The sequence below is a fragment of the Silvimonas sp. genome (assembly GCF_031291215.1).
Taxonomy (GTDB): domain Bacteria; phylum Pseudomonadota; class Gammaproteobacteria; order Burkholderiales; family Chitinibacteraceae; genus Silvimonas; species Silvimonas soli.
This window is the reverse complement of record NZ_JARLJK010000144.1, coordinates 56913-112625: the sequence shown is the minus strand read 5'-3', so window position 1 is coordinate 112625 and position 55713 is coordinate 56913. Positions and strand designations below refer to the sequence as shown.

Annotated in this window: 56 protein-coding genes (2 of these 56 running past the window's edge); 28 read left to right on the top strand and 28 right to left on the bottom strand. The window is 58.1% G+C overall.

Features of this window, described 5'->3' with window-relative positions:
- The 4 genes in view from P4L78_RS19770 to P4L78_RS19755 are tightly spaced (at most 11 nt apart) and all read right to left on the bottom strand, a layout consistent with a single transcriptional unit that may run on beyond the window.
- Nucleotides 1-371, bottom strand: the 5' portion of a protein-coding gene (locus tag P4L78_RS19770; protein WP_309330160.1) for a phage tail protein I. 241 nt of this gene lie to the left of the window's left edge; the window shows 371 of its 612 coding nt (coding positions 1-371); it begins with the start codon at nucleotides 369-371; the stop codon falls past the left edge of the window.
- Complete coding sequence (locus tag P4L78_RS19765; protein ID WP_309330158.1) at nucleotides 364-1275, bottom strand: baseplate J/gp47 family protein; 912 nt, start codon at nucleotides 1273-1275, stop codon at nucleotides 364-366. The genes P4L78_RS19770 and P4L78_RS19765 overlap by 8 nt, the downstream gene beginning before the upstream one ends.
- Entirely contained in the window at nucleotides 1272-1616 is a 345-nt protein-coding gene (locus tag P4L78_RS19760; protein WP_309330156.1) for a GPW/gp25 family protein, read from the bottom strand. The genes P4L78_RS19765 and P4L78_RS19760 overlap by 4 nt, the downstream gene beginning before the upstream one ends.
- 11 nt (nucleotides 1617-1627) lie before the next feature.
- Complete coding sequence (locus P4L78_RS19755) at nucleotides 1628-2290, bottom strand: phage baseplate assembly protein V (protein ID WP_309330154.1); 663 nt, start codon at nucleotides 2288-2290, stop codon at nucleotides 1628-1630.
- A gap of 93 nt (nucleotides 2291-2383) precedes the next feature.
- On the opposite strand from P4L78_RS19755, the gene P4L78_RS19750 reads away from it, so the two are divergent.
- Nucleotides 2384-3781 (top strand): P-loop NTPase fold protein, encoded by a 1398-nt coding sequence (locus P4L78_RS19750; protein WP_309330152.1) that lies wholly within the window; start codon nucleotides 2384-2386, stop codon nucleotides 3779-3781.
- 28 nt (nucleotides 3782-3809) lie between these two features.
- Here the strand turns inward: P4L78_RS19750 and P4L78_RS19745 are convergent, their stop codons facing one another.
- The 12 genes from P4L78_RS19745 to P4L78_RS19690 form a co-directional block, all read right to left on the bottom strand.
- The gene (locus P4L78_RS19745) at nucleotides 3810-4232 is read right to left on the bottom strand and encodes a phage virion morphogenesis protein (RefSeq protein WP_309330149.1); all 423 of its coding nucleotides are present in this window, start codon (nucleotides 4230-4232) and stop codon (nucleotides 3810-3812) included.
- The gene (locus P4L78_RS19740; protein ID WP_309330147.1) at nucleotides 4225-4668 is read right to left on the bottom strand and encodes a phage tail protein; all 444 of its coding nucleotides are present in this window, start codon (nucleotides 4666-4668) and stop codon (nucleotides 4225-4227) included. The genes P4L78_RS19745 and P4L78_RS19740 overlap by 8 nt, the downstream gene beginning before the upstream one ends.
- Nucleotides 4652-5161, bottom strand: coding sequence for a hypothetical protein (locus tag P4L78_RS19735; RefSeq protein WP_309330145.1), 510 nt, complete (start codon nucleotides 5159-5161; stop codon nucleotides 4652-4654). The genes P4L78_RS19740 and P4L78_RS19735 overlap by 17 nt, the downstream gene beginning before the upstream one ends.
- Nucleotides 5158-5667 carry a glycoside hydrolase family 104 protein gene (locus P4L78_RS19730; protein WP_309330143.1) on the bottom strand — a complete coding sequence of 170 codons (510 nt, stop codon included), beginning with the start codon at nucleotides 5665-5667 and terminating at the stop codon, nucleotides 5158-5160. Before P4L78_RS19730 ends, P4L78_RS19735 begins: the two co-directional genes overlap by 4 nt.
- Nucleotides 5654-5932 carry a phage holin family protein gene (locus P4L78_RS19725; RefSeq protein ID WP_309330141.1) on the bottom strand — a complete coding sequence of 93 codons (279 nt, stop codon included), beginning with the start codon at nucleotides 5930-5932 and terminating at the stop codon, nucleotides 5654-5656. The genes P4L78_RS19730 and P4L78_RS19725 overlap by 14 nt, the downstream gene beginning before the upstream one ends.
- Nucleotides 5929-6279 (bottom strand): putative holin, encoded by a 351-nt coding sequence (locus tag P4L78_RS19720; protein ID WP_309330139.1) that lies wholly within the window; start codon nucleotides 6277-6279, stop codon nucleotides 5929-5931. The genes P4L78_RS19725 and P4L78_RS19720 overlap by 4 nt, the downstream gene beginning before the upstream one ends.
- A gap of 23 nt (nucleotides 6280-6302) precedes the next feature.
- Nucleotides 6303-6506 (bottom strand): tail protein X, encoded by a 204-nt coding sequence (locus P4L78_RS19715; RefSeq protein WP_309330137.1) that lies wholly within the window; start codon nucleotides 6504-6506, stop codon nucleotides 6303-6305.
- Nucleotides 6506-6976: a head completion/stabilization protein gene (locus P4L78_RS19710; RefSeq protein WP_309330135.1), complete on the bottom strand. Its 471-nt coding sequence runs from the start codon at nucleotides 6974-6976 to the stop codon at nucleotides 6506-6508. The genes P4L78_RS19715 and P4L78_RS19710 overlap by 1 nt, the downstream gene beginning before the upstream one ends.
- Nucleotides 6977-7112: 136 nt before the next feature.
- The gene (locus tag P4L78_RS19705) at nucleotides 7113-7463 is read right to left on the bottom strand and encodes a Gp49 family protein (protein WP_309330133.1); all 351 of its coding nucleotides are present in this window, start codon (nucleotides 7461-7463) and stop codon (nucleotides 7113-7115) included.
- Entirely contained in the window at nucleotides 7460-8227 is a 768-nt protein-coding gene (locus P4L78_RS19700; RefSeq protein ID WP_309330131.1) for a terminase endonuclease subunit, read from the bottom strand. Before P4L78_RS19700 ends, P4L78_RS19705 begins: the two co-directional genes overlap by 4 nt.
- Nucleotides 8227-9258: a phage major capsid protein, P2 family gene (locus P4L78_RS19695; protein WP_309330129.1), complete on the bottom strand. Its 1032-nt coding sequence runs from the start codon at nucleotides 9256-9258 to the stop codon at nucleotides 8227-8229. The genes P4L78_RS19700 and P4L78_RS19695 overlap by 1 nt, the downstream gene beginning before the upstream one ends.
- Before the next feature lie 82 nt (nucleotides 9259-9340).
- Entirely contained in the window at nucleotides 9341-10171 is an 831-nt protein-coding gene (locus P4L78_RS19690; RefSeq protein ID WP_309330127.1) for a GPO family capsid scaffolding protein, read from the bottom strand.
- Between the two features lie 166 nt (nucleotides 10172-10337).
- Between P4L78_RS19690 and P4L78_RS19685 the strand changes: the two genes are divergently transcribed.
- The 3 genes from P4L78_RS19685 to P4L78_RS19675 all read left to right on the top strand — a co-directional run bounded on the left by P4L78_RS19685 (nucleotide 10338) and on the right by P4L78_RS19675 (nucleotide 16146).
- The gene (locus tag P4L78_RS19685) at nucleotides 10338-12101 is read left to right on the top strand and encodes a terminase ATPase subunit family protein (RefSeq protein WP_309330125.1); all 1764 of its coding nucleotides are present in this window, start codon (nucleotides 10338-10340) and stop codon (nucleotides 12099-12101) included.
- Nucleotides 12101-13174, top strand: coding sequence for a phage portal protein (locus tag P4L78_RS19680; protein ID WP_309330123.1), 1074 nt, complete (start codon nucleotides 12101-12103; stop codon nucleotides 13172-13174). Before P4L78_RS19685 ends, P4L78_RS19680 begins: the two co-directional genes overlap by 1 nt.
- A 1292-nt stretch (nucleotides 13175-14466) precedes the next feature.
- On the top strand, nucleotides 14467-16146 hold the full coding sequence (locus P4L78_RS19675) for a hypothetical protein (protein ID WP_309330121.1): 1680 nt from the start codon (nucleotides 14467-14469) through the stop codon (nucleotides 16144-16146).
- Here the strand turns inward: P4L78_RS19675 and P4L78_RS19670 are convergent.
- Nucleotides 16095-16283: a hypothetical protein gene (locus tag P4L78_RS19670; protein ID WP_309330119.1), complete on the bottom strand. Its 189-nt coding sequence runs from the start codon at nucleotides 16281-16283 to the stop codon at nucleotides 16095-16097. The genes P4L78_RS19675 and P4L78_RS19670 overlap by 52 nt on opposite strands.
- A 424-nt stretch (nucleotides 16284-16707) precedes the next feature.
- On the opposite strand from P4L78_RS19670, the gene P4L78_RS19665 reads away from it, so the two are divergent.
- The 7 genes from P4L78_RS19665 to P4L78_RS19635 all read left to right on the top strand — a co-directional run bounded on the left by P4L78_RS19665 (nucleotide 16708) and on the right by P4L78_RS19635 (nucleotide 26802).
- Entirely contained in the window at nucleotides 16708-18576 is a 1869-nt protein-coding gene (locus P4L78_RS19665) for a hypothetical protein (protein WP_309330117.1), read from the top strand.
- A 42-nt stretch (nucleotides 18577-18618) separates the two neighbouring features.
- A complete protein-coding gene (locus P4L78_RS19660; RefSeq protein WP_309330115.1) occupies nucleotides 18619-20901 on the top strand; it encodes a DUF6531 domain-containing protein in 2283 nt (760 codons plus the stop codon).
- A 44-nt stretch (nucleotides 20902-20945) separates the two neighbouring features.
- Nucleotides 20946-23474 carry an RHS repeat-associated core domain-containing protein gene (locus tag P4L78_RS19655; RefSeq protein ID WP_309330113.1) on the top strand — a complete coding sequence of 843 codons (2529 nt, stop codon included), beginning with the start codon at nucleotides 20946-20948 and terminating at the stop codon, nucleotides 23472-23474.
- The gene (locus tag P4L78_RS19650) at nucleotides 23471-24076 is read left to right on the top strand and encodes an ankyrin repeat domain-containing protein (protein WP_309330111.1); all 606 of its coding nucleotides are present in this window, start codon (nucleotides 23471-23473) and stop codon (nucleotides 24074-24076) included. The genes P4L78_RS19655 and P4L78_RS19650 overlap by 4 nt, the downstream gene beginning before the upstream one ends.
- Before the next feature lie 515 nt (nucleotides 24077-24591).
- The gene (locus P4L78_RS19645; protein ID WP_309330109.1) at nucleotides 24592-25089 is read left to right on the top strand and encodes a hypothetical protein; all 498 of its coding nucleotides are present in this window, start codon (nucleotides 24592-24594) and stop codon (nucleotides 25087-25089) included.
- A 231-nt stretch (nucleotides 25090-25320) separates the two neighbouring features.
- Nucleotides 25321-25590: a hypothetical protein gene (locus tag P4L78_RS19640; protein WP_309330107.1), complete on the top strand. Its 270-nt coding sequence runs from the start codon at nucleotides 25321-25323 to the stop codon at nucleotides 25588-25590.
- Nucleotides 25591-25635: 45 nt separating this feature from the next.
- Nucleotides 25636-26802 (top strand): acyltransferase, encoded by a 1167-nt coding sequence (locus P4L78_RS19635; protein ID WP_283151238.1) that lies wholly within the window; start codon nucleotides 25636-25638, stop codon nucleotides 26800-26802.
- A gap of 139 nt (nucleotides 26803-26941) precedes the next feature.
- On the opposite strand, the gene P4L78_RS19630 is transcribed toward P4L78_RS19635, so the two are convergent.
- Nucleotides 26942-27349, bottom strand: coding sequence for a PilZ domain-containing protein (locus P4L78_RS19630; protein WP_283151237.1), 408 nt, complete (start codon nucleotides 27347-27349; stop codon nucleotides 26942-26944).
- 371 nt (nucleotides 27350-27720) lie between these two features.
- Nucleotides 27721-28620 carry an SDR family oxidoreductase gene (locus P4L78_RS19625; protein ID WP_309330105.1) on the bottom strand — a complete coding sequence of 300 codons (900 nt, stop codon included), beginning with the start codon at nucleotides 28618-28620 and terminating at the stop codon, nucleotides 27721-27723.
- A 127-nt stretch (nucleotides 28621-28747) separates the two neighbouring features.
- Here P4L78_RS19625 and P4L78_RS19620 point away from each other — a divergent pair, with 127 nt between their 5' ends.
- Nucleotides 28748-29686, top strand: coding sequence for an AraC family transcriptional regulator (locus P4L78_RS19620; RefSeq protein WP_309330103.1), 939 nt, complete (start codon nucleotides 28748-28750; stop codon nucleotides 29684-29686).
- Between the two features lie 59 nt (nucleotides 29687-29745).
- On the opposite strand, the gene P4L78_RS19615 is transcribed toward P4L78_RS19620, so the two are convergent.
- Together P4L78_RS19615 and P4L78_RS19610 are read right to left on the bottom strand one after the other, a co-directional pair.
- A complete protein-coding gene (locus tag P4L78_RS19615; protein ID WP_309330102.1) occupies nucleotides 29746-30816 on the bottom strand; it encodes a questin oxidase family protein in 1071 nt (356 codons plus the stop codon).
- Between the two features lie 158 nt (nucleotides 30817-30974).
- On the bottom strand, nucleotides 30975-32015 hold the full coding sequence (locus P4L78_RS19610; protein WP_309330100.1) for a sigma-70 family RNA polymerase sigma factor: 1041 nt from the start codon (nucleotides 32013-32015) through the stop codon (nucleotides 30975-30977).
- 204 nt (nucleotides 32016-32219) lie between these two features.
- On the opposite strand from P4L78_RS19610, the gene P4L78_RS19605 reads away from it, so the two are divergent.
- The 3 genes from P4L78_RS19605 to soxR all read left to right on the top strand — a co-directional run bounded on the left by P4L78_RS19605 (nucleotide 32220) and on the right by soxR (nucleotide 35507).
- Nucleotides 32220-33008: an SDR family oxidoreductase gene (locus P4L78_RS19605; RefSeq protein WP_309330098.1), complete on the top strand. Its 789-nt coding sequence runs from the start codon at nucleotides 32220-32222 to the stop codon at nucleotides 33006-33008.
- 318 nt (nucleotides 33009-33326) lie between these two features.
- Nucleotides 33327-34820, top strand: a complete 1494-nt coding sequence (locus P4L78_RS19600; protein WP_309330096.1) for a lytic transglycosylase F — start codon at nucleotides 33327-33329, stop codon at nucleotides 34818-34820.
- A gap of 210 nt (nucleotides 34821-35030) precedes the next feature.
- Nucleotides 35031-35507, top strand: coding sequence for a redox-sensitive transcriptional activator SoxR (soxR, locus tag P4L78_RS19595; RefSeq protein WP_283151229.1), 477 nt, complete (start codon nucleotides 35031-35033; stop codon nucleotides 35505-35507).
- A 124-nt stretch (nucleotides 35508-35631) separates the two neighbouring features.
- On the opposite strand, the gene P4L78_RS19590 is transcribed toward soxR, so the two are convergent.
- The gene (locus tag P4L78_RS19590; protein WP_283151228.1) at nucleotides 35632-36243 is read right to left on the bottom strand and encodes an alpha/beta fold hydrolase; all 612 of its coding nucleotides are present in this window, start codon (nucleotides 36241-36243) and stop codon (nucleotides 35632-35634) included.
- Between the two features lie 778 nt (nucleotides 36244-37021).
- Between P4L78_RS19590 and P4L78_RS19585 the strand changes: the two genes are divergently transcribed.
- On the top strand, nucleotides 37022-37600 hold the full coding sequence (locus tag P4L78_RS19585) for an FxDxF family PEP-CTERM protein (protein ID WP_283151227.1): 579 nt from the start codon (nucleotides 37022-37024) through the stop codon (nucleotides 37598-37600).
- Nucleotides 37601-37740: 140 nt separating this feature from the next.
- Here the strand turns inward: P4L78_RS19585 and P4L78_RS19580 are convergent, their stop codons facing one another.
- A complete protein-coding gene (locus P4L78_RS19580) occupies nucleotides 37741-38394 on the bottom strand; it encodes a TetR/AcrR family transcriptional regulator (RefSeq protein WP_309330094.1) in 654 nt (217 codons plus the stop codon).
- 115 nt (nucleotides 38395-38509) lie between these two features.
- Between P4L78_RS19580 and P4L78_RS19575 the strand changes: the two genes are divergently transcribed.
- The 4 genes from P4L78_RS19575 to P4L78_RS19560 all read left to right on the top strand — a co-directional run bounded on the left by P4L78_RS19575 (nucleotide 38510) and on the right by P4L78_RS19560 (nucleotide 46120).
- Entirely contained in the window at nucleotides 38510-39751 is a 1242-nt protein-coding gene (locus tag P4L78_RS19575) for an efflux RND transporter periplasmic adaptor subunit (protein ID WP_309330091.1), read from the top strand.
- A complete protein-coding gene (locus P4L78_RS19570) occupies nucleotides 39748-43023 on the top strand; it encodes an efflux RND transporter permease subunit (RefSeq protein ID WP_309330088.1) in 3276 nt (1091 codons plus the stop codon). The genes P4L78_RS19575 and P4L78_RS19570 overlap by 4 nt, the downstream gene beginning before the upstream one ends.
- Entirely contained in the window at nucleotides 43020-44534 is a 1515-nt protein-coding gene (locus P4L78_RS19565; RefSeq protein WP_309330086.1) for an efflux transporter outer membrane subunit, read from the top strand. Before P4L78_RS19570 ends, P4L78_RS19565 begins: the two co-directional genes overlap by 4 nt.
- 227 nt (nucleotides 44535-44761) lie before the next feature.
- Nucleotides 44762-46120, top strand: a complete 1359-nt coding sequence (locus tag P4L78_RS19560) for a TAXI family TRAP transporter solute-binding subunit (RefSeq protein WP_309330083.1) — start codon at nucleotides 44762-44764, stop codon at nucleotides 46118-46120.
- Between the two features lie 78 nt (nucleotides 46121-46198).
- Here the strand turns inward: P4L78_RS19560 and P4L78_RS19555 are convergent, their stop codons facing one another.
- Nucleotides 46199-46903, bottom strand: coding sequence for a glutathione binding-like protein (locus tag P4L78_RS19555; protein ID WP_309330081.1), 705 nt, complete (start codon nucleotides 46901-46903; stop codon nucleotides 46199-46201).
- Between the two features lie 359 nt (nucleotides 46904-47262).
- Here P4L78_RS19555 and P4L78_RS19550 point away from each other — a divergent pair, with 359 nt between their 5' ends.
- The 5 genes from P4L78_RS19550 (at nucleotide 47263) to P4L78_RS19530 (ending at nucleotide 51494) form a co-directional block, all read left to right on the top strand.
- Complete coding sequence (locus P4L78_RS19550; RefSeq protein WP_309330079.1) at nucleotides 47263-47835, top strand: DUF4142 domain-containing protein; 573 nt, start codon at nucleotides 47263-47265, stop codon at nucleotides 47833-47835.
- A 130-nt stretch (nucleotides 47836-47965) separates the two neighbouring features.
- Nucleotides 47966-48538 carry a TetR/AcrR family transcriptional regulator gene (locus tag P4L78_RS19545; RefSeq protein ID WP_283151219.1) on the top strand — a complete coding sequence of 191 codons (573 nt, stop codon included), beginning with the start codon at nucleotides 47966-47968 and terminating at the stop codon, nucleotides 48536-48538.
- A 99-nt stretch (nucleotides 48539-48637) separates the two neighbouring features.
- Nucleotides 48638-49501, top strand: coding sequence for an SDR family NAD(P)-dependent oxidoreductase (locus P4L78_RS19540; RefSeq protein ID WP_309330077.1), 864 nt, complete (start codon nucleotides 48638-48640; stop codon nucleotides 49499-49501).
- Between the two features lie 143 nt (nucleotides 49502-49644).
- On the top strand, nucleotides 49645-49974 hold the full coding sequence (locus tag P4L78_RS19535; protein ID WP_309330075.1) for a YkgJ family cysteine cluster protein: 330 nt from the start codon (nucleotides 49645-49647) through the stop codon (nucleotides 49972-49974).
- Between the two features lie 83 nt (nucleotides 49975-50057).
- Complete coding sequence (locus P4L78_RS19530; RefSeq protein ID WP_309330073.1) at nucleotides 50058-51494, top strand: PLP-dependent aminotransferase family protein; 1437 nt, start codon at nucleotides 50058-50060, stop codon at nucleotides 51492-51494.
- Between the two features lie 12 nt (nucleotides 51495-51506).
- Here the strand turns inward: P4L78_RS19530 and P4L78_RS19525 are convergent, their stop codons facing one another.
- On the bottom strand, nucleotides 51507-51875 hold the full coding sequence (locus P4L78_RS19525; protein ID WP_309330071.1) for a YrdB family protein: 369 nt from the start codon (nucleotides 51873-51875) through the stop codon (nucleotides 51507-51509).
- Nucleotides 51876-52190: 315 nt separating this feature from the next.
- Between P4L78_RS19525 and P4L78_RS19520 the strand changes: the two genes are divergently transcribed.
- From P4L78_RS19520 to P4L78_RS19510, 3 genes are all read left to right on the top strand, one after another.
- Nucleotides 52191-52883, top strand: a complete 693-nt coding sequence (locus tag P4L78_RS19520; RefSeq protein ID WP_309330069.1) for a DUF1275 family protein — start codon at nucleotides 52191-52193, stop codon at nucleotides 52881-52883.
- A gap of 630 nt (nucleotides 52884-53513) precedes the next feature.
- Complete coding sequence (locus P4L78_RS19515; protein WP_283151213.1) at nucleotides 53514-53723, top strand: hypothetical protein; 210 nt, start codon at nucleotides 53514-53516, stop codon at nucleotides 53721-53723.
- 274 nt (nucleotides 53724-53997) lie between these two features.
- Complete coding sequence (locus tag P4L78_RS19510; RefSeq protein WP_283151212.1) at nucleotides 53998-54315, top strand: hypothetical protein; 318 nt, start codon at nucleotides 53998-54000, stop codon at nucleotides 54313-54315.
- Nucleotides 54316-54407: 92 nt separating this feature from the next.
- Here P4L78_RS19510 and P4L78_RS19505 read toward each other — a convergent pair whose 3' ends face one another.
- The 3 genes from P4L78_RS19505 to P4L78_RS19495 form a co-directional block, all read right to left on the bottom strand.
- Complete coding sequence (locus tag P4L78_RS19505) at nucleotides 54408-54707, bottom strand: Dabb family protein (protein ID WP_309330066.1); 300 nt, start codon at nucleotides 54705-54707, stop codon at nucleotides 54408-54410.
- A gap of 35 nt (nucleotides 54708-54742) precedes the next feature.
- Entirely contained in the window at nucleotides 54743-55456 is a 714-nt protein-coding gene (locus tag P4L78_RS19500; protein WP_309330064.1) for an SDR family NAD(P)-dependent oxidoreductase, read from the bottom strand.
- Between the two features lie 187 nt (nucleotides 55457-55643).
- On the bottom strand, nucleotides 55644-55713 hold the final stretch of the coding sequence (locus tag P4L78_RS19495; RefSeq protein WP_309330062.1) for a glycosyl hydrolase. 914 nt of this gene lie beyond the right edge of the window; only the last 70 of its 984 coding nucleotides appear in the window; the start codon falls outside the window, past its right edge; it ends in the stop codon at nucleotides 55644-55646.

Genomic DNA, 55713 nt, shown 5'->3' with positions numbered 1-55713 from the left:
ATGCCGGTATCCATCACCCCGACCTCGAGCTGGAAGGTGCCGCGCTTGCCCACCGGGTCGGTCTGCCACCACTCGATGACCTTGATCAGGTAGCCCAGTGGTTCCACCACGCGCCGGATCGCGCCGATGGTGCCCTTGCGCTGATGTACGAACGCGGCGGATTTAATCACCGCGCGCTTGGTGGCTTCGGACCAGCTCGCATCCCAGCGGTCGACCGAGAACGTCCACGCCAGATACGGCAGCAAGCCTGCCGGGCAATCGTCAATCGACCACAGCGTGCGCTGCGGCGTCACAATATTTGCCATAGGCGCGCAGGCCCGCTCGACGCGGCGCTCGAGCGTGGAACTGGAAGGGGGCAGCAGATCAGTCATGCCGCACCTCGACCGGTTCCAGTACGGCGCCGCTGCAATACCCGGCCTGCAGCTTCGTCAGCACCAGATCAACTGCAGGCGAACGGATCTCGACGTGCTCCACACCTTCGACATGCAATGCTGCATCGATGGCCGAGCGGCGGATGCTGCGCCCCAGCTTGCGCTGTGCCGCGATAAAAGCGGCAAGGCGTGTGTTGGCGGCGGCCAGTACCAGCTCGGCTTCCGGCCCTTCATACAGATGCAGTACGGCATCAATGCCATAGGGCACGATCACGGCAGAACGCACATCGAGCCGGTCACCGAGCGGGCGCACGTCTTCATCCGACAATGCCGCTTTGACCCTGGCCAGTAAATCATCAGGCGCGGTGCCGTCGCCGTCGCGGGCCAGTACGGCAATCACGATGTCGCAGGGTTCCGGGCTGTCGACCGACACGTCGGCAATGCGGCCATCGGCAGCCCGCGCATGCTGGGCATACGCGCCACCCGGCCCGGCCACGCTCATGCCTTCAAAGGATTCGGGAATGCGCGGACGCAGCTCATCGTCGGGCTCATACACGGCAGCAACGGGCGGTACGGCAGAGTTATCCGCAGGCGACACCAAAAGGCGCTTTACATTGAACCCGGCAGCGAGGTTGTCCAGATCAGTGCCGCTGGCATAGGGCACCATCACCGCCAGACTGGCCTCGTTGCAGCGCTGGCGCAGCAGCAACTCCCGATACGCAGAAGCCTGCAACAGTTTTACGAGCGGTTCGGATTCAAGCGCAAGTGCAGCCAGCACAGCAGGGCGCTGATCCGGTGGATACAACCCCACCAGTTCGGCCTTGCGCGCCGCGCAGATCGTTTCAAAATCCAGTTGCTCGACCACTTCCGGCACCGGCAACAAAGACAGGTCAATCTGGCTCATGTGCCACCCCGCAGCGGAATGGCCAGCGACACCGGGTCGCGGCGGTTGCCGTCGATGCGCTCGGCCTCGAGCGAAACCACCAGCGCACCGGTTTTCTCACCCGCTTCAAAGCTGATGCGCGTCGGGGAAAGCCGTTTCTCCCAGCGCAGGATCGCCATCACCGAGGCAGCGCGCAGCAACTGCAGCGTCACCGTATTCACTGGGGCATCGATCAGGTCGGGTACCAGCGAACCGTAATCCCGGCGCATCACGCGCGTGTTCAGCGGCGTGGCCAGAATGTCGGCCACCGACTGGGTGATGCTGGCCAGATCGGACATCGCCGCACCGGTCTTTGCGTTCATGCCCAGATACGTCATCGGTTTGGCCCCGAGGTCAGGCCGTGCAGTGAATCCATATGATCGTGTGTATCGAGCACCACGCCGTTGGAACTCAACTGACCATCACCATGCGTGAAGTCGCCGGAAATCTTTGTCTTGGCACCGGTGGCACCGCCGGATCCGGACAGGCCCGCCAGATAGGTCAGCAACTGCTCGATGGTTGCCGAACCCTTCACCCGCAAATCACCGCCTACGGTGAGGTTGCCGGTGGTTTCGGCGTCGGGACAATCCACCAGAACGTGCCCGCTGGCCTGCACCAGCGCGGTCTTGATGCCCGACACCGCCAGCGCGCCGGTCGCATGGTTGTAGACCATCGTTGCGCCATCGGGGTACAGCGTCAGTGTTTCATCGGCACTTTGGCTAGGGGCAGGGCAGTCATCCGAATACAGTCCCAGCAACACCAGCCCGGCGCCGGTTTCGCCGCTGGCTGACAACACGGCGCACTGCTCACCCTGCGTGGGCGGGCTCCAGTTACGCGTGGCCCCGGCGCGCAATGCGAACCACGGCAGCCAGCCGGTGACTAGGCCGCCGGTCTTCACTCGGCAAACAGGCGGGCGGGCAGCCCGGTCGACAGCGGCAATGGTGCCGGTGCGGATCAGGCTCTCGATACGGCGGGCGTGGTCTTGGGTGGGATTCATGCGGCAAGGATGCCGCGCGTAAAAAGGAAATGCCGCTGCGCGGTGTTGTGCCAGAATCTGGCAGATATGATGTCTTACAAACAGGAACCCCGTATGACAGCTGCGCCTTGGCATGATGACAAACTCAACCGCAAAGAAGATGCAGAGTTTTTGACTAAGCTCTTGAACTCGATGTATACGCAGCAAGGGCGCAAGTCGTTTGTCCTTGCTATCAACGCAGAGTGGGGCGCGGGCAAAACCTACCTAATGACGAACTGGGCATACGACCTTGCCGGGCAAAGTGCTGTGATTCGATTTAACGCTTGGGAAAATGACTTTAGCGACGATCCCCTGATCAGCTTTATGGCAGAGCTGAATACGCAACTTGATGGGCTATTGCCGAAAACGAAAACAGTCATGCGGAAGTATAAGAAGCAAGGTCGGAAATTGGTATCAGCAATCGGTCAGGTTGTATTTTCTGCAGGGGCCAAACATTTGATCGGCATGTCTTCTGATCATCTGAAAGAGATGTTTGGCGATATAAGTCAGAGTGAAATAGACAAGCTAATCGACGAAGCAGCTGGAAAGATTTTTGAAACACATCATGAAAAGAAGAAAGCGATTTCTGATTTCAAAATGGCACTTGCGGGGGTGGTTGAAGAATTAAACAAAAATGTCACTCAGGCTGGCCCATTAGTTGTATTGATCGATGAACTTGATCGATGCCGCCCCGATTTTTCGGTTTCCTTGCTGGAGGGTATCAAACACGTTTTTGATATTCCAGGCGTTTTCTTCGTATTGGCAATGAATCGTAACCAGCTTCGCGAGTCCATCCGGGTTCTTTATGGTGCAGGTTTTGATTCCACGATGTACCTGAAGCGCTTTTTTGATATGGAATACTCACTGGTTGAGCCCACATATGATCTTTATACAAATTCTTTGTTTGATCGATATGGATTGACCGTTTTGAAAGATAAATTGTTATGCCCCGGTCAGCTAAATCCGACTCATTGCTTTAACTGGATTGCGTGTGCTTTTGATTTAAAGCTAAGAGATCGCGACCAAGTGGCGATGCTCATGGGTGTTGTTTCTTCAATGCTGATTGCGGACCATAAAAGTGTATATTTCCCATATGCTTTGATCCTGACAGTTCTCAAGCATTTTGGCTATACGGTGACAAGCATTAGTAATTTGGCTGAAATTCCACAATTACGCGCTGATCGCGACATCGTGGTTTTTTTTGAAAAAATCAACATGCAGGATAGCCATAACATCAAATCTTCCGTGAAGGCTATGTATCTATCTTATAAGTGGCTCATAGGGCTGGATTTATCAAGGAGGGACCACATAGCGGAAGTCTCGTTAAAATCGCTGTTGGTCGAGAATACCCACAAAGCGGGTGAGTTGCCCAATCGAGTGATCCCGCCGCTCTCAGCCTCGTTTGCAAGTTGTGCTGGATACCCGAAACTGATCGAACAAGTTGGCCAAATTGATAGAACTGGGCCACTTTAAGTGGCATTGGGGTGGCGGATTCGCGGTGCTATTTGGAAAGGATCTCAATCAACTTTGATTTAATGCTCTCGCGTTCCGCTTGCACAAAGCCCAGCAACTGGCGGCGTGGCAGTCGGGGCGCGCTGCCCTCCTGATGCTGTTGCGCAATGCGGGCATCGCGGCCGCTAAAGCCGACCCGCGCTTCGCTGGCATCGCTCTCTGCCTTGAGGTGGCGCGCGGTACGTAGCCTGTTAAACATGGTGCGTTTGATGCGGCCCTGTTTCTTGCGTAGCCGGTTTGCGCGTGGGGCGTAGGCCGTGCCGTCCGGGTTCAGCTGTTCGGCAATCCGCTTTGCCTGGCTCTTGCGCAGTTGCGTGGCGATCTGCCGGGTGAGCTTGCGCCGTTCTACCGGTTGCAGCCTGGTCAGCAGGTCCGAAGCCCAGTCTTGCAGCTGGTCGAAGTCGTCACTCATGGCGGTGCGTAAACATGGATTGCCAGTCACTTTCCACTGGCGGTGGTTCGGTGGTGTCGGTGGTGATCCACCGGCCATCGACGTGGGTTGCCAGCACGCGTTCGGTCAGCGGCAGCTTGAGCGACAGGTCGCACTGGGTGTGACTGACGATGTCGGCTTCGAACTGGATGGCATCACGGCGCTGGTCGGGGTTGGCCAGCAGCTCGGGCTGGTTGCTGTTGACCCAGTCGACTACAGCCAGCATCACCGCGTTCGGATCGCCGCCAAAGTCGGTGAGGATCATATTCAGCGTATAGGCCAGCTCGAACGAGCGTGACGGCGTGCCGGTGGTGATCACCCGGCCTTCGTCGGCAAAGACCAGCAGCCGCTCGGGATCGCGCTCCAGTTCGGGGAATGCGGCGATCAGTCGCTGGCGCAGGCTATTCGGTTTCTGCATGCAACGCCCTTTGCCGATTGATCCAGTCCTGCAGGCTCAGTAGCTGCTGTCCGGTTTCACGGCATTCAGTGGCTTCGAGGCTGTGCTCGGCTGCAATGTCCGAGAGGACAACAGCGCTGGCGGACGCATCAGCAACTCCGGCGGGTCGGGGAAGTTCACCCCGGTTGGCACCGTTCCACAGCCGCACAAAACCGTCAGGCACAACGCAGGCGGCATCCGCTTTTTGATCCACATAAACGGGGATTTCCTTGATGAGGGTCTGACCGGCTTCGCGGATGACCTGGATGCGGTCCACGTATTCGGTCACGACCCGAGTGGTGATCTCGGCACTGCGTTTGCCGGTTGTCAGTGCGGTGATGGCCCGCTGGCCACGTTCATCGCTCCATTGCTGCTGCACGTGGTCGGCGCCCTGCACCCAGCAATACGCACCGAAGGCGATCACCAGCAGCGCAATGGCCAGCCATCCGGCAAGACGGGTCTGCAGCCAGCTCATGCCAGTCTCCCGCCCGCTTTGCGGTACACATCCAGCAGCTGTGTCAGCTTGCGTTCCGGCTGGCCATAACCGGCGCCCGGCAGTGAGGCCCACAAGTTGGCGCACCGGTCGACGGCCAGCGCAATCTGCCCGGCCAGGATCAGCGGCAGCGCGCGCCGTTCGCGGATCAGCTGGATCGCCCAGCGATCCTGCGACAGCGGCCCGAAGTCGGGGAGCTTGAGCAGGGCGCGATAATGCGGCCAGTCCTTGAGCATGTGCTGGTAGCGGCCCGACGCATTGGACATCAGCCCCCGCGTGTTGATGACCTTGGAGGCGCGGCCACCTGCAAACGGGTGGTTGCTGAAGTCAGTGAATACCTCCGGCCTGCCGTCGATGCCGGTCACGATCACGTCATAGCCGTCGCAACGCGTGGCTTTGCTGGTGGCCGTGCCTTCGGCAAAAGCGAGCATGTCGAGGAATGCCACCATGTTGGCGCCACCAGCGGTTGCTGCATCAATACGTGCCATGACCACCTCCGAACAGCCGCGCCACGTTGCCCTTGTCACGCCAGATGCGGACACACAGCAGCAGGATCAATACGTCGATCCCGCGCGGGGTGTCGTGGTACGGGCGGATCAGCAGGCCGATGGCCGAGCCGGTCAGGCACACCGCAATGAACCACGCCAGCACCGAGATGTGACGGCGAAAGCGCGCACCGTTGCGCCGGTAAAACAGGATGCGGCCTGTCGCGGCCAGCATGGTGATCAGCAACAACAAGGTAAGCGGATTCATTGCTTGCCTCCCTTGAACAGCCCCGCAAAATCAAACGTCCGGGCGCGCTCGATCAGCCCGAGCGAGACGGTGACCACCAGCAGCGACAGCAAAAACGCCGCCGCACCGGTACTCTTGATCGGGGTCAGCCGTACCATTTCACTGGCGCCGACATAGCCGACGACCAGTGAAATGATCAGATACAGCGCACGCCGCCAGCCGGGCAGTTCCTTTGCGCTGATGGTGAACAGGGTGGCACCGGCGGCTGCACACAGCAGCGCATCGCCATCCACCCCGGCAATCACCGACGCCAGACTGGCCCCGGTCAGCAGGACGGCCAGCGCGGTGTTGGTCACAGGTTCAGACATGGGTTCTCCTCCAGGTTCATTCTTCAATCCCACAGTTGCACTTGCTGGCGTTGTACCTGCGCAGGCGCATCGGGCAGATTGATCGCTGTACCGAGCGGCAACACCGGCCCCAGTGATGCCAGCCCCGACGTCAAGGCCAGTGCCTGCTCGGTCACGCCCGCCGTGCGCCCAAAGTAGCGCTGGCAGATGGCGTCCAGCGTGTCGCCCTGGCGCGCGGTCACCCGCATCAGATCAGCTCGATGGTGCTGTGCGAGCGGCCCAGCACATCACGGATCGCCCAGCGCGCATCGCGACGGAACTGGTCGGGCTGTTCGTCCAGTGCATCGGCTTTCTTGAGGCCGCTTGCCGTGCTGTCATAATCGCGGTACCGCTCGAGCAGGCTGGCTTTGGCGGCGCAGTACACCGCACGGCGGTAGTGGTGCAGCAGGATGCTTTCGCCATTGACCTGTTCGGCAGGCACGTCGGCCAGCGTCATCAATCCCACCGCTTCCTTGCCATTGCGGTAGGCCTTCAATTCATCATTCGTGCTGACCATCGCCTCGACCAGCGCATGCTTCAGGCGCGTATCGGTCACCGTGCTGTCGAGCCGCAAGGTATCGCGGGCGGCATTGGTAGAGATATCCGGCCAGAAACCGCTGTTGGGAATGAGGGATTCAGCAGGCGGCACTGCACCGCCGGTAGCCATAAAGCCGTTCATGTTTGCCTCGCAGGAATCAGATGCGTGGGGGCGGTGGACGGGGCTTCATCACGGGATCTACCCTGAATTCACCCCGTGCCGCCCGGCTGCGTGGGACGCTCGTTGTGCTGCCACCTAGCGATGACAGCGATGTTGGCTAATGCGGATGACCGCGCCGTTTTGCGCTGTCGCGCAACTGTTGGTCGCGCAGGGCGTAGCCCATCAGCGGCCAGATTTTTTCGCGGGCGTTGCGCCGGGCAATATCGCGGCCCAGCGTGGCGTTGAAGTTGTCAGACGATACGCAGGCGCTTTCCCCGGTCACCGCGTAGCCGTTGCGCAGGGTCAGCAGTGCAATGGTCACGGTGGTGTCGGGAAACCGGTGATAGTCCTCACGCACGATCTGCGCGTCGATCTGTTCCGGGGTGATGCGCGGGGCGGTCAGGCCATGCGCCTGGATCTGTTCTTCCAGCGCCTGTTCGTCGGTGAAACCGGCATCGGGGCGGGTCATGGCGTACCCTCCGCAGGAGGGGCGCCCGGAGGTTCATCATCCGGTTCCGGCTCTTTCTTTTCTGCCGTCTCCGGTGGAATGTCTGGTGTAGCCAGTGAGGCGGGGAGCGGGACCGCGTTGCGGATTTCCCGCTCCAGTCGCTCGATGTCTTTTTTCACGCCCACCCGTTCATGCAACTGCAGCGCCCGCTGCAACTGTGCCAGGGCTGCGGGCTTGTCGCTGGCCGCCAGCGCGTAACCCGTTGCCTTGTGCAGCTTGGCGCGTACTTCGTCCGGCATGTCCCTGTCGGCCACCAGTTCGCCGACTTCATGTAGCGTGGCCAGATCAACCGGCTCACCGGCGGTGATTGCCGCGAGCGTGGTTTCGGCAAACTCTTCAGCGATCAGCGTGGCGGTGGTGCGGCTGTACTGGTCGGGTAATGTGAGGTTGTGGGTGATGGCATAGCGGGCAATCCCCAGCGCCCCTGCGGTATCGCCGGTATCGATGCGCCAGACCATGATGCTCATCAGCACGTCATCCTGCGCGCCACGCCCGGCAGACAGCACACCTTCCACATACGGCGCGTACTCATGCAGCAGCTCGCGCTTGACCTCGATCTTGCGCTCGATGGACTGGATCTGTTTCAGGCGGCGCTTGTGCGCGTCGAGCTGGGCCAGCATCAATTCGTAGCCGGTGGCGTTGCGCAGCGGATTTCCCGCGCTGGCCAGTGCAGCTTCACTGGCGGCCACCGCGCGCACGAAGTGCGCTTTGGCAGGACTGACCATCACGCACCACCGACGGCATCGGCACCGTCGACCACTTCGATGTGCTCGATCAGGCAGCCGGTTTCATATACTTCCACCACGTAGGCGTCATTCGAGCTTTCGTAGTTGGCGATCTGGTCATACTCGGGTTCCTCGCGCACGTGGCGACGGCGCCCGCCTTCCTGGTAGTACAGCGACAGGTTGGAGAATTTGGTGATCAGCATCGTGCCGGACGGGAAGAACGGCACGGTATAGGCAGGCTTGTTGCCGATGCGCTTTTGACTGATGACCACGTCGGCGGCCAGTTGCTCGGTCGGCGGGTTGTCCTTGTTCAGGATCGGGAAATACTTGTCGGCCAGCAGGTCGTCACTGAGGATCACCACCAGATCGGGGTCCTTGCGGAACTGCACGTCGATCAGGTTGTTGATCGCGTCAAACACCAGCGCGTCGAGGTTGGCGTAATGGCCACCCTTGCCGATGGTGATCTTGCCCGCGCCCGCCACTTCCTTCATCACGCGCGCCGGGGCTTCGGTGCGGTACTTCTCCAGCCAGCCGATGTTCACGTCCTGCAGCAGCGGGTACTTCACGCGGTCGGTGTCGGCGGCAATGAAGGTGCCGTTGAAACCGATCATGATGCGGTCCAGTGCCTGCTGGGTGACGATCTGGTCGCGCAGCGTGGTCTGGAAGTGCGGGAACTTGGCCCACATGTCGAGCTGGGCATACGGATACGCCGTGTCGAAGTTGGTCTGCACGCAGCGGTAACGACCCTTGCTCATGTCCGCCACGCTGCGCGGCTTGCGCGGGCTGTTCTTGGTGTTGGTACGCCCGGCAATCGTGCCGGTCACGCCCAGACCCAGCTTTTCGCCTTCCTGCTCGGTCACGCCGGGCATGTTGATCTTCGAGAGGAACTCACTCGAGAGCTGGATCTTGCCTTCCAGCTTCTGCTGCACCGACGGATCGACGCTAAATGTCTTGGTGGCATCGGCTACGCCGTTCAGGTTGGCGACTTGGGCGACAAAACCTTCAAATTTGACGCGTGTTTCGTTCTTCACTGGGGAAATCTCCGGAATATTGGTGTGGGTCAGCGGGTGCGCACGTCACCCACGATGAATGTGCAAGGACACGCGTGTCCGGTCAGCAGTCGGTGACGGTTTCGCCAGTGCCGCCTGTAGCAGCAGGGCGCGGCGTGTGGTTGTGCGGGGTGGTGTTCAGTTTCTGCACCAGGGCATCAAACTCGGCGCGCAGCGTGGTTTGATCTTTGGTCACGGTCTCAACGGCAGCAGGCAAAGCACTGAGCGCGGTGACCTGTTGTGCCTGTTCGCTCTGGTTTTCAGCGAGCAGGGTGACGGCGGCGCCCAGGTCGGCGAACTGCGCCGCATCAGCCGTGGAATTCTTCGCCAGTGCGTTCTTGAGCAGGGCGGATACCTTGCTGAAGATGTGCAGGCCCGCTTCTTCGCTGCTCTCTTCAAATTCCAGCGCCACTTCCACGGCTGCCGTGAACAGGGTGTCGGGATTCTGCTTGCGGGCCGCCAGCGGGTTGATCGCCGATTGCGCGCTGAACGACAGCATTTCGGTGCCCAGAGACGCCGGGTTGTCGGTGATGGCCAGCCCCACCAGATACGCTTCGCCGGTCTTGGCGAAGTTGGGGTCGACTTCAATCGAGGTGTAGATTTTCTGGCGCTTGCTGTTCAGGGTCACCAGTTCGTCGGTCGGGTCGATCTGCGCATACAGGCCGAGCTTGCCGTCGACGTTTTCAGCCCTGAGCGCGGTCACGTCGCCGTAGGCCTTGAACGGGCCGTCGGGCAACAGGCCGCGCAGGTGTTCCAGATTGACGCGGGCACCATAGGTGGCCGGGTTGTAGTTCTTCGCCATCTGCGTGATCCATTCACGCGCAATGGTGCGGCCATCGGTGGTGGCGCCTTCCAGCGCAACGCGGAAATACTTGGATTTGGTTTTGCCTGCCATGCTGCCCTCGGTGTCGTTGATCGGTACGCGTGATCGGTATCGGTGTGAAGCCATACCGGCATGGTGGTGATCAGGGCAGGGGTGCGGCAACGCGTGCGTGTTGTGCCAGCGGGCGGCACAGCGGGGAGCAGTCAGGAAAGGCAGAGCGCCCCGTCATCATTCGGGCATGAATGAAACCACCGCACTGATCCCCGAGCAAGACCAGCGCCGCCACGCGCGCAACCTGTACTGGCAGGGTTTTAACCTGGCACAGATTGCGGACTCGCTGAACGTGGTCCGGGCGACGCTCGACAGCTGGAAACGGCGCGACCACTGGGACGATGCCAAGCCGATTGATCGTGTCGACAACGCGCTCGAGGCGCGCATGACGCAGCTGATCATGAAGGGCGACAAGGACGGGCGCGACTTCAAGGAAATCGACCTGCTCGGGCGCCAGCTCGAGCGCATCGCCAGGGTACGCAAATACGAATCCGGCGGTAGTGAAGTTGATCTCAACCCGAAACTCGCCAACCGCAACGCCGGGCCGAAACAGAAACCGGCGGGCAGCGAGTTCAGCGAACAGCAGGTCAAACAACTGCTGGACGCTTTCCGCGATTCGCTGTTCGGCTATCAAAAAGTCTGGTTCGAGGTCGGCGAGCGCCACCGCATCCGCAACATCCTCAAGTCGCGGCAGATCGGTGCCACCTGGTACTTCGCGCGTGAGGCGCTGATCGATGCCATCACCACCGGACGCAACCAGATCTTCCTGTCGGCTTCCAAGGCGCAGGCCCACGTCTTCAAGCAGTACATCATCCAGTTCGCCAAGGATGCGGCCGACATCGAGCTGCGCGGCGATCCAATCATTTTGCCCAATGACGCCACCCTGTATTTCCTCGGCACCAATGCGCGCACCGCCCAGTCGTACCACGGCAACCTGTACCTGGATGAATACTTCTGGATCCACGGATTCCAGAACCTGCGCAAGGTCGCCTCCGGCATGGCGATCCACGCCAAATGGCGCCAGACCTATTTCTCCACCCCGTCCAGCCTGACGCATGACGCCTACCCATTCTGGTCGGGCGAGCTGTTCAACAAGGGCCGCAAGAAAGAGAACCGGGTGGAGGTCGACACCACCCACCGCAAACTCGCCAAAGGCTTTTTATGTTCCGACGGCCAGTGGCGCCAGATCGTCACCGTGGAAGATGCCGTCGCCGGGGGCTGTGACCTGTTCGACCTGAATCAGCTCAGGTTGGAATACAGCGACGACGAATACCTCAACCTCTTGATGTGCATGTTCATGGACGACACCGCCTCGGTGTTTCCGCTGGCCATGCTGCAACGGTGCATGGTCGATGCCTGGGAGGACTGGAGCGATTTCAAACCGTTCGCCACGCGCCCGTTCGGCTATCGCGAAGTATGGCTGGGTTATGACCCTTCGCTCACCGGCGACAGCGCCGGGCTGATCGTGCTGGCACCGCCACTGGTACCGGGCGGCAAGTTCCGCGTGCTGGAAAAACACCAGTGGCGCGGCATGGATTTCCAGGCGCAGGCCGACGCCATCAAGGGCATCACCGAACGCTACCGGGTGGGTTATATCGGCATCGATGCCACCGGGATCGGGCAGGGCGTGTACCAGCTGGTGAAACAGTTCTTCCCCGCCGCCGAACAGATCAGCTACTCCGCCGAAGTCAAAAGCCGCCTGGTGCTCAAGGCGTACGACGTGATCAGCAAAGGCCGACTCGAATTCGATGCGGGCTGGACCGATCTGGCCCAAGCCTTCATGGCGATCCGCAAGGCCATGACCACCAGCGGACGGCAAGTCACTTACGAAGCCGGACGTACCGACGAAACCGGCCATGCCGACCTGGCATGGGCCGCAATGCATGCCCTGTTGCACGAACCGCTGGAAGGCGTGACCGGCACCAACAGCGGCTTTATGGAGATGTGCTAATGAAACGCAAGACCACCCGGTCGCAAAGACCCACGACCAATACGTTGCTGCCAGCAACAAACCACACCCAGACCCCAAACCGTCCAGAAACGCCGGGCCGGATGGAAGCCTTCACCTTCGGTGAACCCGAGGCCGTGCTCGACCGGCGCGGCATTCTGGATTACCTGCAGTGCATGCAGAACGGCAAATGGTACGAGCCGCCGGTCAGCTTTGAAGGACTGGCCAAATCGTTCCGCGCCACGCCGCACCACAGCAGCCCGATCTATGTAAAACGCAACATCCTCGTGAGCAGCTATATCGTGCACCCGTTACTGAGCCGCACCGAGTTCTCACGCTTCGTCATCGACTACCTGGTATTCGGCAATGCCTATCTGGAACGCATCGATACTCAGACGGGCAAACCGCTAGCCCTGAAAGCCGCACTCGCCAAATACGTGCGCCGGGGCGTCACGCTGGACCGCTACTACTTTGTGCCCAATCTGGCCGACGCGCATGAGTTCAAAAAAGACAGCATCTTTCACCTGATCGAGCACGACATTGACCAGGAGGTGTACGGCCTGCCCGAATACCTCAGCGCGCTCAGCTCGGCCTGGCTTAACGAAAGCGCCACGCTGTTCCGCCGCCGCTACTACAAGAACGGCAGTCACGCCGGGTTCATCTTGTACATGACCGATGCCGCGCAGAACGAGCTGGACGTGGATAACCTGCGCACCGCCCTGAAGAACAGCAAGGGGCCAGGCAACTTCCGCAACCTGATGGTCTACGCACCCAACGGCAAGAAGGATGGCCTGCAACTGCTGCCCATCAGCGAAGTCGCCACCAAAGACGAATTCATGAACATCAAGAACGTCACCCGCGATGACCAGCTCGCCGCGCACCACGTGCCACCGCAACTGCTGGGCATCATCCCGGCCAATACCGGCGGCTTCGGCAACCCGACAGACTCGGCCAGGGTGTTTGCGCGCAACGAGCTGGAACCGCTGCAGGCCCGGTTCAAAGAGATCAACGAATGGCTGGGGGTGGAGGTGTTGCGCTTCAATCCATATGGTCTGGATGCCGCGATCAAGGAATGACTGATCACCAACGACAAACCGCCCGGCTGGGCGGTTTTTTATGCCTGACGATCCCCGCATGCAGGGCCATGCAAACGCCCGCTGCACGTTCGCACCGTCGCTGGTGGTCGTGCCTTGTCTGAACCTCTTGCAAATACGTGAACGCGGTTTGTACCGCCAGGGCGATGGGGTTCAAACCCCCGCGCGCCGCAATCGTCTCCCCGCCACGCCTGCCCGCTAAATGGGGCGCTTTTCGTGCAGTCTTGCACCCGGTGCGGAATTAGCCACAGTGCGGGCCGCGCGCAGGTTTTACGGGGTCCGGAAATCTTGCGGAATCTTGCACTTTCTTGCAGCAAACCAGAACAAACAGATCGGGCTCGCGTGGCCTGGTAATACCCAGCCAATCCGTTTGGTTACTGTTGTAAACAGATACACCCCCCCGCACCAAAATACCGTTCATCGTCATAAGCGACCGCTCATTCTCGCCCCCAAAAACTTACATTTGGTTTCGTGACACTATCTCGCGCCAAAAGCTGGTGCGGGATTGAGGTCAAAAACTGTGACTGTTCGCACATGCGGACCGGGCGGAAATGGGGAATGCGGTGCCATGAAGGTGGCCATTCCGGCTATGCAAAAAAAACAGAATAGGTATGAATGTGTTGGTTACTCGCTGGATGAAATGGATATTGGTGCAGGTCGCGCTTGCCATGACGGTCTGGAGCGGATCGGTATCCGCTACCGATGCAAACACTACCCGCGTTGAAACGGTGTTACCAATACTGGAAGCATTGATTACCCCAGATCCCTCCGGCAATACAGCGATGCGGTACGCCTCACCGCAGGCCGCGTGGGCTGCATACAACGCCTACATGAATACCCAACCACGCTGCACTGCACATCAGTGTTGGTGGATAGGCAATTTCGAGCCCTGCAATCCCCAGTATGGGTATATCTGGACGATGCCAATAATGTGGTGCCACGACACTAAGATTTATAATGAGGTTACAGGCGCGTTGATCCAGTCGACGAGGGGATCTGTTGTAGAAGCCACATACAGCGCATGCCCGAGTCAATTTACGTGGAATACCAATACAACTGGAAGCCCAACCAGTACCAGCTCTGTATATTTTTCACCGACCTGCACGCGTTATGTCTATGACCAGCAGATCCCGGTCTGCCACGGCACCTGCAAGCCCGCTACTGCCTTTGGGGATCCCATCTTTGCGCAGGATGGCACCAGCCGGGCATATGAAACAGACTATCGCGATCCTCACGGCTTGCTTGAGTTCACCCGGATTTACAGCAGTGACCGGATGGGGTTCGCCAATAACTACGGCACGGTGTTACTAACTCCCGCACAGCAGCCGACGGCATCCTGCTTTGCGGGGTATAGCTACTCTTATGGCCTGCTCACGCCACACTGCTTCCCCTACGTCACCACCACTGGTGAAATTCAGCTCAAGACCGCCTCAGGGGCACTGGAGCGTTTCTCTTGGAACGGCACCACTGCAACCCCGATCAATCCCTATCTGAAAGATCAGCTCACGCAGCAGGTGCAAAACGGGGCGACTATCTGGGTTTATCACGAAGCGGCAAGCGACCGTACGCTGACCTTTGATGCCGCCGGTAACCTGCGGCAGATCCTCGAACCCAATGGCCGTTTCCAGACGCTGACCTATGCGGCCCCGGGATCAAGCGTGCTGGTCGCTGTCACCGACAATTTCAACCGGTCGTTGCAGTTCACCTACGATGGCAACGGCAACCTGCTCACGCTGACAGATCCTGCCGGTCATGTGACCAGCTATCAATACGTCGGAGCGTCCTACACAGCGCCGTCGTGTTCCAATGCCAGTTGCTATCTGCTCAGTACGGTCACCTATCCCGATGGCGGTGTTAAAGCCTACCACTGGAATGAAGCTGCCAACGTGGTCAGCCCGCCGCAGTACGGCTACACCCTGCTGACCGGCATCAGCGATGAAAACGGCCAGCGTTATTCGGACACTAGCTACAACGGGTCTGGCACGACTAAAGCAGTATCGACCTGGCTGGCTGGCGGTGTGGCGAAGTACACGATCAGCAACTACACGCAATTTCATTCCGCCACCGTCACAGACCCGCTGGGTACGGCCCGGACCTTTACCTATGGCGATGCCCAGGGACTGGTCCGGTTGAGTTCAATGACGGGCGGGGCGTGCCCGGAATGCGAAGCACAGGCGCAGACCTTTGATACCAACGGCAACGTCGCCAGCCGCACCGATTTCAAAGGGAACAAGACCACCTACGTTTACGATCTGACCCGCAACCTCGAAACCAGCCGCACCGAAGCCGCCGGTACCGCGCAGGCCCGGACCATCACGACGATCTGGCACCCGACATTCCACCTGCCAGCGCAGATCACCGAGCCGAACCGGGTCACCAACTACACCTATGACGCGAACGGCAACCTGCTGACCAAGTCAGTTACTGCCAGCGGCAATACCCGCAGCTGGAACTACACGTACAACAACTTCGGCCAGGTGCTCACGGCGACTGATCCGGACAGCAACAAAACGACGTATACCTACGACACCAGCGGCAACCTGACCACGCTGACCGATGCCAGGGGCCACCTCACCCAGTTCACCAGCTATGACGCCAACGGCAATTTGCTGGTAATGACAGATCCCAACGGCAAGACCACCTCGTTTAGCTGGGATGCCCGCAACCGTCTGAAGAGTCGCCAGTCCGGTAGTGACCTGACCAGCTATACCTACGACCTCGTTGGCCAGCTGATCAGTGTGGTGTTTCCGGATAGTTCATCTGTTGCGTACACCTACGATGCCGCGCACCGCCTTACGAATATCGCCGACAGCCACGGCAACTGCATCGCCTACACGCTCAATGCCCTGGGTAACCGTACCCGCGAAGACGTGAGTGATCCGGCGGGCCAGCTGGCTGCCGCTCAGTCCCAAATCGTGACCAGCCAGACGTTGCCCAACAACGTGACCCAATAACCAGCATTTGAAATCACAGTCCAAATGACCATCAGAAAATTGACGTTTGCCAGCTTGATGAAATGGCTGCTGGTACTGGCGCTGTTTGCGATTGCAGGCCAGAGCCCCGCTGCGACCACGCGGGTGGAAAGGGTCATGACACCACTTCAGGTGGACGGTCTTCCGATGCCTCGTGAATATCAGGACTGGTTTTCTACGCCACAAGCTGCGTTTGACTATTACGTGGCCTACGCAACGGGACCTACGGTCTGTACCTCACAGTATTCTTCTTGCCAGTATCTAAACCTGAGCCCATGTGCACAGCAGAACAGTTACTCGTGGGGTATGCCCCAACGATGGTGCTATGACTATGTCATTTCAACCAAAGGGATCGTAGTTTCCAGCGGAAATACTGGCGAAATTTCGGCCACATACACCGGCTGTCCAATTGCAGGGGGCTGGACTCAGAACGATCACATGACGGGGAGCGGCAATACAAGCAGCCCTTTCATTAGATTCCCTGATTGTGAGCGCACGATCACCGATCAGCAGATTGCAACCTGCGACTGTGACAAGACGGGCATGGGAGATCCGATCTACCCGCAGGATGCAACCAAACGGCAAACCGACGTGGATTACCGGAGTAACGACGGCAGCCTTGTCTTTGCCCGGTCCTATCGGAGCGACCGGATGGGATTCCAGAATAACTACCAGACCGTATTCCTGCCCCCAAACCCGGCTTCGCCCGGCCTGACACCGGCAGCGCCAGATTCCACGGGAGGCTGTTTCAGCTCGGCATACAGCTACTGGGACCAAGCTATTGGCAATACCGTTTTCGTTCCTTTCTGCTTCAAGTATTTGGGCTCGTCAACCACAGCCCAGGTCATCAAGAGCGATGGTTTTGTCGCCCAGTTCAACTGGAGTGGTACGTCAGCGACGTCCGGCGAAGCCTATCTCAATGATCAGGTGGGCCAGACCCCGCTGCCCGACGGCACCACCGGCTGGACTTACTACGATGCACTTGCCGACCGGACATTGACGTTTGATACAAGCGGCAGACTACTGCGCATTCAGGAGCGCAATGGCCGGTACCAGGTAATGACCTGGTCGACTACAGGTACACCCAACGCAGTCGCGCCGGGAGCCGGTTTCCTGATTTCGGTCACCGACAACTTCAACCGGTCGCTGCAGTTTGCCTATGATGCACGTGGCAACATGACCACGCTGACCGACCCGGCAGGGCATCAAATCATCTACGGTTACGAAGCAGTGCCGCTATCGGTGCAAACGGTCGGTGGTTGCCAAGGCAAGGACTGCTACCGGCTCAGTACAGTGACCTATCCGGATGGTGGCGTTAAAACCTACCATTGGGGTGAAACGGCCAACATCACCAGCCCGCAGCAGGGAACCTACAACCTGCTGACCGGCGTGAGTGACGAAAACGGGCAGCGCTACTCCGATACCACCTACAAGGGGACCCAGGCGGTTTCGACTTTCCTGGCGGGTGGCGTCGATAAATACACTTTCAGCAATGTTACTGCCTACCAGACTACGACGGTCACCGACCCGCTGGGCACCGTCCGCACGTTTACCTGGGGCAATGCCCAAGGTCTGGTCAAACTGGCCACGGTCACCGGCGGTGCCTGCCCGCAATGTGAAGCCCAAGCCCAGACTTTCGACGCCAACGGAAACGTCGCCAGCCGCACCGACTTCAAGGGCATCAAGACCACCTATGTTTACGACCTGACCCGCAACCTGGAAACCAGCCGCACCGAAGCCGCCGGTACCGCACAGGCCCGGACCATCACGACGATCTGGCACCCGACATTCCACCTGCCAGCGCAGATCACTGAGCCGAGCCGGGTCACCAGCTACACCTATGACGCCAACGGCAACATGAGGACCAAGTCGGTCACAGCCAGCGGTGCCACCCGCTGCTGGAACTACACATATAACAATTTCGGCCAGGTGCTCACGGCAACTGATCCCGACAGCAACAAAACAACGTACACCTACGACACCAGCGGCAACCTGACCACGCTGACCGATGCCAAGGGCCACATCACCCAGTTCACCAGCTACGACGCCAACGGCAACCTGCTGGCGATGATTGACCCCAACGGCAAGACTACTTCGTTTACCTGGGACGCGCGCAACCGGCTCACGTCCCGCCAGTACGGCAGTGACCTCACCCGCTATACCTACGACCTGGTTGGCCAGCTCACGAGCGTGGTGTTCCCGGATGGGTTGTCAGTGGTCTACACCTACGATGCCGCGCACCGCCTGGCAAATATCGCCGACAGCCAGGGCAATAGCATCGCCTACACGCTGGATGCGGCAGGTAACCACATGCGCGAAGACGTGAGTGATCCGGCTAGCCAGTTAGCGACGGCGCTTGCCCAAATCGCTGCTAGTGCAAAAGTGCTGGATGTGCCCGGCACACTGAAATGAAAGGCATAAAAAAAAAGAATGCACGTTTAATAGTAGCAACACATGCAATCAATCGTGTGCACGATGCATTTCCTGAAACTTCAATTATCTGCAAGAGAAAATACTGAAATGCTGAAGAGATTCTTGTGGAGTCTATTTGTTTTATTTATGTGCTGCGACGGAGTCGCTCACGCCACAACTGTTAACGCCACAATTGCATTCTTAGGGAACGCTAGCAAGCCATATAACAGCTGCGCGCAAGTCAGCGCGTTCTATAGCGGGCTCGGATTGAACGCATCAGCGTGTACTCCAGATAAGGGAAATAACTGCGTCTACACATCATACGGGGTGAATGCCCCCACTAGTTCTGGGGGGTGCTCGGCAGCATCTTGTCCAGTTGGATACACTTATAGGTTAACAAATGACTGGATTGTCTGTGATTCACCCCAGTCGCCAGTTTGTGCAAATGGTCAGTTTCTGGGTTCGGTGAGTAATACATGTCGCCCAATTTGCAGCCCCGGCCAATACCTGAGCCGGGACAATAGTTGCAAGTCACTTTCATTGTGTACGTCGAGCCAAACTTGCGCAGTTCCGGTTGATGTTTCTGCTAATGCGGGACAGGGTTGCCCGACGACGGGTAATCCTGTAACGACGGCTACGGGAAACAAATATCAAGAAGAAACTGATTTTTCATGGTTAGGCATGACGCAATTTCATCGATTCTATAACTCTGAATCGAAGTTGAATGCTGGCCTTGGTGCAGGCTGGCGGCATACTTATTTGCGTCGTGTGACTCCCGCAACACAGAGCAGTTTCGGCGCCCCCCCTGCTGTTGATGTTGATCCCGACTGGAATGGGTATGTGGTCTCTGGCACTTCACCCACTTTCTATATTCTAGAGCGCGACGACGGTAAACGTCTGGCGTATGGCCTCTCGGGACAGCCGCAAGAAAATGCAGGAAAGGAATACCAGCTCACGATCAGCGCCGGTAGCTTTATTGTCGTTCATGCCAACACGACTGAAACGTATGACAGCGCCGGTACGCTTCTGCGAATAGATCAGCCCGATAGTGGCCCGTTATTCTTTACATACGATTCAAACAGAAAATTGTCGACCGTCGGGGATGCGCGAGGGCGGCAACTTGCTTTCTTGTATAGTGCAGGAGGGATGCTTGTCAGTATACAAGCGAACAACAAAACCGTCGTGAACTATGGATATGACTCCGGGCGCCTGTCATTTGCAAAATATCCCGATAATGCGATTCGCTCCTACAGTTATGAAGACAGTGTCAGTCCTTATCTGTTGACTGGCATCACTGATGAGAACGGGGTGCGCTATGCATCATGGACATATAACTCTGCCGGGCAGGCGGTATCGACACAGCACGCTGGCGGAGTAAGTTTCTATCGGCTTTCTTTTGGGAGTGTTGATGCTGCCAATGGCTACACCGATGTGATTGATCCTCTTGGGTCGGTGAGACGTTATTCCTTTACGAGTGTTGCCGGCCAGTCACTTCTAACCGGGATTAGTCAACCCGCAGGTTTGGGTTGCAGTGCGACAGTTAGTGGCCAGACATTTGATGCCAATGGCAATGTCACCAGCCGTACAAATTTTAATGGCAGCAAGACTACCTTCGTTTACGACCTGAACCGTAATCTGGAGACTAGCCGCACTGAAGCCGCCAGTACCGCACAGGCGCGGACCATCACCACAAACTGGCATCCGACTTTTAGTTTGCCTGCACAGATCACCGAGACCAATCAGGTGACGAGCTTCAGCTATGACACCAATGGCAATCTGCTGTCCAAATCAGTGGCTGCAAGCGGAAAAAGCCGTAGCTGGAACTACACCTACAACAGCTTCGGCCAGGTGCTCACTGCCACTGACCCGGACAGCAACAAGACGTCGTACACCTACGACACCAGCGGCAACCTGACCAGACTGACCGATGCCAAAGGCCACATCACCCAGTTCACCAGCTACGACGCCAATGGCAACCTGCTGGCGATGACCGACCCAAACGGCAAGGTCACCACGTTGACCTGGGATGCACGTAATCGCCTGAAGAGTCGCCAGTCCGGCAGTGAGCTGACCAGCTACACCTACGACCTGGTCGGCCAGCTCACCAGTGTGGTGTTCCCGGATGGTTCATCGGTTTCGTATACCTACGACCCGGCGCACCGGCTGACGAACATCACCGACAGCCACGGCAACAGCATCGCCTACACGCTGGATGCAGCAGGCAACCACCTTCGCGAAGACGTGAGCGATCCGGCTGGCCAGCTGGCTGCTGCACAGACGCAAGTCACTGCCAGCCAGACCCTGCCGAACGGGGTGACCCAATGAATCGTACCTCCCAATCAAAACAAGATCCCGCTCAGGAAACCGTGATGCGTCAACCTGCCCGCAACACCCGAACCATGACCGCGCTGGCCACCGTCGCCGCCACCCTGATCGGCGGCACGCTATTGCTACACCCTGCCGGAGCACGCGCTGACACCGGCAGTTGCACTGCCTGGAGCAGCAGTGCCAGCTACAACACCGCTGACTGCGTGACCTACAACGGCGAGCAGTACACGGCCAATTTCGCCAATACCGGCGACAATCCGTCGACCAACTCGGGCTCCACGCAGCCATGGACCGACAACGGCCCCGCGACCACCCCGACTCCGACTCCGGCTGCAACGCCGACGCCATCTCCGACGGCGACACCGACCCCTGCGCCGACACCGACACCGACCGCAACTCCGGTTCCAACGCCAGCACCAACTCCCGCTGCCACGCCAACCCCGGCACCGGTATTGCCCACTCACGTCCCGGTGGTCAGCACCTATAAAACCTACGACGCACTGGGCCGTCTGGTCACCGTCATGGACGGCAAGGGTTACCAGACCACCTATACCTACGATGCCAACGGCAACCGCCTGACGCAGAAGGATGCACTGGGCCGCACCACCAGCTACGCCTATGACGCACTGAACCGCCTCATCCAGATCACCGATGCGAACGGCAAGATCTCCACCCTGAGCTACGATGCCAACGACCACCTGGTCTCGGTGACTGATCCGCTGGGTTTCGTTACGAAGTACACCTATGACGGCCTGGACAACCTGCTCAGCCTGGTCAGCCCGGATACCGGCACCACCAGCTACACCCAGGATGCCGCAGGCAACGTCAAGACGAAGACCGATGCCCGTGGCAAGACCGGCACCTACACCTACGATGCGCTGAACCGCGTCACCTCAGTCGCCTGGGGTGACCAGACCTGGACCTACAACTGGGATACCGCCAGCAACGGCATCGGCAGGCTGGGCAGCTTTACCGATCCCGACGGCACCACCAGCTACAGCTACGACACGCTCGGCCATGTCACCGCCAGCAGCCGCGTGACCGCATCACTGACCCAGACCGTCGGCTACAGCTGGGGCGCAGGCAATCGCCTTGCCGGGATCACCTATCCCTCCGGCCTGCAGGTCGTCTATAGCTGGAACAACGGTGTCATCACCGGCGTCACCGTCAACGGCAACCCGCTGGCGAGCAACATCCTGTACCAGGCCTGGAGCGCACCGCTGTCATGGAGCTGGGGCAACGGCCAGACCTGGGCACGTACCGGCGATGCTACCGGTCGTACTGCAGGCCAGACCACCGGCGATGCAGTGCGTACCTACCAGTACGATGGCACCGGCAGCATCACCGATATTGCCGACAACACCCACCCGCAACTGGAACAGATCTTCCAGTACGACAACCTGGATCGCGTCATCCTCGGCAACACGGCTGGTGTCGCCTACAACTATGGCTACGACTACGACGGCAACCGCACCAGCCGCAGCAACGGCAGCAGTGTTTCGACCTACCACTACGATCCGGCCAGCAACAAGCTGACCTTGATCACCGGCAGCAATGCCAACGGTTACGGCTATGACAGTTCGGGCAACCAGACCAGCGCCTCCGGTGTAACCAACACCTACAACAACGCCGGTCGCCTGACCGCCACCCAGACCACCTACGGCACCGGCCAGTACAGCTACAACGCCCTCGGCCAGCGGCTCCAGAAAACCAGTGCCGCCGGTACGGTCCGCTTCGTCTACGACGAAGCCGGTCACCTGCTCGGCGAGTACATGAGCAACGGCACCCCGATCCAGGAAACCGTCTACCTCGGTGACTGGCCGATTGCCACCGTGCGCACCGTCAGCAATGTGGCTACTGCCTACTACGTCTGGCCCGACCACCTGGGCACGCCACGCCAGGTCACCGACCCGGCCAGCAACAAGGTCCTCTGGCGCTGGGACAGTGAAGCCTTCGGCGACACCACCCCGAACCAGGATCCGCAAGGCAGCGGCCAGCAGTTCGTGTACAACCTGCGTTTCCCCGGCCAGTACTGGGATGCTGAAGGGTACCGCGCCTACAACTACAACCGGGACTATGATGCGACGACTGGGCGCTATGTTGAGAGTGATCCGATTGGGCTGGCGGGGGGGGGTTTCTCCACGTATGCATACACATCCGGAAACCCCACTGGGTATATCGACCCACTTGGACTGGCGGGAACAATTCCAGGTCCTCGTGTAGCCGGGAATTTGTATGGAGCACCCAAATTCGGGCCGAACGTTCGTCCGGGAATGGCAGTTCCGCCTGAGTTGCAAAACCCTGAGATGGCGGAAAAGCTCGATAATTTGTCCAATATCATCGACCCTACAAGCTGGGGAGATACGAGCTTTTTGCCTCCGCAGCGAATCCAGAGCGTCTGCACGAAGTATTTGTGCAAAAACGATCAAAGTCCCGCTCTGGCATGTGGAGCGGCGCCCCCGGAGGTAATTGTCGCGCCCCCAATCTTGTCCAATGGGACTTCATGTCGTTGCATTGAGTCGAAAGACGATCTTTATCAGCCCTCTTGGAAGGATGTACTTGGCTTATGAGTAAAAAATTGAAATATGCTTTAGTCGGCATGGTTGTCATTTTTGGCATAGCCGCGTTTTTCATGTTTAACAAATACTCCACAAATAAGCACTTGATTCTGGGCATAGAAAAGAATGATCAAGTGTTGATAAAGACCGAACTCGCTAAAGGTGCTGACCCCAATTTTCGGATTGAGGGAGGCGAGCCACTTATTGTTTACGCATCGAATAAAGGACAAGCAGATACTGTCCAGCTTTTGCTTAGCTTCGGTGCGGATGCCAATGCAACCAATGCCAACGGCTGGAGTGCGATTCAGCATGCCGCAGCACAGGGTTATTTAGAGATAGTCAAGGTATTGGTGGGCAAGGGAGTAAGCGTTGACACCCATGGTCAGATAGCAACGCCTCTATTGCTGGCCGCTGCTAACGGGAAGTTGGATGTGGTCGAATTCCTGCTTGCAAGTGATGCAAATCCAAAAATCGCCGACATGGGTGGTGCAACGCCATTGGATGCTGCTGTAGCTGGCGAGTATCAGGCTCATCAGAAGAATGCGGCGGAGGACGAGACCAAATTCCGGAAAATTCAGGAAGTCTTGATCCAAGGAAAGCCTCTTTTGAAATAGGCTAGGACGGACCAAGGATGATTGTTCGCCACTGCAAACTACCTATGCATACGTGGGCGCAAATCCTGTTGGTTATTCAGATCCGTTGGGATTAGCCAGGCACGATCCAAATAGCGCGTATTGCAAAAATTTGCAGCAAAAGCTCGCGAATGTTCGTGGCGGCCTTGATAAGCGATGGCAGGAGTTGCAGGCTGATGCCCAAGCCCTGCCCCAATATATAGGGCCAGGGGAAAGCTTTTATCAAACTCGCAGGGGCCATCAAACGCTAATTAATCGGGAAGATCAGAACCTACGTGATCTTGAGAAAAAATATGATGACGAATGTGGTGGGCCACCGCCTCCACCTGCTCCTGCAGCCTGCTCAAATGAGAGCAGTGTGCCGACTTGGACTAAAGTCGTTGGAACGAGCGCGGCCGTTGGTGCTGCTACAGCCTGCGCATTGGCCGAACCATGTGGTGCTATAGTCGGTGGCGCTGCCGCGCTTGGCGCTTTGGGTACAGCACTGAGTCAATAAGATGATCTGGAATATGGAAAATATAAAAGCAGCGTTGTATGAAGCAGAGGGAAAGGGAGCAAGGAAGCTTATTAAGGAATTGGCTTCCTCGTGTGAGGACTTTGCACTTGCGCAAGAGGTGTTCCCTGAGGAGTGCATGGATTTAATCGTCGAAATATTGTCAGAAGAACGACTTTTCACCAAATCTGGTATAGATGTTTTTTTGCTAAAAACTTCGACTGATATGTATCGGCTTTCCGAGGGGCAGAAAGCTAGGCTATTGAAAGCTATTTTTGAAAACTACAGTAGGTATGCGGATATCGATATGTGCTGGCTGCTTGGGGACTTGATTGCCCGCTCCTACGACAGATTAACTGTGCTGAGTACCTTTCGCAGTCTGTTCTCGACTGCGACAAATCAAGGTAAAGAAGGCATTGCGCTGGGGCTAGACGTTCTCGCCCGGCAATCAATGCAAGACGCTCCCCTGATGAAAGAAATTGATGAAATACTCCACCTATAAAAGTCGCTCCGTAACTTGGGCCGTGTGACGAATATGTGCCGAGCCCATCCGTGCAGCATTGATCAGGAATAAGCAAAAACCAGCATTTACCGTTTGCGGCAGCAAAATAGGCTTTAAAATTCAATTGGTTATAATTGGTTTGCGGCCTCTTAATCCGTAGGTCGAGTGTTCGAGCCACTCACAACCCACCAATAGATTCAAGCACTTAGGCCACTCTGCGGAGTGGCCTTTTTGTTTTCTGGTTTTCATATACGGCTGGTGCGCGGCTCACGGGCCCATATCCAGCAGCACACGGCGAGCCGCTTCCATGACGGCTTGAACCTCGCGCAGGCGGACAAACGTCGCTCACCAAAGCAAACCATGCCGGGCGACATTAACCTCTTCGAAGTCCGTGGTCCGCTGGATGATTTCCACGGCTGTCAGAAATCTATCAAAACGCCCGCCGCCCTTATCTCGCCGCCCGCCACGACACAAATCAGGTGCAATGTTGCGGCGCAGTAGGGCTTCAGTTACGATCCAGACCCCTTCCGCGCTGCTGCCATCGTCATGTCCTCATTGCCCTCTGCTCCCGCTGGAGTGACCCGCTACGCGGAACTTGAAAGCCTGCGCGGGCTGGCGGCGTTGCTGGTAGTGCTGTTCCATATTCCGGGCTGGAATAGCTGGTTGCATGACGTAGCGATCATCCGCAATGGCGCGCTGATGGTGCAGTTGTTTTTTGTGTTGTCCGGCTTTGTGATGTACACCGCGTATGGCCAGAAACTGCAATCGGGAGGCGCCGTATTGCGCTTTCAGTTTTTGCGGCTGGGGCGTTTATACCCGGTACATCTGGTGATGTTGGCCGCATTTCTGCTGATGGAATTCCTTAAATATCCGTTGCTGCAGATGGGCTACAACCTGGGCGATCCATTTGTCGCCAACACTTGGCACGCATTCTTCCAGCAACTGTTGCTGATCCAGGCCATCGGCCCGAATAACGCCGGCTTCACTTTTAATGGGCCAGCATGGTCGATCAGCGTGGAGTTTTATACTTACCTGCTGTTTGCGGGCGTGGTGTGTCTGTTACCGCGCTTCAAGCTTTGGGTATGTGCCGCGCTGGCGCTCGGCGCGATGTACATGATGTGGGCAAAGGTTGGCGCGGATTACGTCAACCTGGTGTGGTGCGTGGCCGGATTCTTTCTGGGCTGCCTGATTGCCGCGCTGGTGCAGGCGCGGGCGCCGGTTTTACCCGCCTTTACGCCGTGGCTGGCCTTGGCGTTATTGCTGGCGTTTCTGCAGTTTAACCATAGCGTGCGCAACGATGTGGCGATCTTCCCTTTATCCGGGTTGCTGATTCTTGGCATTGTCTGCGGCCGCCCTGGCGCGTTTCAACGCGTGTTGCGCGCGCGTGCGCTGCAATGGCTGGGCGAGCATTCTTATGCCATCTATATGGTGCATGCCTTTGTGCTGAATCTGTTCTTGCTCGCGTTATTTTACGGCTTGCCGCAACGTATTCAGGATGATGGCACCAATTTGCCGCATCTATATCTGGCCGAAGCATTAGTCGTATATCTCGTCTTCCTGGCCGTCACCTTGGGTGCGGCTGTCGTATTGCATCGCTATGTTGAAACACCGTGGCGCGCCCGCAGCCGGAAGTGGGTGCAGCATGGGTCGGCCCAGTGGTGGGTGTGGGGAGCGCTGGCGCTGTTTTGCGGCATGCAATATTTGAACAGGTGATTGTATCGGTCGATCTGGATTCAAGCGGCTTACTTGAAACAGAAAAACCACATCACGGGCACCCCGGTTTTGAAGAACGCCTGCCACCCATGCGTCCCCCCCCCCCACATTTTTCCAGGCACCAGCCCGCTTCCGGATCTCACATCCTTATGGCACGTGCATATGCCGGATACCGTCTGACAAGTTCATCTGCCAGTTGCGTTTCAACCGCTCTGTCGACGTCAACAAACTCCATGCCGATCCTGAAGCAACGAGCGGCAGAGTCGTGAACGGTATGGATTACCCGTGCCTTGAACCGGAGCACCAAGGGTTGGCCACCCATGGCAGCGGGTACCTGGGGCGGAATTTCCAGGTAAAGTTCGTTGAAGCTGCCGGGTTGCATCGTGTGTTCGCCGTGTACCGAAATGCCAAAGAGCGAGACGTTCACGGTGCGCCCAAGATGTTTGCGGCTTTCCTCAAGTACCGCAACGCGCCAGCGCGCGGGGCAACTGGCCGCCCGGCCTTGATCCAGTTCCGGGCTTCTCGAATAGCTGCTGACTGCATCCATGTTTTTGTTTTATTCAGTGCCAGACTCAGTCCGGGCTTAATATTTTTGACTGCGAAGAGCGCACCAGCAGGCGCACGGCCTGGCTGATTTGACCGGGCCGATGCGCAAATTTATGCCGGGCTTGGTGCGCGAGTGTGGCCTCCCCTAACCAGCCACAAGAGATCAATCATTCACTAGTTATGCCGCCAAAAGCAAACGTAATGCAGGCTTTTAATGGCGTTGGCATAAATATGCGGGTTGCCCGTTGTTTTTTTGTCTCTCCCTCGCAATCGGATATGACCTATGTCATGGCGCGGGTAAGCAGCGCTCTGCTAGTTACGCCAGCGCTTTGACCCATGACGATGACGGGTTTTCCCACTCATCTGCCAGACTCAGGATTTGAAGTAGTGCTCTGATTGCTGCAGGTCGGCCAGCAACCCAGGCTGCGCTGGCTGCCAACCCAGTTGCTCCCGAGTCCGCTCGCTAGAGGCGGGGCCGTCGATTTGGGCGAACGCGGCAAGCCAGCCAAAGTGTTCCGCAGCTTCTGCTGGCGACTTGCTGACCACCGGCACGTTCAGACGTTTGCCGATGACTTCTGCGATGTCCCGGAACGCAATTTCTTGCTCATCAACGCCGTGATACCTCGCCCCAGGAGTGCCTTTTTCAAGTGCGAGACGGTAAAGGCGTGCTGCATCCAGCCGATGTACCGCAGTCCAGCGATTCAGCCCGTCACCCACGTAGGCAGACACGCCTTTTTCGCGGGCGATATTGATCAGCATGGGAACAAACCCGTGGTCAGTGTCGCCATGCACCGAAGGCGAAAGACGTACGCCCGCTACGTCGACGCCCTGTGCTGTGAGCGCCTGGGCAGCTTCTTCCGTGGCAACGCGAGGCATCTCGCTGGAGGTCATGGCCAGCACGGTGTCTTCGGTAGCAAGGCGGCCCGGCGAAAGTAGCAATGTGCCGGAGGTTACGATCAAACGACGTTCAGAACCTACCAGTGCTGAGCCCAATGCTTCGATGGCGTGCCGCTCGATCTCGCAGACGGCTTTGAAGTTATGGAAATCATGAATGAAACCGGTGTGGATCACGCCGTCGGCGGCCGCCGCCCCGCTGCGCAGGCTGTCCAGATCTTGCAGCTCGCCACGATGCACCTGAGCTCCCGCTGCGCCCAGCGACTGTGCCGCAGCATCGCTGCGCGCCAGCCCCAACACCTGATGGCCTGCGCCGATCAGCTCCCGTACCACGGCAGAACCAACAAAACCCGTAGCTCCTGTCACGAATACACGCATGAAATAACCCCTCTTATGCACAAATGGATGACTGCCAAGGCAGTCGCGTATGGGCAAGATAGGCCGTTGAAGAAATACGGTCCATAAGATAGAGTCCGTTTTTTCTTTGTGATCGTCCGGGTTCATCATGGATGCACTATCAGATGTGTTGTCTCTTCTGAAATTGCGCAGCTATGCATCAGGTGGCTTTGAGATGGGCGGAGACTGGTCTATCCGGTTTTCCGCCTACGAAGGCATCAAGTGTTATGCCGTGGTTTCGGGCCAATGCTGGCTGGCGCTTGATGGCGAAGCCGAGCCAGTATTGCTGACTGCTGGCGACTGCTTTTTGCTGCCGCGTGGGCGGCCTTTCCGTTTGGCGAGTGACTTGAGCTTGCCTTCAATTGATGCCAGTACCATTACGCCAGCCACGCGCAACGGCAACATTGTGTCGTGGAACGGCGGCCGGGATTTCCTCGGGGTGGGCGGGCACTTCGCCCTCGCGGCGAACCATGCCAGCCTGTTGCTGGGTGTGTTGCCATCTATCGTGCATATCCGCAAAGAGTCGGACAGGGCGGCCTTGCGCTGGTCGCTGGAACGGATGCGGCTGGAGTTGCGTGAGCGCCAACCTGGCGGCTTTTTGGTGGCCCAGCATCTGGCCAGCATGCTGCTGGTCCAGGCATTGCGCCTGTATCTGGCCGAAGGGGTCAGCGGCGGCGTTGGTTGGCTGTTCGCGCTGGCCGACAAACAAATGAGTGCCGCCATCAACGCCCTGCATGCCGACCCGGCGCATCGCTGGACGTTGCAAGAACTGGCCGGACATGCGGGCATGTCCCGCTCAACCTTTGCGCTGCGCTTCAAAGAGACGGTCGGCGAAGCGCCCATGGAATACCTGACTCGTTGGCGCATGTTGCTGGCGGGCGACCGGCTGTTGAATTCACGCGAAGCGGTATCCACCATTGCGCTGTCGCTGGGCTACGAATCCGATAGTGCTTTCAGCACCGCATTCAAGCGGGTAATGGGCTGTTCGCCGCGACAATATGGCCGTGGTCAGGAGCCGGTGCCCACGTCCGCAGTCACCGCCGGGTAATTCGTACACATCAGCAAAGAGTGTGGATCAGCCCGGTGAAGGGCTAATGCCCAAGCCCTTTACTTGCACGGATCAACATCCAGCGCGCGCTGCACAGACGTTGAGTCAATGCCAGACGCTTTGGGTGGCGCGAGCGTTCGTGCGACGGCTAACTGATACCACGGGGATGGATGCGCCTGGTCTTCAGCCCAGGCAGACCACGTCAATTTGATCACGTGGTCATCGGTTTGCCCGATCACTTGGGCAAACAGCTCGGGCCATGTGGGCAGCGCGAACTGGTCATCTGCGACCACTTCAGGCACTGCGGGTGCGCCAAACGTCGCCCAGGCTGCGCAGAAGGCAATCCAGGCAGCGGGTAACAAACTGCGGGCAGTCGGCGGGGGGAGATGATCGCAAATCACGCGCAGCGCGTGGGTGCTGGTTACCAGATGCAAGGCGGTAAAGTCATGCGTGCAAGCGTAGATGGCGATAGCGGCATGCGCCATTTCCTGCATCAATTGGCTGCTGTCGGGCGCAACGGTGAGCGTGTCGATAAAGCGCCGGTCTGCTGCCACCGCCTGCACTTTGCTGGTGATCATCCGGCCTTCGGGTTTCAGCTCGCGCAAGGGTCCAGACATCTCGGCCAGTTGCTGATTAACGTTCACGGAACGCGCAGCGGGCAAGGTGCCCGCATTGATCGGCAGATAGTCCCTGACATAGGTCGCGAGGCCCGCCGCAATTTCGCCGGTATGCCCGACGTCCAGTCCGTGTGCAATGCGGATAATGGCGTGAAAAGCGACGGTGGCGGGGGCAAAGGGCAGGCTGCCAAAAACTTCCGCCATGACGACCGCGGCACCTTCGCGAGCCAGCCGTTGTTCAAAGTACAAGCTGACCGACAAAAACCGGCCCGGTTGATTTAAATGTTCGCGCCAGCCATTAGCTGGCTGTCCGGTTTCCATTTCCAGAAACGGCAGGCGTGCGATATGTCTGGCGTTGAACGATTCAAGTTGCGCTGCATCGGCCCCCAATCGGTAAAGCGCGGCCAGCGCCATCGGTAGGTGATTGCTGGTGCCGCGTGCCGCCAGCCAACCGCGATTGGCATCCAGCAAGCGAAACAAGGTTTGGGTCGTTGCGGTTTGTGGTGTTGTCATGGCCGTCTCCAGTTGAGATGCGGCCAGTATGAAAGTTCAAGTTAACTTGAATGCAAGGCATTCTTTGCTTAGGTCATTGGCCTGTGGAGATACGCATGCAGGCCATCAGGATCGCCGCTCATGGCTATCGTTTCATGCCTCCCGGCAGGCTGCGCTAACTAACGCGCCGGGCGCGACGGCGGCAGCCCAAACCACGGCAGCACGCTGCTTTCAAAGCGGGTTATCGCCTGGATCTGCTCACCCGCAAGCGTCAGGACGAACAGGCCGACCCCCGGCTGAATGTCCGTGGGCGTGGGCAGATAAAGACCGAACGCTGGTTGACCGTTGGCCCGCGTAGGCACGAGCTGGAAGCGCCGCCCCGCACCGAATATCGCGGCGCAGAAGCGGGCTGCATCGGCGCGGCCCAGATATTCGAAAGGCATCGGCGGCATTGAAATGAACGCATCGTCGGTCAGCATTGCTACCAGCGCGTCCAGATCGGCGGCCTCGTAGGCACTGACGAATTTCGCCACCACCGCATTCTCGGTCGATGAATTCGGGGCGGGCGGCAGTTGGCTATCCGCAGGTGGAGACCAGTGGCGCTGCAAGCTGGATCGGGCCCGCTTGAGCGCACTGTTGATCGATTCGACGGTGGCATCCAGCATCTGGGCGACCTCATCTGCCTGAAATCCGAGGACGTCGCGCAAGATCAAGACCGCAATCTGGCGTGGCGGCAGCAATTGCAGTGCCGTCACAAAGGCCAGCGAAATGGATTCGCTCTGCTCGTAGCGGGCCTCCGGGCCAAGGATCACGCCGGTTGTTTCCTCAAGCTCGGCGTCCGGGATGGGTTCGAGCCAGACCACTTCGCCCAGCCGCGTGGGTTCAGGCCGCGCCACGCCGGGCACATCCCATTCTTTGGGCGGACGTCGATTGGCGGCGCGCAGCACATTGAGACACCTGTTGGTGGCAATCCGGTAGAGCCAGGTGCGCAGTGACGAACGCCCCTCGAATCCGCCCAAGCCTTGCCACGCAGCCACCAACGTATCTTGCATGGCGTCTTCTGAATCCTGAAATGATCCGAGCATGCGGTAGCAATGCACGCGCAGTTCCCGGTGATGCGGGCCGGTTAATGTGCCGAACGCATCACCATCGCCCGCTCGCGCTTTTAGGAGCAGTTCGGCGGTCGCGTCGTCTTTTGCCAGCGTCTTGCCATTCTGCATGCCCGTTCCTTGTCGCGGTCCTGTCCTGTTATAGCCCATCGCGTTGCAGAGAAAACTTCTGCTACGGCACCGCCCAGTTCTGGCATGTCGCGGTGTCTATACGGTCGACGGCGCCAACTATCCACATGCGGATTGTGAAAGCGGCAGCCAGATGCGGGTGCGCTCGGTCGTCGGTCACAACCCTTGAATGGAAAGGAGTTTGCAATGCTGAAGAATAAAGTTGCGGTGATTTATGGCGCTGGCGGTGCAATCGGTGGCGCAGTTGCCCGCGCGTTTGCGCGTGAAGGTGCCAAGGTGTTTCTGAGTGGCCATCAACTGGCACCCGTCGAGGCGCTTGCCAGCGAGATCGTTGCCAGTGACCGATTTGCCGAAGCAGCTGCGGTGGATGCACTGGATGAGAAGGCGCTGGAGCAGCATATGCAGTCGGTGATTGCCAAGGCGGGGCGTGTCGATATCTCGTTCAATGCCATCGGCGTTGCCCCGAAGGAGATTCTGGGCGTGCCGCTGGCCGATATGGATACCGAGCATTTCCTGCTACCGATTACGCGCTATACGAAGTCGTATTTCCTGACCGCCCGTATCGCCGCCCGGTACATGATTCCCAACAAATCGGGCGTGATCATGACGGTGACCGCAATCCCGGCGCGCAGTGGTACGCCAACCAACGGCGGCTATGGCGCGGCTCAGGCGGCGAAGGAGGCGTTGACTCGCGATCTGTCGTGCGAACTTGCCCGCCACGGCATCCGGGTGCTCAGCCTGCGACCGCACGGTATTCCCGAGACAGCAACAATGAGGGAGGTCTTTGATGCCAAATTCAAGGCAGGGGAAATGAGTTGGGAGCAGTTTAGGAACTATCTCGCGAGTACGACCCACCCGCGCCGGACCATGGTGCTGGCGGAGGTGGCAAATGCGGCAGCATTTATGGCATCTGACGGCGCAAGCGGAATGACCGGAACCGCAGTGAACCTAAGCATGGGCGCACTGGATGATTAGCGATTGGCGATGAGTGGAGTGATTCACTAACTTGAGCCGTGGTTCATCCGGAGCAGTTTTTTCAAAACAAAGCCCGGATGAATCCTTTCTCCACGTCAGCTGGCCCGCGCGGTCCGCAACCCAATATCGCAGCGGAAGTGGGCAACCCATGGCTGGTGCGCCGCCAGTCGCACGCCTGCCACAAACCCGCCAGTCATCGGCATTCGCCGACATATGGCATCCTCGCCAACGGCAAGCCACCTATCTTGAAAGCTGGCTCGAAGAAGAAATCCAGGCGTCACGGTAGACATTCAGTTCTGCTGACAATGGAGCTCCCCCATGTCAATCCAGCCGGTCAAAGCGTGGTTGATCGCCATCGCTGGCGCGCTTTCCGCTTGCCTCTCGCTCGCTGCGCCACCACCTGCGGCGACCCCTGCCTCAGCGCCCGGTCAAGAGCGCATTTTTGGTGAGTTGCCCTACAAAAATCCGGTTTATCACGGTGACCTCGACGGCATGGTCAAGCGGCGCATCATCCGGGTGCTGGTGGTGCCTTCGAAGACCAATTACTGGGTTGAAAACGGCAAGCAACGCGGCGCAACGTATGAAGCGCTGAAAGCCTTCGAAGACAGCCTGAATGCGCAACTCAAGACCAAAAAAATCAAGGTGATGGTCTTCTTTGTGCCAACCCGCCGCGACCAGATCATTCCGGCGCTGCTGGCAGGACGGGCCGACATTGCCGCCGCCGCCCTGACCATTACGCCGGAGCGGCTCAAACAAGTCGACTTCACTGCGCCGACCTACGAGAACGTCAACGAGATCATCGTTACCGGCCCCGATGCGCCCAAACTGGGCAAGGTCGAAGACCTCGCCGGCCAGTCTTTATACGTGCGCAAATCATCCAGTTACTGGCAACACTTGCAGGAGCTTAACCAGCGCTTCGCCAAGGAAAAGCGCCCGCAAATCAAATTGATCCCTGCCGCCGAGCAGCTTGAGGATGAAGACCTGCTGGAAATGGTCGGCAGCGGGCTACTCAAAATGACGGTGGTTGACGACTACAAGGCCAAACTGTGGGCGCGCGTGCTGCCCAAACTGCAATTGCGCCCGGAGCTTGCGGTGAATACGGGGGGCCAGATCGCGCTGATGATGCGCAAGAACAGCCCGCAGCTGAAAGCCAGCCTGGATGACTTTATCAAAACGCACGGGCAGGGCACATCGTTTGGCAACACGATCTTCAAGCGTTACCTGTCCGAGCAGAACTTCGTCAAAAATGCGCTTGAAGATGATGATCTTGGCCGGTTTGAGGCCATCAAGCCCATCTTTATCAAGTACGGCAAGCAGTACCACATGAACTATCTTTTGATGATGGCGCAGGGCTACCAGGAGTCCAGACTTGATCAAAAGGCGCGCAGCCATGTCGGGGCGATTGGCGTCATGCAACTGATGCCGGCCACGGGCAAGTCGATGAATGTGGGGGACATACGCAAGCTTGATGCGAACGTGCACGCCGGGGTCAAGTACATCCGCTTCATGATCGACCAGTATTACGCCAATGAGCCCATGGACACCCTCAACAAAGGGTTGTTTGCATTCGCCTCGTACAACGCCGGTGCTGGCCGTATCCAGCAAATGCGCAGTTTGGCAAAACAGCGCGGGCTTGATCCGAATAAATGGTTTAACAATGTTGAAACTGTGGTCGCAGAAAAAGTCGGGGCCGAGACCGTCACCTACGTCAGCAACATCTTCAAGTACTACATCGCCTACACCTTGTTGATAAAGGCCGAGGAAGAACGCGACACGGCGAAAAAGACCGTTGCGCCACCGGCAGCGGCTTAGCAGACGCTGTTCTTCGCCCGAACATCAAGCGCCCTTCCAACGCGCGGTTGTTGTTCAGCCACGCCCATCCAGGCCGGTGGATATAACCCGTGCCAGTTATCCTGAGTTTTTATCCCGGTTGTGTGCCGATGCTGTGAAAGTTAAAGTTAACTTCAGTGCGGTTGGCCGGTGCGACAGCCCTTTGTCGCCGCTACCTGCAAGAGACTAGCCATGCAGCCAAATGGATTGATCAGTATCGGCGAAGTAGCCCGACGTTCTGGTGTAGCCGCCAGTGCATTGCGCTTTTACGAAGAAGAAGGCCTGATCCACAGCACCCGATTACCCGGTCAGCAAAGGCAGTTTTCGCGAGATGTACTGCGCCGGGTGGCGTTTATCCGGGTGGCGCAAGGGGTGGGGCTGAGCTTGCAGGAAATCGCCGCCGCTCTGGCTACCTTGCCAGCGCAACGCACGCCAACACCAGCCGACTGGAATGAACTGGCGCAAGGTTGGCGAGGGCGGCTGCAAGAGCGCATCGACACCCTGACCGCGTTGCGCGACCAGCTCGGCGCTTGCATCGGCTGCGGCTGCCTTTCTTTGCAGTCGTGCGCGCTGTACAACCCGGGAGATATCGCAGCAAGCAAAGGCAATGGCCCGCGCTATTTGCTGGGTGACCGGCCGGGCATCGCGCCGCCCGGCAAGGGGCGCTGACTGTTTGCGTGGCTTGTGAGCCGTCGCAGCACCGGCCAGACACCGCCGTAATACCGGCGTTGCGCCCGTTCGGCACCAATTGAAGATTGAAACGGGTCGGGGACTCAGCATAAAGCCTGCGCGATCAGGCTCTGGCGAAATGGGCATCCACCAGTGGTGCCAGTTCTTGCGCGTGTACCTGCGCCAGATCGTGCATGCCGCCCGCCACAACATGCAGCTGTGCATTGGGCAGCAGTTGTTCCAGCTTTTGTCCCACTGCCACCGGGCTGATCGGGTCGGCATCACCCCACAGCAGTAACACCGGAGCACTGATGTGCCGCAGCCTGGCCGTCAGATCGTGCCTGGAAGCGACAAACCAGTTCGGCCTGTGCGGATTGGCCTTGATGAAGTCTTCCCGCCAGTCCACTGCACCCAGCCTGCGTGTATCCAGCCCGCCTGAAGTCACCGTCAGCACTAGATGCGTTACCAACTGCGGGCGCTTGAGCGCCGCAAGAATCGCGATAACCCCACCCATGGATTGGGCAATTAGCGCAGTGGGTTGATCAATGCGCTGCACCACCCTTGTGGCCAGATCATCCAGCCCCTTGATATCCGGGTCGGCCGGAATGGCGCCGAACCCTGGATAGCCCACAAATTCTCTGCTCGCCGGATGTAGCAGCCGTGTGCCCAGTGGCTCCCAAAATGCAGCAATACCGGACGCGCCGGGCAGGAAAAGCAGTTTGGACGGTGAGGACACGACGGGTCTCCAGGAGAACTTTGGGCGGGTTTGCCCATGCATCTGCATGGCACGGTACGGACGGCAGGTTTTTGATCAGGGTGATATCCGCGTCACAGGGGCTTACCCGGCGAGCGTGTCTGTCGGCACTCAGGCCGAAAACCTGCCCGGATGCGGCGTTGGCGCTGTGCGCTCATTACTGATTCACCGATTGTTAACCTTACGTGAAAAACTGTTATTCCTATGTTTTGTGACATTTATTTAAATTAAATCCGACAAACGGCATATAAAGTGTAAGCATTTAACTTACTCATTGCTGTAAGTTTTCCTGCTATTAATTCTTGATTCTTACAAAAATTAAGCAAAGTCATACGTGGCAATCAGTTTAAATGGTTGTTAAATAACAGTTATTTGTGAATTGGTTGCGATCAAAGCGTCAACCAATCATATGTTGCAAGGCAGCAAATATGAGACGCTTGTTTATTTACTTACATTTAATTTTGGGTTAAGTTCAGCTTAACAATAAATGTATGAAAGAATATTTCTTACATAATTAGGCTAGGCGTTGTTCAAGGCAAGCATCCAGAAACAGAACTCTGCACGTCGCAAAACCCTCACGGGGCGATGATTCACGCGCTAAAGACTTCGTCGAACCACCGCCACGGGGAGATTGGCCCGAGGTTTTTGTCTCGCTTTCTGCCCGGAAGCGCTGACCGCTTTTAACTCACTCTGGGCACATAGCGAGACCCGTTCAGCTCACGGTCTTATCGCACCACTAAAATCAGGAAAAGTGAGTCTCATGAAAATACGTCACCTTGTAACAAGCCTTGCCTTCGTCGGCGCATCCGCAGGCGCTTTGGCCATCCCGACAGTCAGAGCCCAGAACAGCCTCGATTTGGGGGTTGTTCATTCGCCGACCAATTTCATCATCGACAACACGGTCACCTCGAGCACTTTTGATGACTTCATCAAATTTGGCGTCACCCCTACTTCTTACGCGGACAATGTTTTCTTCAGCCAGCTCTCGCTAGGTAACCTGCAGAAAATTGCCACGGCTACCTTGTCGCTGTGGGACATCACCAGCGGGAATCCACTCACCTACACATTTTTTGGTAGCGTGCCGTTGAATGAGCCAGCTTTTACCGCTGCCGAGATGTTCCTCGCCGGTCATACCTACGCGCTTGAAGTAAAAGGCACGTTGCAGGACGGCGCAGTGCAGGGCGTGTACGGCATTCTGGGTACTTTGACTCCGGTGCCGGAGCCAGAAACCTATGCCTTGCTCGGCTTGGGGATGGTGGCATTGGTGGCGGCACGCATGCGTCGCCGCAAGTCCGGCCTGGGTGGCAGCTTTAACTCATTGGCGGCAGTGGCAGTTTGAGTTTTGCCGCAGCGGCCTTGTTTCGCCTTTTACGGTGACACGGGCCAGAGGGGCTAACTGCCAGCGATAACAGAAAGGTCCATAACCCAGGTTGTGGACCTTTTTGCGTTCGTCGCAGGTGGATGCGTTGAGCGGGGCGGTTACAGCGCGCTGTTGTTGGCGGTGGCCGACTGAGCGCGCAGGCAGGCCAGTTCCATGATCGAGTCTATAAACAAGCCAAGCACCGCTTCGGCCTGGGCATCGCTGGTTTCGGCCGGGCTGGACAACATGAACAGCTTGACGCCTTCGACCAGGCTCATCAGACCCATCGCCATGTCGTCGGTAGAGGTGGGTGGAGTGACGCCGAGGCGCTGATAGAAATAGCCGATGAATTGCGCAATCTGCGCGCGTTTCTCGCTCATCAGGGCCGACAGCTTGGTCGCGAATTCGCCATCACGCGCGGCCAGCATGCGGGCTTCGGTCCAGTTCATGAAGCATTCGTTATCGCGGTACAAACGGCCGTAAATCTCGCGGGTACGGGCACGGATTTGTTCTACCGGCGTTTCGTCGGTGAAGACCGCCACGAATTCGTCATTGGCTTTTTGATGATCACGCCGCAGCAGTTCGATAAATAAATCGTTTTTGCTGCCGAAATTTGAATAAAACGCGCCTCGCGTATAACCGGCCGCATCGGCGATATCTTCCACGCTGGTGGCCACCAGACCTTTCTCGGCGATCAGCGGCTGCGCAGCGTCCAGCAACCGCTGGCGCGTCTGGTCGCGACTTTCTTCTCGAGTAAGGCGTTGGCGGGTCATATATTGATGTTATCACATGGGTCAGGATATCCAAATTCTCAGTTGTATTCGGATACAAATATGTATTAGGATGCGACAACGAATGAAAAACTAACCCGGATTTCCAGGAGTTGTCGTGAACGCGCTAAACCGACTATCCCTTGCACTGGCCTGGCCCGCGCCGTGGCGCTCGCTAGCTTTGATGACCACCGCCGTGTTCGGGCTGAGCGCTTGTCAGCGTGAACAAGCGCCGGCGGCGCCGGTGGCAGTGGTGGTGGCACAAACGGTGCATCCCCAAGCGGCTGGCGCGATGGCTGGCGATTCAATGCGCTACCCGGTAGAGGTGGCGTCGCGCTACACCACAGTGATGTCATTCCGGGTGGCCGGTAAGGTCATCGAACGTTCCGTGCGGCTGGGCGATACGGTGCACAAAGGGCAGGTGCTGGCGCGGCTTGATCCCATCGACGCGCAAAAGCAGGTCGCCAGTTCTCAGGCGGCGCTGGATGCGGCCAGTCACAAGGTGGTGTTTGCCAAGCAGCAACTGGATCGGGATCACGCGCAAAGCGCACGCAACCTGATCGCCAAAAACGAACTGGAACAAAGCCAGGACAATTACACCGCCGCCGTTGCCGGGCGCGATCAGGCCGCCGCCCAGTTGCTGCTGGCGCAAAACAACCTGCAATACAACTCGCTGCTGGCCGATCACGATGGCGTGATTACCAGTGAGAACGCCGATACCGGCGCCGTGGTGACCGCTGGCCAGGCTATCTACGGGCTGGCCTGGGATGGCGATGTTGATGTCACGCTGGATGCCGCCGACACCGATCTGGCGCGGATTGAAATCCGCCAGAACGCCAGCGTTACCTTCCCGTCGCTACCCGGCCATCGTTACGACGCCCGGGTGCGCGAGATTTCCCCTGCTGCTGATCCGCAAAGCCGTACTTATCGCGTCAAACTGACCTTGCTGCATCCTGGTGATGAAGTGCATATCGGCATGACAGGCGACGCGGTCCTGTTGCCGCCAGGCGTGAGCGATGCGGATAACAGTGTGGCCAGCTCCGTTGCGGTGGCCGACCACCCCAACTTCAAGATTCCCGCGACGGCGATCTTTCATCAAGGTAAAGATCCTGCGGTGTGGGTGGTCAAGCCGGGCAGCGCCATTCTGGAATTGCGCACCGTGGCAGTGGCCAGTTATGGCGAGCGCACCGCAACGGTCACCAGCGGTTTGAAAGATGGCGAGCAAATTGTGCTGGCAGGCGTGCACACTGTTTTTGCCGGGCAGCACGTAAAACCAGTCGGCCCCTTGTTTCAGAACGAGGCCGACGCTGACGGCGCAACCACCAAGGCGCCAGGCGCGGGCACCGGAGCCGCGCAATGAGCGAGCAGCAACCGGATCACCCCAATCAGCCTGCTCCCGATGTTCATGCAGCGGCCAGCCAACCCACACCCACTGAGTCGGCGGCGCATGTTCCCGCAGATACGCCGCCGCCTGCCTCGGCGGTCGAAGATACACGTGGCGGGCAGACCGCTGAGCCTCCCGCCCGCCGGGAAGGATTCAATCTGTCCAGCTGGACGCTCAAACATCAGGCGCTGGTGACCTTTTTGCTGGTGCTGATCACGCTGTTTGGCGTGCTGTCCTACAGCAAGCTGGCACAGTCCGAAGACCCACCGTTTACCTTCAAGGTGATGGTCATCAAAACCCTGTGGCCCGGCGCCACCGCGCGCCAGGTGCAGGAACAAGTGACTGACCGCATCGCCCGCAAACTCCAGGAAACGCCGGATGTCGATTTCCTGAACAGTTATTCCCGGCCTGGCGAATCCCTGCTGTTCTTCACCATCAAAGACGCCGCGCCGCCCGCGCAAGTGCCGGACACCTGGTATCAGGTGCGCAAGAAAGTGGGCGATATCGCCTATACGCTGCCGTCCGGGGTGCAAGGGCCATACTTCGACGACGAGTTTGGCGACGTGTACACCAATCTGTACGCGCTGCAGGGTGATGGTTTCTCCTTTGCGCAGATGCACGATTACGCCGAACGTTTGCGCGTGGAACTGCTGCGCGTGCCCGGTGTAAACAAGGTCGATTTCATTGCTGACCAGGAACAGCGGATTTACGTCGAGATCGCCAATGCGCAACTGGCCAAACTGGGACTGACCCCGCAGCAAATTGCCGACGCCGTTAACGCACAGAACACGGTCGCCGCCGCCGGCGTGTTCACTACCGCAGATGACCGCGTCTTTGTGCGGCCGAGCGGTCAATTCCAGAGTGTCGAGCAACTGGCGGACACCTTGATTCGGGTAAATGGCCGCGTGATCCGGCTGGGCGATATCGCGAAAATCAAGCGCGGTTATACCGATCCGCCCACCGAATACATGCGCGTCAATAACCAGAATGCGTTGGGCATGGGCATCACCATGGCGCCGACTGCGGACGTCATCGCCCTCGGTAAAGCGCTGGATGCCAAGACCAAACGCTTGCAGGAGTTATTGCCAGCAGGTCTGAAGCTGGTGGAAGTCTCCAGCATGCCGCACGCGGTATCGCACTCGATTGATGACTTTGTTGAAGCCGTGGCCGAAGCCATCGGCATTGTGCTGGTCGTCAGCCTGATCAGCCTGGGTTTGCGCACCGGCATGGTGGTGGTGATCTCCATTCCGCTGGTGCTCGCGGCCACGGTCTTGTTCATGCACTTGTTTGGCATCGGCCTGCACAAGGTATCGCTGGGCACGCTGATTCTGGCGCTGGGTTTGCTGGTTGACGATGCCATCATCGCCGTGGAAATGATGGCGGTGAAGCTGGAGCAAGGCTACGACCGCATGCGCGCCGCCGCATTTGCCTATACCAGCACGGCTTTTCCGATGCTGACCGGAACGCTGGTTACTGTGGCTGGCTTCTTGCCGATTGCGCTGGCCGAATCGGCCACCGGCGAATACACGCGTTCAATCTTTGAGGTGTCGGCCATTGCGCTGCTGTTGTCGTGGCTGGCGGCGGTGGTGGTCATCCCGTTATTTGGCTACCGTATTTTGTCTGAGCACCCTAACCGGCGCGCTTTCGGGCATCACGACGATGCCAATCAAGCCGCGCATCACGACATTTACGACACGCGCTTTTACAAACGGCTGCGCGGCTGGATCGGCTGGTGTGTGGATCGGCGCGGGCTGGTGTTGCTGATTACGCTGGCGCTGTTTGTCGCCGCCATGGCTGCGTTCACGCTGGTGCCGCAGCAGTTTTTCCCCAGTTCTGACCGTACCGAATTGCTGGTGGATCTGAGCCTGCCGGATGGCGCGTCGTTTGCCGCCACCCTGCGTGAAACCCAGCGCTTTGAAGCCACTCTGGCCAAACGCCCGGAGATTGATCATTTTGTCGATTTTGTCGGCTCGGGCGCGCCGCGTTTTTATCTACCGCTGGATGAGCAACTGGCCAAGCCCAACTTCGCCCAAGTGGTGATCACCGCCAAAACCATTGCGGATCGGGAAAAGCTGGCGGCGGATCTGGAGCCGGTCCTGCATAACGAATTCCCCACCATTCGTTCGCGTATCAGTCGCCTGGAAAACGGCCCGCCGATTGGGTTTCCGGTGCAATTCCGGGTAACCGGCCCGGAAATTGCCACCGTGCGCCAGTTGGCCGAACAAGTCGCCGCTTTGATGCGGGCCAATTCGGATACCACAAATGTGCAGTTTGACTGGGATGAACCGGGCGAGCGATCTGTGCGCTTTGAACTGGACCAGACCAAAGCGCGGGCGCTGAATGTGTCTTCGCAGGATGTCGCCAATTATCTGCAAATGTCGCTCACCGGATACACCATCACCCAGTTTCGTGAACGAGATCAGTTGATAGGCGTCGATCTGCGCGCGCCGGAGCATGACCGCATCGATCCCTCGCAAATTGAACGGCTGGCGTTGCCTTCGAGCAATGGCACCGCCGTGCCGCTGGCGGCGCTCGGGCGCTTTACCTATGGCCTGGAATACGCCGTGGTGTGGGAGCGTGATCGCCAGCCGACCATTACCGTGCAATCGGACGTGCAACACGGCGCGCAAGGCATCAATGTGACCGATGCCATTGATCCCAAACTGGCCAGTTTGCGGGCGCAACTGCCCATTGGTTATCGCATTGAGGTCGGCGGCGCGGTGGAAGAAAACGCCAAGGCACAGGCCTCCATCAATGTGCAGATGCCGATTCTGGTCATCGTGGTGCTGGTGCTGCTGATGGTGCAATTACAAAGCTTCAGCCGGGTGTTGATGGTGGTGCTGACTGCGCCGCTGGGTTTGATTGGCGTGGTGCTGGCGCTGTTGTTGTTCCGTATGCCATTTGGCTTTGTGGCCATGCTGGGTACGATAGCCATGTTCGGCATCATCATGCGCAACTCGGTGATTCTGGTGGACCAGATCGAGCAGGATATCCGCGCCGGGCACAACCGTTTTGACGCCATCATTGGCGCCACGGTGCGGCGCTTCCGGCCGATCACGCTCACTGCCGCTGCGGCAGTGCTGGCGTTGATTCCGCTGCTGCACAGCAATTTCTTTGGCCCGATGGCGACCGCTTTGATGGGCGGCATTACCGTGGCCACGATCCTCACACTGTTTTATCTGCCCGCACTGTACGCCTTGTGGTTCCGCGTCAAACGCGATGAAGCGCGGCAGGAGACCACACCATGAACAAGTCTTCGATCCAGCGTTTTAGTCTGGCCACGCTGGCACTCAGCCTGGCCGCTTGCGGCGCGTTTGGGCCGGACCGTAATCCGCCGGTGATGCCTGCTCCCGAGCACTATTCTGCGGCCCCAGTCACTGCAAGTCAGCCCGCAGCATTGCCTATGGCCGATGGCGTAGCGCAAACCCTGGAGATTGGTGCAACACCGGTACCTGAATGGTGGCAGGCGTACCAGTCCGAGGCATTGAATGCACTGGTGGCCGAAGGGCTGGAAAACAATCAGTCGCTGGCTGCCGCCCAGCACACACTCCAAGCCGCTCGTGAAGCGCTGCGCTCGCAAATTGGCGATTCGTTATATCCGACGGTCGATGTGGGCTTCAGTCCAACGCGCGAGCGCACCTTGATTCCGCTACTGACCCAGCAAACCTTTATCGAGAATGTCTTCGCCGCGCAGATTCAGGCGTCATACACCTTTGACTTCTTCGGCGCTGCCATCCTCGCCGACCGGGCGCTGGCCGGGCAAGTGCAACAACAAGCGTTCCAGCTGGAAGCCACCCGCCGCGCGCTGGCGACCAATATCGTGGTTGCGACCATCAACGCGGCTTCGCTACAAGAACAACTGAACGCCACCACGCAACTGGTGGCGCTGGGTGAACAGCGCGCCCAACAAATGGCGGCGCGCTTCGAGCTAGGCAGTGCTTCGCGTGACGATATGCTGTCGGCGGAGCAGGACGCCGCCAATGCCGCCGCCACCTTGCCCACCTTGCGCCAGCAATTGCTGGCCGTGCGCCATGCTCAGGCCGTGCTGCTGGGCCGCACGCCGGACCAGGCGCCGCAACCGCTGGCCTTGAGTGAGCTGCATCTGCCTGCCAATGTTCCGCTGGCGGTGCCAACCACCTTGTTACATCAGCGGCCGGATATCCTTGCGGCCGAAGCTGCGGTGCGACTGACCGCCGATGAAGCCGGAGCCGCGACGGCATCGATGTTCCCCTCGCTGACTTTATCCGCAGCTTATGGGCGCGGCGGCTTTGACTGGTCCAGTTTCACTTCGCCTGCCGGAGTGATCTGGAGTGTGGGCGCCACGCTGACGCAACCGCTGTTTCACGGTGGCGCGCTGGTTGCGCGCAAGCATCAATATGAGTCCACCAACGAAGCGGCCGTCGCGCAATACCGGCAGACCGTTTTGTCGGCATTCCAGAATGTGGCCGATACGCTGGTTTCGCTGGAGGAAGACGCTAACCTGCTCAACCAGACCCAGCGTGCCGCCAATGCCGCCCACGAGATGTCCAGCAATACAGAAGCGCGCTACCAACTGGGCGCGTTGCCGTTCTACGCCACGCTGACCGCCGGACAACAGTACCAAAGTGCGCACGTGCAATTTGTGCGGGCACGAGCAGCGCGCCTGGCCGATACCGCTGCCCTGTTCGACGCCATGGGCAACCCGCCGGAGGATTACGAGGGCAACAGCCTGCATGAGACTGTGGCGGGCAAATCGACCGGTGATGCGGCAAAACCATAGGAAATGGTTCCGCCGGTGCCAGCAAGCGAAAAAGGGCCGCGTCTTTGCGGCCCTTTTGGTATCTGCAGCACTGCGCTTTTACTCGTCCTGATGATCGCCTTCCACAGTCGGGTGATGGCATTGGCGCCACAGTCTGTGGCTTGGCAATCCACTGCCAGTTGCACCTCATATCCCGCCTTGACCGCCCAAGCTAAACTACCGCCCACCTCAGCTCTGGACGTTATCCCATGCCCCTTGCCCACCTATCCCGTTTCGCCCGGCTTAACCCGCGGACGGTGACCTCAAAACGCGAACTCATCATTTTGTGGATCGCCATTCTGGGCTTGTTCCTGATCGCCGGGGGCTTGCTGGTGTGGCTGGTAGAGCCCGCACCGCCCAAGACCATTGTGATGAGCGCCGGGCCGCAAGACAGTTCGTTCATGCCGACGGCAATGGCCTACAAGAAGATCCTCGCGCGCAATGGCATCACGCTCAAGGTGCTGCCGTCAGGGGGCTCGGTGCAGAATCTGCAACGCTTGCTCGATCCCAAACAGCATGTGGATATCGCGCTGGTGCAAGGCGGCGTCGCGGGCGGTCTGGATACCTCTTCGCTGATGTCTCTGGGCAGTGTGTTTCACGCGCCGATTCTGGTTTTGTATCGCGGCGAAAACGTTACGCAGCTGTCGCAATTTACCGGGATGCGGATTGGTGTTGGCGAAGAGGGTACCGGTACGCGGGTAATTGCGCTGGATTTGCTCAAGGCCAACGGCATCGTGCCCGGCGGCCCGACCACGCTGGTGCCGGTGGATGGTGAACAAGCCGCCAACGAGCTGGCTGCTGGCAATCTTGATGCCGCGTTTTTTGACGGTGGCTCTGCCTCACGCGCCACCATGGTGAGCGTGCTGCATCGGCCGGGCATCTCGACCATGGATTTCGCCCAGGCGGCTGCCTATACCCGGCGCTTCACTTATCTGGATGAAATCGACCTGCCGCCGGGCGTGCTGAATCTGGGCAAAAATGAGCCGCCCAATACCGTCCATTTGATCAGTCCGTTGGTGGAACTGGTGGCGCGTTCCAGTTTGCATCCGGCTATCTCCGATTTGCTGATTGAGGCAGCGCAAGAAGTCCACGGCAAATCTGGCTTGTTGCAACACGCGGGCGAATTTCCCAACCCCGAGGCACATGAATACCGCATCAGCGATGATGCGGCGCGCTATTACAAGTCGGGCAAAAGCTTTTTGTATCGCAGTTTGCCGTTCTGGGTGGCCAGCTTGCTTGATCGGCTGGTCGTGCTACTGGTGCCTATCGCCGTGTTGCTGGTACCGGCGATGCGCGCTTTGCCGGCGTTGTATCGCTGGCGCGTGCGCTCGCGGATTTACCGCTGGTATGGCTTGTTGATTGCCATTGAGCGCGGCGCTATGAGCAACACCCAGGGCGCCGAGCGCGAGGCGCTGGTGAAAGAGCTGGATGCCATCGAAGAGAGCGTGAACCGCATGAAGATGCCACTGGCCTATGCCGATGCGTTTTATGTGCTGCGAGAACACGTGAGCTTTGTGCGCGAACGACTCAGCGATGCATCCCGCCGCGAAGCTGCGACGCCTGCTTAGTACGCCAGACGCAACAAGGCCGCGACGCTGTTGCTGTCGCGGCCTTGTTGCTGGATATCTCTCCGGGCGAAGACCAGGCTACACGCGCTTGGGAATACCCAATCCGCGGACCACTGCCGGGCGTGCGAGGAATGCTGCGAGCACTCGCTTCACTTCCTGGAAGTCTTCAATACCGACCAGATCACCCGCTTCATAAAACCCGATCAGATTATTTACCCACGGGAAGATGGCGATGTCGGCAATGCTGTAGTCGTCGCCCATCAGCCACTGACGCCCGGCCAGGCGTTGATTGAGCACGCCCAGCAAACGCCGTGACTCCGCGACGTAACGATCACGCGGGCGTTTATCTTCATAGTCTTTACCGGCAAATTTGTTGAAGAACCCCAACTGCCCAAACATCGGGCCAATCCCGCCCATCTGGAACATCACCCACTGCAAGGTTTCGTAGCGCGCTGCCGGATCGCTGGGCATCAGTTGTCCGGTTTTGTCGGCCAGGTAAACCAGAATGGCGCCCGATTCAAACAAGGGCAGCGGTTTGCCACCCGGGCCATTGGGGTCAAGGATGGCCGGGATCTTGTTATTGGGATTGAGCGAAAGGAACTCCGCCGACATCTGGTCATTGGTATCAAAACGCACCAGATGCGGCTCGTAGGCCAGGCCGGTTTCTTCCAGCATGATCGACACTTTCACGCCGTTGGGAGTCGGCAGTGAGTACAACTGCAGCAGCTCGGGCTGCTGTGGCGGCCATTTGTGGGTAATCGGGAACGCGGAAAGATCAGCCATGGTTGGTCCTTTGCAAAGCAGAAAAACCCGCGAGGCTGGCTCCCGGGTAACGGGGATGACACATCAGTCAACAAGCCCGCGCAATACGCGGGAGACTTGCCTGGTTGGTAGCAAACACAGTGCGGGCCGGATCACCATTTCTCAAGCCAATGCGGCTAATCAATCTACCAGCGTGCCAAAAACCGGCCATTTTGGAACCCGCAAACCAGCATGTAGGTAAAGACGGACAGCATTTTGGGCGTTTTCAGCCGTGGCTCGCCGCGCCCACCGACAGTTACATAGGCCGACGCGCTCAACAATCGGGAATCGATATTTGTTATAGCGCCAGATGCTGTCTGGCGATCGTGAAGGAGTTCATCATGATCCGACTACCCCGATTTGTTCCCTGCCTGCTCCCCGCGCTGCTGTTATGGACGAGCGCCAATTTTAGTCAGGCGGCCGATGCGCCGGTGGCTTCTCCCGCCAGCGCCACTGCGGTACGTACCCCGGTGGCACCGCTGGAGGCCACATTTATCGACAACGCCGCGCGCGCCAATCTGGCCGAAATCCGTCTGGGTGAACTGGTGCTGAAAAAAACCGCCGTGCCGGAGGTGAAATTCTTTGCCCAGCGCATGATGGATGAGCATCGCACCAATCAGGACAGCCTGCGCCAACTGGCTGAACTCAAGGGCGTGAAGCTGCCCGATGGTTTGAGTGTGCAAGACCAGCAGTTGTATGACCGCTTGAGCCAGCTTCCAGCGCCACAGCTGGAACATGACTATATCGGCATCGCCGGTTTGAAAGGGCATCTGGATGCCCAGAAGTTGTTCACAGCGTATGTGAAAGATGGCAAAGACAAAGACCTGGTCAGCTATGCCCAGATGACCTTGCCGACCATCAATGACCATCTGGAAATGGCGCGCCATATGCTGGCCAACTCAAAAAGTGAGTAGTGATTCTCGCTGCTGGTGCTGGTTCACGGCTTGCTGTTCTGGGCGGCGATGCACGGTGCTTGTGTTGACGAGGTTCGCTCCCTATAATTGAGTGCTTACTCAGTTAATATTCAAGCGCCAAAATTCCGCCATGGCCCGACCCAGAAGTGAAGACAAACGCAATGCCATTCTTGCCGCCGCTGAACAAGTGATCGCGCAGGAAGGCCTGAGTGCGCCCACTTCAAAAATCGCCAAAGCGGCGGGCGTGGCCGAAGGCACGCTGTTCACCTACTTTGCCAACAAAGATGACCTGCTTAATCAGTTGTATTTGCAGATCAAATCCACCATGCGTGACACCATGATGGATTCATACCCGCACAAAAGTGACGCCAAAACCCGCGCCAGTCATTTCTGGCACAAGTACGTGGAATGGGGCGTCGCTTTTCCGGCCAGCCGCAAAACGTTGTCGCAATTGTCGGTGTCCGACCGGGTCACCGAAGACAGCAAAGCGCAGGGTATGCGGTCGTTTGCTGATATCAACACGCTGGTGCAGCACAGTATTGCCGCTGGCGTATTACGCGCCCAGCCACCGGCGTTTGTCGGCGCCATCATGGGTTCGCTGGCGGAAACCACCATGGATTTCATGAGCCGCGAACCGGCACAGGCGCAGATGTATGCCGACGCCGGGTTTCAATCATTCTGGAACGCCATCGCTGCGAAGTGATCGAGGCAGGTTGTTGTTTATATGAAATTTTCTTAGTACTTAATTAATGAGTGATTAAACGCTCATAAATGTATTTCATCTTGGCAAAAGGATCACATCATGTACAAAGTCTGGTTAGTAACCGGTAGCGCCAGTGGCTTGGGTCGGGCGATTGCCGAAGAGGCGCTGGCGGCGGGCGATCAAGTGGTTGCCACCGCGCGCGATCCGCAACAACTGGCCGATCTGCGCGAACGCTACGGCGATCAGGTCAGGGTCGCCGCGCTGGATGTTACTGATCAACAAGCGGCCATCGCCGCCGTACAACTGGCTGTAGATGAATTCGGGCGGCTGGATGTGGTGATCAACAACGCGGGCTATGGTCACATCGCCCCGTTTGAACAAACCAGCGCCGCAGACTTTACCGCGCAGATCGACACCAATTTTTTCGGCGTGGTGAATGTGAGCCGCGCCGCAGTGCCGGTGATGCGGGCGCAACGTTCGGGCCACATTATCCAGGTGTCATCAGTCGGCGGGCGTATGGGCACGCCGGGCTTGAGCGCTTATCAAGCGGCCAAATGGGCGGTGGGCGGGTTTACCGAAGTATTGGCGCAAGAACTGACGCCGCTGGGTATCAAGGTGTGCGCGCTCGAACCCGGTGGCATGCGCACCAACTGGGGTCCGCGTGCCAGCCAGCACATCCCTCAGTTGTGGCCAGAATATGAAGCCTCGGTCGGCGGCCTGTTGGCTTTGCTCAAGCCGCATATCGGTCATGAGAACAGCGACCCGGCGCGCATTGCCCAAGTGGTGTTGCGTCTGGCCTATCACGACGCACCGCCAGCGCATCTCTTGCTGGGGAGCGATGCGCTGCAATATGCCGGACTGGTCGAGGCAGATCGTGCTGCCGCCGGGGAACGTTGGCGCGCAGTGAGTGCCACCGCAGATGCGACCGAAACCGGCCCGATTCCACCTTTGCCGCTGCATTGACGAGCTATGGCGCGTGGCACTCATCGACCAGCATCATCCGAAAGTGGCGTGGTGTGCCATATCTGCCCGGGCATCGGCGGCAGTTTGCCGGGCAGGGGGCGGGTCGCTATCATGCGCCACGCCCTCGTTTTCAAGCAGAAATCATGACTCACCCGTGTCTGGAATGCGGCGCCTGTTGCGCGTCTTTCCGGGTCTCGTTTTACTGGGCCGAAACTGACGCCCACCCGTTCGGCTCGGTGCCGCAACAGTTGACGACCACCATTAGCCCACATCACGTTGCCATGCGCGGCACCGAGAACAAGCCGGTGCGCTGCGTGGCGCTGACTGGCGAGATCGGTCAGCCGGTCAGTTGCAGCATCTATACCCAGCGTTCCAGCACTTGCCGTGAGTTCGCGGCTGGTAGCGAATACTGTAACAAGGCGCGTGGCATGCACGGCTTGCCGGTGCTTGCGCCAGGTAACTACGACACCTGAACGCGGCGCGTCAGGTATCCGGACAGCTCCGGCCAGTGGTATGCCAGAATGAGTCGATCAAGACTCATCAAGATAGCCACCGCATGGACATCCATATCAGCATTGCCGGGCGTCACGACCTGATTGGGCAGATTTACCGGCAATTGCGCGCCGGAATCCTGGATGGCCGTCTGGCCGCTGGCGAACGCTTGCCCTCTACGCGTGATCTGGCGGTGCAATTGGGCGTCTCGCGCAAAACCACGCTGGATGCATTTGAGCGCTTGATCGCAGAAGGCTATCTACGCACCCGCACTGGAGAAGGCACCTTTGTCGCCGACTCACTTAACCGCGTGCCAGTGACGTCAACAGAAGCGCAAAGCGAACCGGTGCAACTGGATTCCATCTGGGACGACATGCCGGACGCACTGGCCATGCCCAAGGCGGGCACCACGCTGGCGCTGGATTTCAAAGGTGGCATGACCGACAAAAGCGCCTTTCCCTTTGAATCCTGGCGGCGTTGCATCAACCATGCCTTGCGGCTGCAAGCGCGGGGCCGCGGCGAGTATCACGATCCGGCGGGTGAACAGGAACTACGACTGGCGGTGTCGCGGTATCTGGCATTTAACCGGGCAGTGGTCAGCAACTGGCAGGACGTCATCATCACCCAAGGTGCGCAGCAAGCGCTGGATTTGCTTGCCCGGGTGCTGATTCGCCCTGGCGATACCGTGGCCATGGAAGACCCCGGTTATCCGCCCGCCCGCGCCTGTTTTACCGCAATGGGCGCCAGAGTAGTGAGTGTGCCGGTGGATGAACAGGGGCTGGTGACCGCCAAACTGCCAGCGCAAGCCAGGCTGGTTTACGTGACGCCATCGCACCAGTTTCCGCTAGGCATGCCAATGAGCCTGGAGCGGCGGGTGGAGTTGCTGGAATGGGCACAGCAAAACAAAGTGGTGATTGTGGAAGACGACTACGACGGCGAGTTCCGTTTTGAAGGACGTCCCATGGAGTCGCTCAAAAGTCTGGATCGCGCGGGACTGGTGGCCTACGTCGGGACGTTTTCCAAGACCATCTTTCCCGAGTTGCGCGTGGGTTATGTGGTGCCGCCGCTCTCGCTGAACCCGGCGCTGCAAAAAGCCAAGCAAATTGGCGATTGCCACTCTTGCACGCTAACCCAGGCGGCAGTGGGCCGGTTTATCCTCAATGGCGACTTCACCAAGCATTTGCGGCGCATGCACAAACACTACGAAACCCGCCGCGCCATGCTGCTGGCGCATCTGCGCGGTGATCTCGCAACGTGGTTTGCACCAATTGTGCCCGCGGCGGGCATCCATTTAACCGCATTGCTTAAACCCGGACTGGCCGAAGAAACGATTATTGCGGCGGGGCGTGAAGTGGCGGTGGGCTTGTATGGCATATCCGGCTTTCATACGGCGCTGCCCAAACGGCCCGGGATTTTGTTTGGTTATGGTGGCATTAGCGCTGCCGATATCGATCAAGCACTGGGCAAGCTGGCACAAGCATTGCGCTCGCGCGGGGTGTGAGCCAATCACCCTTCAGCGGCGCAGCAACCAGAGATTGCGGTCCCACGACAACGCGTAGTGAATAACCAGTGCCGCCGCCAGGCAGCGCCCTTGCGTGACCGCGCCGGCGGCAAACAGTGCCCATACCGCAAAGCCGAAAATGACCGCTTCGATGGCCAATCGTACCGTGCCAGGCACCGCCACCAAGGCATCGCCGGAGCGGCTGTGGTCCCCGGGTACATTGAAAATGCCCCAGATGGTTGCCGCCAGCAGCGGAACCATCAGCGCCAGGGCATAGCGCGCCAGTCCGTCATGCTGCGTCCAGCCCCAAAAGCTCATCGCTACCAGCGCGACCAGTTCGAGGATAAACCGGAACAGCAGATTGACCGGGTGATAGCCCATGGCGCCTCTCACAGCAGAAGGTAGTCAGCCGCAGTGTAGATCACCGCCAGAAAAATACCGGCTGCGTGGGTACAGTCCGGCGGCTGGGCAACTACAGTTAATCGCGGTTGGTCCGTGGAGTAATTGGCAAATGCCAATGTGGACTGGTCGGCTTTTTGCTTGCCTTCAACCGAACTGCGGCATCACCGTCCTGCTTGATACCGATAACCCATGCGGCCTCTGAACATGCTAAACGCATATCCACCGATGAATGAATCCGGTTAATCTGCAGCCTGTCTGCCGTGACCTGGCTCTGTTGTGGCAATAAGGAACCCAATGAAGACTGTCAATCTGCCCGGCGTACTCAGCGCGACCGGTGGTTATGTCGATACGGCTGGTTTTCTGGCGCTGCAAGGGCTGTTTACCGCTCATGTCACCGGCAACTTCGTCACCTTGGGCGCGGCGCTGGCGTTTGGCACTTCTGGCGTGATCGCCAAGCTGGCGGCGTTGCCCTTGTTCTGCGTGGTGGTGGGGCTGGTACGAGTTGGCGGCGCGGTGCTTACTCAACGGCAGATTGCAGAAATACCGTTTCTGCTGGGACTGCAAACACTGCTGCTACTCGTTGCCGCAGTGTTTGCAATCGGCTTGGGGCCGTTTCCCAATGGCGATCACTGGCCAGCGTTGCTCACGGGCATGACGCTGGTCGCGGCAATGGCAATCCAGAACGCGGTGCACCGGATATATCTATCCAGCGCGCCGCCAACGACCTTGATGACCGGCAGTACCACCCAGATTGTCATTGATGCGGTGGATCTGTTGGGCGGTTTACCGGCCGAGCAGCAGGCCCTGGTCAAAAACCGCATCTCGCGCCTGGCAGCCACGGTGCTGGCCTTCGCTGTTGGTTGTGCTGCTGCCGCAGTGCTGTTCCATTTGATCGGCCTTTGGTGCTTTGCACTGCCACCATGGCTGGCGCTCGCCGCTACTTGTCTGGCGCGCCAGACAGCGGCATCTCCTTTACCTGCTCATTAGATTTGCCGTGCTTTGACAGACCAAGCCCGCGCCAAATGCACACAGCCGGGCATGGCTGGTGTTTGACGGTTTAAGCGTTTCTCCCTGAGCCGAAAATGGGCACAGGCAAATCTGTGTTGATGTATATGTCGATACTTCCCAAATATTAGAAATATCTTATTGTTTCAATATACAGATTAATCAAGGCATATAAATTGCCTTTAACAACAAACATGAAAACGGAACCGGTTTCATATTGAAATAATTGATGCTGATATATCGGAAAGAATCCCGGTTGTTTCAAAACATATCGCTTTCTGGGTCATGCGATATTGGTAATGGGTAGCGCAATTTGCACGCGGCTGGTGCAATTGAACGCCCAAACCGGTGCAACCATCGGCGCGAACTTGAGCTTGCAATAAACGAGCGGCTCTGGTTGTTTTTATGAGTGCCATTGTCATTTGGTTCTTGACAAATTTCTTATTAAATAAGACGATGCACGCAGGGTTACCCGCCCTGTCCTTCGCTTGCCTTGGTAAACCATACCAGGATTTTTATCTTTATGGTTTGTTGCCGGGGTAGGTGTCTCGCGTTTTTTGTCCGGCACTTTCGTTTCTTACACATCGCAAATATTTTGGGGTTGCTACGGCGATGAATGAAAGTCTGTACGTGCTTCAATACAGTGTTGAAAGCCAGAATTTCCACGTTGAAAAATTGTACGTAATGCTGGATAAAAACGTCCGCGCTTTTACCAGTGGAATCAAGGTCGGGTACGTGCCTTTAGGCATGTTCGAAAACCTGGATGATTTGCTGGAAGCAAAAGCCCGTTTGATGAAATCCAGGCCAAAGAAACTGGCTTGATTTGAATTCCCATTAGCTATTTCCTTACATCGCGTATTAAAACAGCGAGGTATGGGCATATCTCGCACTTTTGCTATCGCGCGCAATTGGTGTTGGCTGGCATATGTATATTCCGGATCGGTCTATATATTGCCGAGCCATTCTGGTGAGTCTGGGTGGATGGCTTTCGTCGCCAAAGTGTCGCGCCGGCGGCACGCCACGGTGTCACCGGGTTTGCAGTGGTGCGGCTGGGTCTAGAATTGTCGCTTGACCAAATAGTGGCCGGATTAGCCGAATGACTGCCAGGAAAGTAATGTCGCTGGTGCTGATGTGCCTGTTTACGGGACTGATGCTGTATTCAAGCTACAGCGTGCAACAAAAGCGGCGGGAGGCGCAGGAAACCTGCGGACCGCTGAAATCGATTGCTACGGTCGAAGCGCTGCAAACGTATATCGCCCGCCAGAATATGCTGGGCACGATTGCGGCCTCCGGGGTCAGCTTTGTGCAAATGAAAAACGGCTACGGTTATCGTGGCTGCCGTATTGAAACGGCGGGTGGGGTGGTCAAAAGCGTGTTTGCCAGCTACGGGGCGCAAGACACTTCTGCTCGCTAAATAAACCGGGCGATTTCCAGTCTTCTGCCGCGTAATAGAAAAAGCCCCGCACACTACGGGGCTTTTCGCGTTAGGGCATTGTGCAGGCGAGGTCAGAGGTCGTAATCCAGCACGATCACATCGTTCAGGCACGGTTGTAGCTGTGCCACAAAGGCCAGATGTGCCGGATGCACCATATAGGCATCGCGCGCGGGGGCATCCACAAAAGTGAAGTTGAAAACATGCGTAAAGCCTTTGCCCAAGCCTTCCACGCTGTGATTGATACCCCAATCGAAGGTAGTGATGCCATCGATCTGCAGCGACAACGCCACGAATGCGGTTTCCAGTTCGGTCCGGGTTGCCGGGGAAAGGTCATCTTTAAAGTTCAGTAAAACCAGGTGGCGGATAGCCATAAGAGTGCATCCTTGTTCGGGTTAAGCCTGCTGGATCAAACCATGGCGGGATAGCGCCCGCCGTTTTCCAGTGCGGGTTGGTCGATGATTTGGCGGATCGCGCGGGCAACCGCATCGGCGGAACGCAATTCGCCTGCTTGTTTGCGTTGGACAAAACGCGCTACATCCGGAAAGTCGGCAACAGTGCTGCTGCGAATCAGCGCCTGCATACCGGTATCCATTACGCCGGGGTCAATATTGATGGCAAAGAAAGGCTGGCTCTGGGCAATCTGTTCCAGCGCGACTGAACGGATGAAATTCTCCACACCTGCTTTGGCGGCGCAATACAGCGACCAGCCCGCATAACCTTTCAGCGCGGCACCGGACGAAACGCTGGCGATGATTTTGCGGGCAGCGTGCCCCTGAAATGCACCAACAACTTCGCTGATAAACACAATGGCGGAAGCAAAGTTGGTGTTGATATTTGCCAGTACCGCCTGCGGGTCTTTGACGGAAGTGGGGCCGATTGGGTCGAGTACGCCCGCGTTGTTGATCACCACAATTTCATCCCACTTTTGCCCGGCCAACGCTCGCAGTGTGGTCGCCACCGTTTGCTGCGTGGTGACTGGGTCGGCCAGATCAACCTGGATCGAATAATCGTGCGGGGCCGAGCGGGAAAACTCCACCACGGTAAAACCCGCGGCAAGATATTGATTACACAGACTGGCTCCCAGACCTTTAGAGCCGCCACTGATGATTGCGAGACGCATGAACGCTTCCTGAGATGGTCGCTGCCGGGACGGAAACTGCCGATTGGGCCTGCAAACCGGTTTATCTACCCGCAAGTACATGAGGCCAAAAAAAACCACCGCAAGAGGCGGTGGTCGCTTGGCGCTTATCGCAGTGTGCTCATGTTCTGACATGCACCGCACCGCTGGCGATGCTGGTGGCGCCGCCTCACCACGGTAGCGTCACATACTGGCTACCCATGGCCGTCAACTGGCCCGGTCCGCTCAGCAAATTGATA

What these genes read in the sequence shown, in the direction of transcription:
- P4L78_RS19530 (WP_309330073.1), top strand. Translation starts at nt 50,058, where the DNA reads ATGGACATCCATATCAGCATTGCCGGGCGTCACGACCTGATTGGGCAG.
- P4L78_RS19750 (WP_309330152.1), top strand. Translation starts at nt 2,384, where the DNA reads ATGACAGCTGCGCCTTGGCATGATGACAAACTCAACCGCAAAGAAGAT.
- P4L78_RS19715 (WP_309330137.1), bottom strand. Translation starts at nt 6,506, where the DNA reads ATGCGGGTGACCGCGCGCCAGGGCGACACGCTGGACGCCATCTGCCAG.
- P4L78_RS19550 (WP_309330079.1), top strand. Translation starts at nt 47,263, where the DNA reads ATGATCCGACTACCCCGATTTGTTCCCTGCCTGCTCCCCGCGCTGCTG.
- P4L78_RS19700 (WP_309330131.1), bottom strand. Translation starts at nt 8,227, where the DNA reads ATGGTCAGTCCTGCCAAAGCGCACTTCGTGCGCGCGGTGGCCGCCAGT.
- P4L78_RS19765 (WP_309330158.1), bottom strand. Translation starts at nt 1,275, where the DNA reads ATGAGCCAGATTGACCTGTCTTTGTTGCCGGTGCCGGAAGTGGTCGAG.
- P4L78_RS19680 (WP_309330123.1), top strand. Translation starts at nt 12,101, where the DNA reads ATGAAACGCAAGACCACCCGGTCGCAAAGACCCACGACCAATACGTTG.
- P4L78_RS19740 (WP_309330147.1), bottom strand. Translation starts at nt 4,668, where the DNA reads ATGCAGAAACCGAATAGCCTGCGCCAGCGACTGATCGCCGCATTCCCC.
- P4L78_RS19615 (WP_309330102.1), bottom strand. Translation starts at nt 30,816, where the DNA reads ATGACAACACCACAAACCGCAACGACCCAAACCTTGTTTCGCTTGCTG.
- P4L78_RS19510 (WP_283151212.1), top strand. Translation starts at nt 53,998, where the DNA reads ATGACTGCCAGGAAAGTAATGTCGCTGGTGCTGATGTGCCTGTTTACG.
- P4L78_RS19710 (WP_309330135.1), bottom strand. Translation starts at nt 6,976, where the DNA reads ATGAACGGCTTTATGGCTACCGGCGGTGCAGTGCCGCCTGCTGAATCC.
- P4L78_RS19525 (WP_309330071.1), bottom strand. Translation starts at nt 51,875, where the DNA reads ATGGGCTATCACCCGGTCAATCTGCTGTTCCGGTTTATCCTCGAACTG.
- P4L78_RS19690 (WP_309330127.1), bottom strand. Translation starts at nt 10,171, where the DNA reads ATGGCAGGCAAAACCAAATCCAAGTATTTCCGCGTTGCGCTGGAAGGC.
- P4L78_RS19570 (WP_309330088.1), top strand. Translation starts at nt 39,748, where the DNA reads ATGAGCGAGCAGCAACCGGATCACCCCAATCAGCCTGCTCCCGATGTT.
- P4L78_RS19670 (WP_309330119.1), bottom strand. Translation starts at nt 16,283, where the DNA reads ATGACCCTTTCCACCCGCGTGGTCGCAGCGGGGCTCTGGCCTGCAATC.
- P4L78_RS19665 (WP_309330117.1), top strand. Translation starts at nt 16,708, where the DNA reads ATGGGAGATCCGATCTACCCGCAGGATGCAACCAAACGGCAAACCGAC.
- P4L78_RS19515 (WP_283151213.1), top strand. Translation starts at nt 53,514, where the DNA reads ATGAATGAAAGTCTGTACGTGCTTCAATACAGTGTTGAAAGCCAGAAT.
- P4L78_RS19545 (WP_283151219.1), top strand. Translation starts at nt 47,966, where the DNA reads ATGGCCCGACCCAGAAGTGAAGACAAACGCAATGCCATTCTTGCCGCC.
- P4L78_RS19565 (WP_309330086.1), top strand. Translation starts at nt 43,020, where the DNA reads ATGAACAAGTCTTCGATCCAGCGTTTTAGTCTGGCCACGCTGGCACTC.
- P4L78_RS19735 (WP_309330145.1), bottom strand. Translation starts at nt 5,161, where the DNA reads ATGAGCTGGCTGCAGACCCGTCTTGCCGGATGGCTGGCCATTGCGCTG.
- P4L78_RS19540 (WP_309330077.1), top strand. Translation starts at nt 48,638, where the DNA reads ATGTACAAAGTCTGGTTAGTAACCGGTAGCGCCAGTGGCTTGGGTCGG.
- P4L78_RS19655 (WP_309330113.1), top strand. Translation starts at nt 20,946, where the DNA reads ATGCGTCAACCTGCCCGCAACACCCGAACCATGACCGCGCTGGCCACC.
- P4L78_RS19675 (WP_309330121.1), top strand. Translation starts at nt 14,467, where the DNA reads ATGGGGTTCGCCAATAACTACGGCACGGTGTTACTAACTCCCGCACAG.
- soxR (WP_283151229.1), top strand. Translation starts at nt 35,031, where the DNA reads ATGCAGCCAAATGGATTGATCAGTATCGGCGAAGTAGCCCGACGTTCT.
- P4L78_RS19500 (WP_309330064.1), bottom strand. Translation starts at nt 55,456, where the DNA reads ATGCGTCTCGCAATCATCAGTGGCGGCTCTAAAGGTCTGGGAGCCAGT.
- P4L78_RS19755 (WP_309330154.1), bottom strand. Translation starts at nt 2,290, where the DNA reads ATGAATCCCACCCAAGACCACGCCCGCCGTATCGAGAGCCTGATCCGC.
- P4L78_RS19520 (WP_309330069.1), top strand. Translation starts at nt 52,191, where the DNA reads ATGAAGACTGTCAATCTGCCCGGCGTACTCAGCGCGACCGGTGGTTAT.
- P4L78_RS19685 (WP_309330125.1), top strand. Translation starts at nt 10,338, where the DNA reads ATGAATGAAACCACCGCACTGATCCCCGAGCAAGACCAGCGCCGCCAC.
- P4L78_RS19730 (WP_309330143.1), bottom strand. Translation starts at nt 5,667, where the DNA reads ATGGCACGTATTGATGCAGCAACCGCTGGTGGCGCCAACATGGTGGCA.
- P4L78_RS19705 (WP_309330133.1), bottom strand. Translation starts at nt 7,463, where the DNA reads ATGACCCGCCCCGATGCCGGTTTCACCGACGAACAGGCGCTGGAAGAA.
- P4L78_RS19720 (WP_309330139.1), bottom strand. Translation starts at nt 6,279, where the DNA reads ATGTCTGAACCTGTGACCAACACCGCGCTGGCCGTCCTGCTGACCGGG.
- P4L78_RS19610 (WP_309330100.1), bottom strand. Translation starts at nt 32,015, where the DNA reads ATGCAGAATGGCAAGACGCTGGCAAAAGACGACGCGACCGCCGAACTG.
- P4L78_RS19635 (WP_283151238.1), top strand. Translation starts at nt 25,636, where the DNA reads ATGTCCTCATTGCCCTCTGCTCCCGCTGGAGTGACCCGCTACGCGGAA.
- P4L78_RS19555 (WP_309330081.1), bottom strand. Translation starts at nt 46,903, where the DNA reads ATGGCTGATCTTTCCGCGTTCCCGATTACCCACAAATGGCCGCCACAG.
- P4L78_RS19560 (WP_309330083.1), top strand. Translation starts at nt 44,762, where the DNA reads ATGCCCCTTGCCCACCTATCCCGTTTCGCCCGGCTTAACCCGCGGACG.
- P4L78_RS19580 (WP_309330094.1), bottom strand. Translation starts at nt 38,394, where the DNA reads ATGACCCGCCAACGCCTTACTCGAGAAGAAAGTCGCGACCAGACGCGC.
- P4L78_RS19650 (WP_309330111.1), top strand. Translation starts at nt 23,471, where the DNA reads ATGAGTAAAAAATTGAAATATGCTTTAGTCGGCATGGTTGTCATTTTT.
- P4L78_RS19535 (WP_309330075.1), top strand. Translation starts at nt 49,645, where the DNA reads ATGACTCACCCGTGTCTGGAATGCGGCGCCTGTTGCGCGTCTTTCCGG.
- P4L78_RS19585 (WP_283151227.1), top strand. Translation starts at nt 37,022, where the DNA reads ATGAAAATACGTCACCTTGTAACAAGCCTTGCCTTCGTCGGCGCATCC.
- P4L78_RS19600 (WP_309330096.1), top strand. Translation starts at nt 33,327, where the DNA reads ATGTCAATCCAGCCGGTCAAAGCGTGGTTGATCGCCATCGCTGGCGCG.
- P4L78_RS19645 (WP_309330109.1), top strand. Translation starts at nt 24,592, where the DNA reads ATGATCTGGAATATGGAAAATATAAAAGCAGCGTTGTATGAAGCAGAG.
- P4L78_RS19625 (WP_309330105.1), bottom strand. Translation starts at nt 28,620, where the DNA reads ATGCGTGTATTCGTGACAGGAGCTACGGGTTTTGTTGGTTCTGCCGTG.
- P4L78_RS19620 (WP_309330103.1), top strand. Translation starts at nt 28,748, where the DNA reads ATGGATGCACTATCAGATGTGTTGTCTCTTCTGAAATTGCGCAGCTAT.
- P4L78_RS19630 (WP_283151237.1), bottom strand. Translation starts at nt 27,349, where the DNA reads ATGGATGCAGTCAGCAGCTATTCGAGAAGCCCGGAACTGGATCAAGGC.
- P4L78_RS19505 (WP_309330066.1), bottom strand. Translation starts at nt 54,707, where the DNA reads ATGGCTATCCGCCACCTGGTTTTACTGAACTTTAAAGATGACCTTTCC.
- P4L78_RS19605 (WP_309330098.1), top strand. Translation starts at nt 32,220, where the DNA reads ATGCTGAAGAATAAAGTTGCGGTGATTTATGGCGCTGGCGGTGCAATC.
- P4L78_RS19660 (WP_309330115.1), top strand. Translation starts at nt 18,619, where the DNA reads ATGCAATCAATCGTGTGCACGATGCATTTCCTGAAACTTCAATTATCT.
- P4L78_RS19760 (WP_309330156.1), bottom strand. Translation starts at nt 1,616, where the DNA reads ATGAACGCAAAGACCGGTGCGGCGATGTCCGATCTGGCCAGCATCACC.
- P4L78_RS19725 (WP_309330141.1), bottom strand. Translation starts at nt 5,932, where the DNA reads ATGAATCCGCTTACCTTGTTGTTGCTGATCACCATGCTGGCCGCGACA.
- P4L78_RS19745 (WP_309330149.1), bottom strand. Translation starts at nt 4,232, where the DNA reads ATGAGTGACGACTTCGACCAGCTGCAAGACTGGGCTTCGGACCTGCTG.